This is a genomic window from Methylophilus sp. 'Pure River' (assembly GCF_046765995.1).
Taxonomy (GTDB): domain Bacteria; phylum Pseudomonadota; class Gammaproteobacteria; order Burkholderiales; family Methylophilaceae; genus Methylophilus.
Window position 1 is genome coordinate 169,717 of the sequence record NZ_JBKOUE010000001.1, and the last position, 54,761, is coordinate 224,477.

Sequence of the window (54,761 nt, forward strand, 5' to 3'; positions counted from 1 at the left end):
GTCGGTGATTCGATATCCGTGTGCGGGCCGTAAGTCAGAATCTGGCGTAGGGTCTCTTGCTCGGCGGCACTCAGCGCATGTTCGCTAAAGGCGAAATGCACAAATTCGGTGTAAATGTGGCCGATATTCGGTGCGCTGACTTTGAGGGCGCTATACAGTTTATCGAGACGGAATTGCGAGAGGGCGGCGCTGCCGCGCAGGCTAAAAAAATGCGCTTGACTGGACATGTGACGGTTGGATTTTTCAATGAAAATTCAAACCGTTATTTTAACAGAAAGCGCGTCGTCTCGCAGGGCTAATCGAACGGCCAATAAAAAACGGCCACACACAGGTGGCCGTTGGTGTTTAGTAACCCAGTGCGCGGGCGCTCTGGTAAAACAGGAAGCTGATGACCCACGCCAGCCCCAGTGACCAAGCAAGCGATAGCCACATAAAGCCACTGCTCTTGCTTTCGGATTTGAGCGTGGCAATGGTAGACAGGCAAGGGGTATAAATCAGCGTGAACAGCATAAAACTCATGCCTTGCACCCAGTCGATATGGCTGGCGATTTGATGGCTAAGCGCATCGCCCTGTAAGCCGTAAATCACTGCCAGCGAGCCAACGACGATTTCTTTGGCGACAAACCCAAAAATCAGGGCAATCGCCAATTCGGTATCGATCCCGATCGGATCCAGCACGGGCGAGAAGAAGCGGCCTATGCTACCTGCCCATGTTTCTGGGCTGGCAGGCACTGCGGTCGTCGGCAGGTGTGTGAGTAGCCAGACCATGACCACGCCAATCACAATAAATTTGGTGGCACGTGCCAGGAAGTGTTTCACCTCTTGCCAGCCACGCATCCAGATTTGCTGCGGCGTCGGGAAGCGATAAGGTGGGAGTTCAAGCACAAACGGCTCGCGGCTGGCAAACTTGCCTTTGAATAGGATGGCGGTGATGAATATCGTCGCGAAACTCACCATATAGAGCGAGAACAGCACCAGTGCGGCTTGTGAGGGCGGGAACAGGATGGCAATGATAAACAGGAATACCTGTAGCCGCGCGGAACATAGCGATAAGGGAATCGTGAGCATGGTCAGTAAGCGCATGGGGCGGCTACGCATGACGCGTGTGCCCATCAAAGCGGGCACGTTACAGCCAAAGCCCATCAGCATCATGACAAAGCCACGGCCATCCAGGCCCATTTTCGCCATCAGCGTATCCATTAGGAATGCCGCACGTGACAAATAACCGCTATCTTCCACCATGCTCATGACCAGGAAGAACAGCACGATAATCGGTACAAAGGCAGCTACCGTGCTAAAGCCGGTATACAGGCCGTCCAGTAACAAGCCATTTAACCAAGTGGGCAAACTTGCCAGCGCTGGCTCTAGTGCCTCGCTACGCAGGCTGTCAAACAGCCAAGCCATGCCTTCTTGCAGCGGCGCACCTACGGTAAAGATAAACTGGAACAACATGAACACTGAGAGCAGGAAAAGGGGCAATCCTAGCCATGGATGCAGCAACACCTTGTCTAGCCGGTCGGTCAGGCTGTGATTGAGCTGTAGTGGGAAATGCACGGTACGGTCAATGATCTGGTGCATTTCCTGCTCGATGGCATTGTCCATCTCCAGCTTGCCTGCGATGGTTTCCGGTGTCACCAGGTTGGGCTGCTGCAAAAGGGTTTGTGCCGCCAGTTGCAGTGCTTCGGGGCAACCCTGGCCGTATTTGGCGCTGATGGTGCGCACGGGCATGCCCAGCTGTTTGCTCATGGCTTGAGCGTCAATGGTGATGCCTGCACGCTTGGCTTCATCCTCCATATTGAGCAGCAACACGGCGGGAAGTCCCAATGCACGAATTTGCAATGCCAGCGATAATTGACGGTCAATTTGTGCGCTGTTGAGGATGATCAGCACCAAATCTATCGCATGATGGCTTAAAAAGTGCCTGACGACGTGCTCGTCATCAGAAAAGCCATGCAAGTCATACAGCCCTGGCAAGTCAACCAGTTCAGCAATATGGCCGCCCAGCAAAATCTTGGCGCTCATTAAATCTACCGTAATGCCAGGCCAGTTGCCGACACGCGCCGAAGCGCCGCTTAAGCGATTGAACAGGGTGGATTTGCCCGTGTTGGGCATTCCGAGCAGGGCAACACGTTTCATGCAGTGGTAGATTCTGTCTGGTTGGAGAGGGGGTGCACATGGATGGCTTTGGCATCCTGCAGGCGGATAATGACGTCCGTCGAGCCGATACGCACATGCAGTGGGCCGTTAAATGCAGCCTGTCGGATGACTTCCAGCTGTTTGCCAGACCGGAAGCCCAAGGCGCTCAGGCGTTGCGCTAAGGCTTGCTCGGCATGAATGCGGTCAATGATGGCAGACTGGCCGGGTTTGAGGGCGTCAAGATGCATGTGCATATTACAAATGAGAATAATTCTTGATTTTATCTCAGATTGTCAGGCAAAGAAAAGGTTTCTGTACACGTGAACGCCGTCACGCGGAGCGGCTGACCCAATAAAAAAGCCAGTCTAAACTGGCTTTTTTATTGGGTGGACAGATGATCCAGGCTTATTTTTTTTCAACGCCAGACACATCAATCTTCGCTTTGTCTTTCAGACCTAGCATGTATTTTTCCAGCTTGCGTTGTTGCAGTGTACGCTCAATGCCTTCTTGCACTTTTTCGTACGGTGGTGCTTGCAGTGCGCGTGTATCGACCAGTTTGATGACATGCCAGCCAAATTGTGACTGTACTGGCTCAGGTGTAGTTTCACCTTTTTTCAGGCCAACCAGCGCATCGGCAAATGGTCTTACCATGCCAGCCGGTGAGAACCAGCCCAGATCGCCACCTTTGTCTTTAGAGCCTGGATCCTGTGATTTTTCTTTAGCAATCTTGGCAAAGTCAGTGCCTTTTTTCAGGTCGGCAATAATCGCTTTGGCTTCTGCTTCAGTTTTCACCAGAATGTGGCGCGCATTATATTCTTTGTCGCCCAGTTCTTTTTTATACTGCTCGTAGCCTTCTTTTTTCTCGGCATCGGTCACTGGGTTTTTCTTGATAAAGTCAGCCAGGAATGCATTTACCAGCAATTTACGGCGCGCCAACTCTTCGCTCGCGATGAAGTCAGGCAATTTATCGATACCTGCTTTTTGTGCTTCCTGGTAAGCCAGTTCGGAACCAACCAATTCGTTCACAACCGCTGCTTTCATGCCGTCATTGGCTTTCTGGCCAGTGCGTGCTTCGGCATCGCGCAAAATAAAGTCTACCCAGGTCTTTTTAATCGGTTTGCCGTTGACTGTAGCAACTGCATCGGCATCCGCCGCGTATACATGTGGCAGTGCGCTTAAGCAAGCAATCGCCAACATTACTTTCAAAAATTTCATGCAATATCCTTATATAACGATTTGAATTGGTGCGATATTAAAAAACAGAAATGTTTCAAACAAATGACTCATCAGTCGATAAGGCTTGAATACTGAGCGCGTGTATGCGATGAGGCATTAAATCTTGCAAGCATTGATAGACCATGCGATGGCGCATTATCTGTGATTTTCCTGAAAATAGCGAGCTTTTTACCTTGAGCGTAAAATGCCCGCCGCCGGTATTGCCTGCATGTCCGCGATGCAAATCACTGTCATCCTGTATCTCAAGCAGCGTCGGCGCCAGCGACTGCAAACGGAGCTCAATTTCTGCTTTTAGCATGTTATGGCAATGTCTTTCTAAAGGGTTTGACTTCTACTTTGCCATAGACGCCTGCATGCACAAATGGGTCATCATTGGCCCAATCGGTGGCGGCCTGCAAAGAATCGAATTCTGCCACAATCAGGCTGCCGCTAAACCCGGCTGCACCAGGGTCTATGCTATCAATGGCGGGTAATGGCCCGGCGAGCAGCAAGCGCCCTTCATTCTGTAGCTGTTGCAAGCGAGCCAGATGCGGCGGGCGATGCTCCAGCCTCAGTGGCAAACTGTTGGCGGTATCCTGGGCGTAAATCATGTAAAGCATGGTCGTTGTCTCTTAGTCAGGGAGAAGGTGTGTTTTGTTCAATCCAGTGCGCTTTTAACGCAAACACTTGCGCAATAATAAAGATAAACATCAGGCTGGTGGCACCAAACAGTTTGAAGTTGACCCAGTCGTCTTCACTGAAGTGAAAGGCCACATACAGATTGAGGATGCCCATGCCGACCAAAAACGCAATCCAGCACAGGTTGAGTCGGTCCCAGATTGCGAGCGGCGGTGCCATCATTTTGCCCAGCATGTTTTCGATCAGGTTGCGCTTGAGGGCGTAACGGCTAAACAGCAATACCAGTGCGCCTATCCAGTAAATGGCGGTTGGCTTCCACATAATATAGGTTTTATCATGCAGCAATAAGGTGATGCCGCCGAGCACAGTAATCACCGCACCGTTAATCACCAGCATTTTGTCTATCTTGCCACGTTTGATCCATAGTATCAGCATCAGTACCAAGGTGCTGATCATGGCGACTGCGGTGGCGGTAAAGATGCCCGCCTTTTTATAGGCAATAAAAAAGAGAATGACGGGGAGTAAATCGGTAATGACTTGCATGAGTGGCTTCAGGCGACTGAATTCCTGCTATCTGTGAGGGCACTATTTTGCTATGATTTCTGTCAATATGTAAAGTTAGTCGCTTTACTGTCTCTCTTTTTTATTCAAACGGCGTCCTCTATTGATCATGTCTGTCCCCATTGATTTGCATTGCCATTCCACCATGTCCGACGGGCTCCTCACGCCTGAAGAACTGGTTGCGCATGCGGCGAGCAAAGGCGTGCGGGTACTCGCCTTGACTGATCATGACGAGGTGAGCGGGTTGGCGCGTGCGCGTGCTGCAGCTGAGCAATTAGGGATTTCTTTTATTGATGGCGTTGAGATTTCCGTCACCTGGAAAAATCGTACTTTGCATATTGTCGGTCTGCGTGTCGATCCGCAACATCCAGAATTGTTAGCCGCCTTTGCTAAAGTGCGCGAAGGGCGCGATGCCCGCGCCAGACAAATTGCCGAAGGCCTGGCAAAAGCAGGGATCGCAGACGCATATGAAGGTGCGCGGGAATTCTCGGGTAATAGCGTGATGACGCGCAGCCATTTTGCCCAGTTTATGGTGAAGCGCGGCCATGCCAGAAATATCAAATCGGTATTTAAAAAGTATATGGTCAAAGGCAAGCCTGGTTACGTCAATCATGAGTGGATGAGCCTGGAAGGGGCCATGCAGTTGATTCGTGATAGTGGCGGGGTGGCTGTCCTGGCACACCCGGGTCGCTATGATTTGGGATTTGTGAATATGCATCTGTTATTAAATGAATTCAGAAATCTGGGCGGTGCAGCGATTGAAGTGGTCACTGGTAGTCATCAACCGCCGCAGTATGAGCAATTTGCCAAACTGGCGCATCGTTTTGATTTAAAAGCTTCGCAAGGCTCTGATTACCACGGCCCGGGCATGTCTTATATGGATATGGGGCGTTTGCCTGCATTGCCTTCCGGTTGCGTGCCTGTGTGGCAGGACTGGCCCGAAGCCAGTCAACTGCAAGCAGTAGCGGGTTAGCGCATCCTCTAAATCATGGCACAGTATTTTGTGATTCATGCGGAAAACCCGCAAAGCCGTTTGATCCAGCAAGCTGCGCAGCTATTAAAGCAGGGCGGGGTGCTGGCATGCCCCACTGATTCCAGTTATGCTTTGGTGTGCCTGATGGAGTTCAAGGACGCGCAAACCCGTATCCGCCGCTTGCGTGGTGTCGATGATGAGCATCCATTTACGTTGATTTGCCGTGACCTGGCTGAGATTGGCACTTATGCCAAAGTGAATAACAGCCAGTTCCGCTTGCTCAAGGCGATGACGCCGGGCGCTTATACCTTTTTACTCGAAGCCAGCCGTGAAGTGCCGCGCCGCTTGCAGCATCCCAAGCGCAGCACCATTGGCTTGCGCGTGCCTAAGCATGTGGTTACGCAAGCCTTGCTGGAGGCGTTGGATTCGCCCTTGCTCAGCATGACCTTGCAGTTGCCTGGCGATGAAGCGCCCATGTCAGTCGGTTGGGAAATCCGTGAAGCCCTGGAGCATCAGATTGACGCCGTGATCGACAGTGACATCGTGCACGTGGGAGCCACGACGGTGGTGGATTTGACGCAAGACCCGCCCGAAGTGGTGCGCGCTGGCGTTGCGCCATGGCCTTGATTTGGCGGTATCTGGCCGCACCTTAGGATTCTTAGACTCTGTTGCAGAGTGTTGACTTTAGCTGGAAGCATGACATGGAACTCACTGTTGTACAGAAAATTGCCGCTTACGCCTTGCCCATCCTGTTTGCCATCACGGTACATGAAGCGGCGCATGGTTATGCCGCCAAGTTTTTTGGTGACCTGACCGCTGAGCGCATGGGCAGGATTACCCTCAATCCCTTTAAGCATATAGACCCGATCGGCACGATTTTACTGCCTGCGCTCAGCATTATCCTGGGCGGCGTGCTGTTTGGCTGGGCCAAGCCGGTGCCAGTCAACTTTGGCCAATTACGTCGGCCGAAGCAAGATATGTTGTGGGTGGCGTTGGCTGGCCCTGCGTCTAATTTTGCCATGGCAATTGTGTGGGGATTGGTGCTGGCGCGTATTGGCCTGTTTCCAGAGTCCGCGCAGGCTTTTTTGTCACAAATGAGCCTGGCGGGCATCCAGATTAACCTGGTGTTGCTGGTGTTGAATTTGTTTCCGCTGCCGCCTTTGGATGGTGGCCGTATTGCTGTGAGCTTGTTGCCCATGCAGGCTGCAATCAAGTTTGCGCAAATCGAGCGTTATGGCATGCTGATTCTTATTGCCTTGTTATTTACTGGCATTCTGGGTGTTTTACTGTCGCCGGTACTCAGGTTCTTTCAGCAGTTATTGACTGTGCTGGTGATGTAATGATGAAGCCGCTAATTTAGCGGCTTCATGCTATTTGCCGTTAGTGTTTGATCGCGTCCAGCGTCAGTTTGGTCGGAACATGGTCATGGTCTGCCTTCACTGTTGCCGGGTTGGTGATTGAAACCCGTTCTGCACCAATCCCTGTAGCCAGTAATGCTTTTTGGATGGCGTCGGCACGTGCCTTAGCCAGGGTTTGCAAATCAGTGTCGGTGACCTGGATGCTGGTGGTAAGCGCTTCCTGGGCTTGTGCGTAAAAACCTTCGGGTGCTTTTTCCAGTTTGGCGGCCAGCCGCTTGAGCAAGCCTTTATTGGTGAGTTTGTCGTGCAATGCTTGTATCGCAGACTGCACTTTCGGGTTGTTCAAGTCAATCGGCCCCGGTGCTTGTCCCGCCTCCAGGCGTACGCCGACCTCTTCTGCCACCTGTTTGCGCAAGCTGGCTTCCTGAATCGCGCGTGTATCTGCGGCTACATCGTAGCCAGGTACAATGCCCAGCGCTAATTGCTGGCGTTTGGTGAGTGCGTTGCTCACAGTATGTAACTTTTCCAGTTCCGGTGGCGAAATTGCCGCGTTGCCGGGGTCAAACACAATCGCCTCCAGTTTTTCTCCGCCGCCAAACAGTTTACCCAGCGCACTGAACGGTGCGGTCACAATTTTGGTCAGCACATTGGTGAACGCTTTCCAGACAATCCCGCCTATGCTGAATTTGGGGTCGTCCAGGCTGCCACTGACTGGCAAATCGAGGTCGATCACGCCATCACTGTCTTCCAGGATGGCAATCGCCAGGTCCAGGGGCAGGTTGGGGGCATCTTTACTGTCAACTCTTTCACCCAGGGTAAGCTTGTTGATGACAAATTTGTTTTCGCCCGCCAGTACACGCTGTTTGATTTTATAGCCCAAGTCTACAGACAGCTTGCCAGATTCAATTTTGCGCCCGGCAAACTTACCCGAGTAGGGAGTCAGGCGATTCATCTCCAGGTTGGTGAAGGCTAGTTTAATATCGGTAAACTCTGTGGTTTTAAATGGTTGCAACGAGCCACGGATACGTGCTGCACCGTAATCATCTACCTTGCCGTCCAGTTCGACTTGCGCGGTGGATGACGGGTTGCTGGAGATGCCATTGATGACGCCACCCAGGGTGTGAATGTGCGTGCCAAACGGTTGTGGTAGCGATAAGTCAGCAAATTCCAGTTCGGCGTTATTGATGCGTACCGTATCAATTGCCACCGGGAAATCGCTGCTAGTGCTGGCAGGTGTTGCCGTTGCGGTGGTTTGACTCGCGGGGGCGGGAGGCGCCTTGGTTGTGGTTGATGTGGTTGCCGCCGCCTGGTCTGGTGTAGCCGTGCGTATGACCTTGGTGATATTCAGGCTGCGGTCAGGGTAAATGATGAATTTACTTTGCGGTTTGCTTAAGGTCAGCGTACTTAATAGCAGCTTGTTGGGCGCCAGTGACAGTGCCAAGCCGTCCCCTTGCAGTTTTTCCCAGCGTAAAAACGGTTGCTGGCTCGCTTCCTCAAGGATGGACAGCTGGTTGATACTAAAGCCGCCGTCAAACTTCGTCGTCCCACTGCTGGTTTGTTGCAGTTTGCCTTGCAGGCTGGCGGAACCGTTTTCCAGTTGCAGTAAGGCAGCTTGCTGGATATAAGGGGCAAAGGGTTTCAGTGCCAGTTCGGTGAGTGTACATTGCAACTCGGTTTTAAAAGGGGCTGCAGCCAGTTTGCCTTGCAGGTTGAACTGACCGCCTTGTTTGACCTTGAATCCAGCTTTCACCGGCAGCAAGCGTGCCATATTCTGGCTCAGGTCGCTAGTTTCCACGCTGGCATCCACCACATCCAGCACCACAGGTGTCGGTGTCGTTTGATCTTCAAAATGAATGTCAGCCTGTTGCAAGGCCAGCCGCTTCACGGCGTAAGACCATGGTTTCGCAGATGTTGCTGTTTGTGTGCTTGTTTTGGCCGTTGCTGTGTGACTGCCTGAAACCGGTGACAGTATGGCTTGCCAGTTCAGGCGTTGATCCGCTTGCCTGATGACCGTTGTTTTAAGCCCTTGTAATTGAATCGCGGCAATGTCGATTTTTTGCTGGTCCAGCGCCAGTTGTGCATGACTCAGTGCGAATTTGGCCAATTGGGCGGCGGGTTTTTTATCTGATTGCACGCTGAGTTGTGTGGCTTCCAGTTGCACATTTTTTAGCGTCAGGCCTGACGTATTGTCCACACCTAGTTGTATATTTAAGTCGCCAACCGTGGCTTGCAAGGGCTTGGCAAATTGCTGGTCGGTATAAGCGAGCTGCCAGTGCGCCAGGGCAATGTCGTCTATCGCAAATTGGAAGGGGGCGCTGGCCTTTTCATTGACCTTTTCATCTGGCACCGCAGGGGTCTCTGCAGGCGAGGGCGTGGCTGTTGCAGGTTCGGCAAAGGCGTGTTGCCAATCAAGTCCGGCAGCCGTTTGCGTCGCCGACAATTGCCCTTTGTTTAATAAAATATGCGCTACATTGACCCGGCGTTCGGCCAGATTGAGGCTGACATTTTCGATCGCCAGTTCTGGCAGCGCAAATAATGTTTTTTGCGCCTGTTGTAGCTGTGTTTGCTCAATATGCAGGTTCAGGTTGTCAAATGTCAGCTGGGCCTGTTTGTCCTGTGCGAAGACCAGCTTGGGTAAAGTCAGGCTGCTTTTGGCAATGGCAAGCTCTGCCTGTGGTTTATGTAGTTTGAGTTGGTCCAGTTGTACATCGATATCTTGTGTGGTGACCAATAACTGTTTTTGTTGATCAAGCGCCAGATGCTTGGCTTTGACCTTCAGCTGCGTGAACGCGAGCTTGTCGCCTTGTGTCAGTGCACCTGCCAAATCATTCACGCGCAGCTCTGCATCGCTGACCAACAGTTTTGGTTGTTGATTTGGTAAAGAAAAATCATAGTTAAGCTGACTGGCAAATGTACCTGCCGTGATTTGCAGCGGCAAGTTGGCTGTGTTTACCCATTGCATGACTTTGGCGATTTGCAAGCCTTCAATCGCCAGTGAGCCTTGCGACGCTAACGGATTGACGCCGAAATTACCTTTCCATTTGATGGTGGCGCCCTGGTACGGCAGTTTGGCGGCAATCAGGTAGTCACCACGGTCTTTGGGTAGCGTGGAAAAGCCTTCCAGCTCAAAGTCCAGTGGCTTAAGTGATGCTTGTAATGGTGAGGCGTGCTGCGCATCCTGATAATCGATATTACCCTGGCTGATCGAAATGTTTTCAATGATCACGCGTGGCAGGTCAGGGCTCGGTGGTGAAGGATCTTCATTCAGTTTGGCAATCAGGTCGGCCCAGTTGAGGCGGCCTTGTTTGGAGATATGCACATCGACGCGCGGTGCTGTCAGTGTGATTTGCTTGAGTTTCCAGGCCCAGTCGAACAGGCCGCTGGCCTCAAGGTCGACCACTAGCTTGTCAAACGATGCCAGTGGCGCGCCACTTTTCTCGGTCAGCGCCAGTTTCTCGATGGTCGCGGTCAGGCGTAGCGGGTCAAAGGTCACTTTTTCTACGCTGGCTTTGCTTGCCAACTGGCTTTCTGCTACCCAGGGCAACAACCATTTTGCCAGTGGGTTGATGGCTAGCCAGGCAAACAGGAAGTAAAAGACAAGCAGTCCGGCAACCACCTTAAAGGCGAGTGACTGCAACAAGGGGCGTAAAGAGGGCGGTAGGCGATTCAACATAAGTGTTAATTTAGCAGAAATTAAATCTTTTATATCGATTGTTGACAGCGGAAAGTGACAAATCTTTGAGTGTCATACAGCGCCAGGGGTGGCCTTGAATAAGTCAAACAACCCATGTCATGAAGGTGACATCGGCATCCGTTTTCATGTATGCTTAAGTTAACGCGTTATACAGGATGCTGTTTTCAGCAGTAACTATGGCTTCAGAGCCGGATAAGTTGTCACACAAACCCTCTCTTTTAGAACGATTAAGTCACTTTCTTCTGCGTGAGCCGGAAGACAGGGAGCAACTGGTTGAGTTGCTGCACGGGGCTTATGAAAATCACCTGATGGATAGCGATTCGCTCGCTATGATTGAAGGTGTCCTGCAAGTCAGTGAAATGCAGGTCAGGGACATCATGATCCCGCGGTCGCAAATGGACGTGATCGACATCGCCCAGCCGCCAGAAAGCTTTTTGCCGTTTGTGATCGAAACAGCGCACTCCCGTTTCCCCGTCATTGAAGATAATAAAAACGATGTCATCGGCATTTTGCTGGCCAAAGACTTGTTGCGTTATTATGCCAGTGAGTCGTTCGAGCTGCGCGATATGTTGCGCCCGGCGGTGTTTATCCCAGAATCCAAGCGCCTGAATGTGTTGTTAAAGGAATTCCGCAGCAACCGTAACCATATTGCCATTGTCGTGGATGAGTACGGTGGTGTCGCGGGCATGGTCACCATTGAGGATGTGCTCGAACAAATTGTTGGCGATATCGAAGATGAGTACGACGATGATGAAGATGAAAGCAACATTATCTTCCAGGCGCCGGGCAAGTACCGCGTCAAGGCGCTGACTGAAATCCCTGAATTTAATGAAGCGATAGGTACTGCGTTTAGCGATGAAGAGTTTTCTACCGTCGGTGGTCTGGTGGTGAATCACTTCGGCCATTTGCCCAAACGTGGCGAGCATATCCGTATTGATAATTTAAGTGTCACCGTCGTCCATGCCGACAGTCGTCGCGTGCATGTACTATTGGTTGAGCAATTGCCGGAAGAGGTTTACCCGATCGAGTCTGTGTAGCCTTGCCGTGTTGGAACCTATTGTTGTTTTAATTGCCTGAGTTTCTGAATAAAGGAGAGTCATGATGAAAGCACAAACCTGGTTGAGCGGAGTGGTGGCTGTTGCATTATTGTCTTTAAGCGGATCTGCGTCGGCGGGCGCGACGGCAGCTAAGTTTCCAGAGGACGAACAAGGCTTTGTCGATGCGGTCGGTAAATTGAACCGCGCACAATTGATCGCCTTGCTAGGCGAGCCCGCGCGCGCTGAAGATGTGAAGTTAAAGGATAGCGGACGCGTGGTGGCCTCAATCTGGCATTACCACAATATCAATAAAGATGCCGCTGGAGCGTATTATCCGACGACAGAGCTGGATCTGATTGATGACCAGGTCAGCGTGGTGGTGTTCCTGAATAATGATGGTTCTGATGCGAGCTCAGGCCAGACGTATGAGGTTCAGCCTAATCCGGCGGATTTGTAAGCGTTAAATAACAGAACTAAAAACAAAGGGCGCCTTGGCGCCCTTTGTCATGTACACATCACCCAAAAATTACTTTTTCAGGCTGTCCCGGATTTCACGCAACAAGACAATGTCTTCCGGTGTTGCTGCTGGCGCTGGTGGTGGTTCTGCCTGTTTCAGGCTGTTCATGAATTTAACCATCTGGAAAATGATAAATGCCAGGATGATAAAGTTAAGCACAATGGTGACGAAGTTGCCGTAAGCCAGCACCGCCCCCAGTTTTTTTGCTTCTGCCAGGGCGAGGTCAGCCGACTGGCCATTGAGTGGCACGTATAAATTGCTGAAATCAAAGCCGCCAAAAATTCTGCCGATGACCGGCATGATGATGTCGTTCACCATGGAATCAACGATCTTGCCAAAGGCACCGCCGATGATGACACCGACCGCCAGGTCCATGACATTGCCCTTCAGCGCAAATTGTTTAAACTCGGTCATCACACTCATTCACTTACTCCTGATGTTAATAATTGTAGATAGTTGCAAATGATGACTATAGGCGTGGACCTGCGTGCTTGTCAATTGCCGGTAAAGTGATCTTTAGATAGGCCAGGGCTGAATATAGTGCGGTGTGATATATTGAGCCACTCTGGATTTTGTCGGATTTTAGAGAGTCTACATGCAGTTGTTTCATACCTTGCGCGAATTGCGCGCCTTTCTGGCTACTCACCGTGATCAGCGTGTGGGATTCGTGCCGACCATGGGTAATTTACACGCCGGGCATTGTCAGCTAGTGACTTTAGCCAAGAACCATGCTGACCTGGTCGTGGTCAGTATCTTTGTAAACCCACTGCAATTTGGGGCGAATGAAGACTTTGGCAGTTACCCGCGCACCTTGCAGTCTGACTGCGAGAAGTTGCAAGCCGTGGGCGCTGACGTGGTGTTTGCACCCCCTGTGGAAGAAATGTATCCGGATTTTGATGGTCAGTCTTTGCACCAGGAGATGGTGATTCAGCCGCCACCGTTGGCCGATGATTTATGTGGTGCCAGTCGTCTTGGTCATTTTGCAGGCGTCGCCACCGTGGTCGCTAAATTATTTCATATGGTGCAGCCGCAGGTCGCGGTGTTTGGCAAAAAAGACTATCAACAACTCATGGTGATTCGTGCCTTGGTGCGACAACTCAACTTTGATATTGAAATTATTGCCGGGGAAACGGCACGCGAGTCTTCCGGCCTGGCCATGAGTTCAAGAAATGGTTATTTAACAGTAGCGGAAAAAACACAGGCGGCGCAGTTAAACCAGCAGTTGCAAAGCATCAAACAGGCCTTGCTGTCTGGCCGCCGCGACTATGCCACTTTGCGCGAGCAAGCCTGTTTAATGCTGAGCCAGCAGGGCTGGCAGGTAGATTATGTAGAGATCAGGCGTCAACAGTCACTGACCTTGCCGGATGCGCAGACCAGCGACTGGGTGATAGTGGCGGCAGCCAGGTTGGGTAAGACGCGGCTGATTGATAATTGTGAAGTCAGTGCGTAGCGAGATTGAAGGCATTTTTTATAAATTTATTTTGCGCTAAGCCATTGATAACTTTATAATTACGACCTTTTCCGCGCGAGCGGAAGTTCGAGCTAAGGGACGCAATGCAAAGAACCATGTTGAAATCCAAGCTGCATCGGGTGCGTGTGACGCATAGCGAGCTGCACTATGAAGGCAGTTGTGCGATTGATGAAGCCTTGCTGGAGGCCGCTAATATTCACGAATATGAGCAGATCCAGATTTACAACATCAACAATGGTGAGCGTTTCACAACTTATGCCATTCGTGCCGAGCGCCACTCTGGCGTGATTTCGGTGAATGGCGCGGCGGCACATAAAGCCGACCCTGATGACCTGATAATTATTGCCAGCTATTCGCAATATACCGAAGCCGAATTGACCAATTACCATCCGCAACTGGTGTATGTCGATGCGCAAAATCGCATCGTCGAACAGAAAAACCATATCCCTGCGCAAGCTGCCTGATTTTGAGTACCCCTATGCAACCTAACATTGATGTATTGTCCCTGGAGGACATGAAGCTGGCCGTTGTTGACGCGCTGGAAGATATTAAAGCCTTTGATATCACGGTGATGGACGTGCGTCATATGACCGCGGTCACCAGTTACATGATCGTCGCCAGTGGTAACTCCACCCGCCAATGCAAGGCGATTGCCGATAATGTGCGTGAAAAGCTGAAAGAAAAAGGCCTTGATGCACGTGGCGTAGAGGGCGAAAAAGAAGGTGAGTGGGTGTTGGTGGACCTGGGCGATATCGTTGTCCATGTGATGGTCCCGGCAACGCGCGCTTACTACAACATTGAACAGCTGTGGAGCGAGTCGCAAACCCGCCGCGCGGCCTCTGCTGCCTAAAAGCCCTATCTCTCTCCTGATATGAAGCTGAATATCATCTCGGTCGGCCATAAAATGCCCGACTGGGTTGAAACAGCGTGCGCAGAGTATTTGAAGCGCATGCCACGTGAGCTCGAAACACGCATCATCGAAATCAAGCCTGATAAACGCGCGGCCGGTAAAAACAGTGAAGTGGTGCAAGAAGCAGAGGCCAAGCGTATCCTGGAAGTCGCCGGTAAAGATTACCTGGTGGCACTGGACGAGCGTGGGCAAGCCGTGACCACCTTGCAACTGGCAGAAAAACTCAAAAGCTGGCAGGAAATGGGGCGTGATGTTTCACTGGTGGTTGGTGGGGCTGATGGCTTGCATGCACAACTCAAAACCCAGGCGCAGTGGTTGTTCAGTCTGTCTAAACTGACCATGCCGCATGGCATGGTGCGTGTGATGCTAGCCGAGCAACTTTATCGTGCCCACACCGTTCTAAGTGGTCATCCCTATCACCGAGAATAACGATGTCTAGTGCCCTGGTCTGGTTGCGTCGCGACCTGCGCGACGATGATCATGCAGCGCTGTATCACGCCTTAAAGCGGCATACGCACGTTTATGTCGCTTTTGTTTTTGATACCGACATTCTGGATGCCTTGAGCGATAAACAGGATCGCCGGGTAGAGTTTATCTGGGAAAGCGTGCGGGCACTCAAACAGTCTTTACAAGCGCAAGGTAGCGATCTCGTGGTTTTGCACGGCCCTGCACAGTCGGAGATTCCAGTCCTGGCCAGCGCGCTAAATGTGACTGCGGTATATGCCAATAAAGATTACGAACCAGTCGCGATTGCCCGTGACGAAGCCGTGGGCCAGGCGCTGTTGCGTCATGGTCAAACACTACATTTGTTCAAAGACCAGGTGCTGTTTGAACAAGATGAGGTCATGACGCAAACTGGCAAGCCGTATGGGGTATTCACGCCTTATAAAAATGCACACTTGGCCAAATTGAACGCGTTTTACCTCAAGGCTTACCCGGTCAAAAAGTATCTGCATCACCTGGCCGCGGTCACGCCGCAGCCCATGCCAGCCTTGGAGTCACTCGGCTTTCAGCGTACCAATCTTGCTGAGTTGCGACTGCCAACCGGCATGGCGGGTGCGCAGCGGTTATTTGACGACTTTTTACAGCGTATCGACCAGTATCATGAGGCGCGCAATTATCCGTCCGTGAAGGGCGTGTCTTACCTCTCAGTGCATTTGCGTTTCGGCACGATTTCTATTCGCCAGTTAGCCCATGCGGCCTGGCAATTGTCATTGGCTGGTAATGAAGGTGCCGCCATCTGGTTGAGTGAGTTGATCTGGCGTGATTTTTATTTCCAGATTCTCTTTCATCGGCCAGACCTGCAACAAGGCCGGTCTTACAAGCCGGAGTATGAAGCGCTACCTTTCCCCAATGATGCTGGCTGGTTTGCCGCCTGGTGCGAAGGCCGCACTGGCTTCCCTATTGTCGATGCGGCTATGCGTCAGCTCAATCAAACGGGGTATATGCATAACCGTTTGCGCATGGTGGTGGCCAGCTTTCTGGTCAAGGATCTGCTGATTGACTGGCGCTGGGGCGAGCGTTATTTTGAGCAGAAGCTCATTGATTTTGACTTTGCGGCCAATAATGGCGGCTGGCAATGGGCGGCGTCCACCGGCTGTGATGCACAGCCTTATTTCAGGATTTTTAACCCGCAATCGCAGTCGGAAAAGTTTGATCCGCAAGGTAAATTTATCCGTAAATATGTGCCAGAATTAACGGCGCTTGATGACCAGCAGATTCATGCGCCCTGGGCAGAAAAATTTCGTAAAAAATCCTTGTTTGACAAAGGGTTAATGGGGGATTACCCGGCCCCTGTGGTGGATCATGCGCAACAGCGCGAATTGGCGCTGCACTTATACAAAAATAATGTGAAGCAAAGATGACATTTGATGTAGAATAAATGCGTTTGACTGCGTGTCAAGCTTGGGCCGCAGCGAGAATGGCTTGGTCAATTCGATGATTTTTTAACCAGCATCCCTTCAATTTTTAGAAGAGCGTTCCGTTAACTGTCATGACAAGCCCTGGCGAAGGACACACATGCAAGCACTGTTGGGGATACAACAATTTAAATGCGCTTGAAAAGCTTCTAAACATAATGACAAATATGAAAACACTGAGAGCGATCGTATTGACTGCCGTTTTAGTGGGTGTCTCTGGTTGTGCCACAACCAATAAAGACCCGCTGGAAGGCATCAACCGGGGAATTTACAAGTTTAACGATGTGGCTGACCGCTACGCCATGAAGCCGGTCGCCAAAGCCTACAAAGCGGTTGCGCCTACCCCTGTGCGTACTGGCATCAGCAACTTCTTCAGCAACCTCGGCACCTTGACCACCATCGTCAATGACTTGCTGCAATTGAAGTTTGCCCAGGCCTTTACCGATGCCGGGCGTTTTGTGATCAACTCCACCTTTGGTATCGCTGGCTTTATTGATGTGGCTAGCATGGACAATGTGCCAAAACACCAGGAAGATTTTGGCCAGACCTTGGGTTACTGGGGTGTAGGTTCCGGCGCTTATCTGGTGTTGCCGATTATTGGCCCAAGCACCATCCGCGATGCCAGCGGCCTGTTTATTGACACTGTGACGTCTGACCCGATTACCTATTTGCATAATACTGGTCAGATTCGTGCACACAACCAGGTGCGTGCGGTGCAGCTGCTGGACAAGCGTACACAATTGCTGGATGCGACCGATTTGGTGGATAACGCGTCAATTGACCCATATGCGTTCATGCGTGATGCTTATTTGCAACGTCGTGCCAGCCTGATTCAGGATGGCTTGGTACCTAAAGAGCTGTTGCAGGACGAGTTTGAGCCTGCGGATGAAGATGCACCCACGCCAACGCATTCTGAGTTATCACCAGCGACAGGCGCTGACGCAGTGCTGTTGCAATCGGCTGCGCCTATTGGTCAGTCTGAGGTTGGTCAGCTTGAGGGCGTTGAGCCATCTGTGGAGGGCGCTGCCCTAGTGGTCGAGCCTGCTGCAACGGTTGACGTCGTTGAGTTGAGTGAAGCTGCTGGTGAAGCCGTTGAGGCATTGCCACCTTTGCTGGAGCAGGCTGACCAGACTACAGGCGAAGAAGTGCCAGTGGTTGAGGTTGATGCTAGCGCGATGTTGGCTGGTGTTGATGAAACCTTGTTGACCGTGGTGGAGCCAGCAACGCCTGCGCAATAATGATGCCCACACGTTGAATAAAAAAGGCTTTGCATTGCAAAGCCTTTTTTATTTGGGTGCCCGCAGGCGCTAACGTGCTTATTTACTCTGATGAAGCAACCGTCATGCGTTCAATTAATATGGATCCCGTCTGCCGTGAGCTGTGAGGAATGACATCGTTACCGATCGCAACAATGTTTTTCAGGATATCCTTCATATTGCTGGCAATAGTGATTTCTTCTACTGGATGCACAATCACACCATTTTCTACCCAATAGCCCGCCGCCCCTCTGGAATAGTCACCAGTGACCATATTCATGCCATGTCCAAGTAATTCTGTCACCAGCAGGCCGGTACCCATGGCCTGCAATAATTGCTCAAGGCTGTGGCCTGTAGAGCGTACCACAATGTTGTGTGCGCCTCCGGCATTGCCGGTCGATTGCATGCCCAGTTTGCGGGCAGAATAGCTGCCCAGTAAATAGCCTTGTAACACCCCGTTTTCAACTAGTGTGCGTGGGCGGCAAGCCACGCCTTCGCTATCAAATGCGCTGCTGGCAGCGCCTTTGAGTACAAACGGATTTTCATCAATCTGCAGCAATGGACTGGCCACGGTTTGGCCCAGGCTGTCGAGCAGAAAAGACGATTTCCGGTATAAATTGCCACCGGAAATGGCGCTAATCAAGGTGCCTATCAGTCCGCTGGCCAATGGTGCTTCAAATAAGATCGGATATTGCCCGGTTTTGATTGGGCGGGCGCCCAGGCGCTTAACCGTACGTGAGCCTGCTGTCTGGCCGACCTGCTCTGGTGTTGCCAGGTCTAGCGCATCACGTGCACTGCTGTACCAGTAATCACGTTGCATGAGGCCATCCGCTTCGGCGATGACTGAGCAACTGATGCTGTGGCGTGAGCTAGGGTAGCCGCCAATAAAACCATGGCTGTTGGCATAAGCAAAAGCGCCGCTCTGGCTATAAATGCTGGCGCCTTCGCTATTGCTGATACGCGGGTCGACGGCGAGGGCGGCTGCTTCACAGCGCTTGGCCAGCGCTAGCGCCGCATCCACCTCTATATGCCAGGGATGGTGCAGTGACAAATCTGGAAAGTCAGTGGCCATCAATGCCGCATCGGCCAAGCCGCAGAAAGGGTCCTGTGCCGTATATTTTGCAATATTGCAGGCAGCTTCAACAGTATCTTTCAAGGCTTGAGGGCTTAAATCCGAGGTGCTGGCATAGCCTTTACGCTGACCAAAATAAACTGTGACCGAACAGCCTTTGTCACGGTTATATTCGATGTTTTCAGTCTCGCCTTGCCGCACGGAAACGTTCTGGCCGGTGCCAAAACTGACCTCTGCCTCGGCACTGCTGGCGCCTGCTTTGCGTGCCAGTTGAATGATGTCTTGAGCGATTTGTTGAAGTTGATCCGATTGCATGCTGTACGCGCTTGTTTTTTGCTTGGCAGTTAAAACTGTTATCATACCCGATTTGGCAGAGATTGCTTTTACCATGACATCTGAAACCTTTGATGATTCCCAGCCCAGTAAAACCCGATTGAAAGCAGAGGCGGATGCTGCGCAGGAGATAGGCCGTCAACTGGTGGCACTGCCCAAGGACAAACTGAAAAAACTGCAATTAGAAGAGTCGTTACTGGATGCGATTGCAGAAGCCAAACGCATTACCGCTAATGGCGCGATTCGTCGCCAGATGCAATATATTGGCCGCTTGATGCGTGACACTGACCTAGCACCTATTGTCGAGCAATTACAAAAGTGGGACGGCAAGCACCAGGAAGAAAATGCCCGTTTTCATCAGATGGAACGCTGGCGTACGCGTATGCTGGAGGATGTCAAAGCCATAGAATTATTTATTGCCGAGTTTCCGCAAACGCATGTGCAGCAGATGCGTACGCTGATTCGCAATTCACAAAAAGAGCACGCCGCCGGTAAACCGCCCAAGAGCAGCCGCGAATTGTTTAAAATGATACGCGAGGTGATGGAAGGCAAGAGTGTGCAGGACGACACATCATTTGAAGAAGAGTCATTGGACGAGTAAAAGTGTCGCGTGGCGCTTGGTGCGGTACGCTGGCTGTATTCATTGACCATGCTAAACGAGGAGGGGAAACCATGCATAACCAGATTGATATTGAACTTGATTTAACCGGCCTGGATAGTCCGTTGCCGATGCTAAAAACCAAAGAAGTACTGGAGCGCCTGTCACCAGGCCAGGTGTTGCTGGTGAAAACAACGTCTGCGGGTAGCGAACAAAATATCCGCAACCTGATCAACAATCACCCGGTCAAATTGCTGTCTTTAAACAAGCAACATGGCGAGTTTCATTTTGTCATGGAAAAAGAAGCGGTGCTGGTTGCCTAGTCGCGTTCTTTCACCCCAGCATGCTGTTTGGCAGCATGCCTGTCTAAGATTTTCGCAAATGTTGTGTCGCGTAATGCCTAGTCTGGCTTGCGTGGCGGCAATATAAACTTGCCTGGCTGTTTATACAGGGCGGTCAGCAACTCCAGCCAAAAGGCTTTCCAATGGCGATAGCGTACTTTGCGTGATTTCATGGCGACATAAATCGCCAGGCCAAAACTGGTCATCAGGTTAAGTGTGCCGACCAGGGCAATGCCCAGAATCGCAGTCCCGATAATGTAATGACTGGCCTGGAAGTCCAGTGCCGGCAATGCATACCCAGAGAACGCTGCGACAAACGTAACATGACGGATATCCAGCGGCAGGCCCAGCATGACGCCCAACCCCGACGCAAAGCCCAGCAGGCAGCCGAAATAAAAGTTACCGGCCAATGCACCCAGGTTATGGCGAATATACTCGGTGATTCGCCACAAACGCTCTTTGCCCAGCAGTATTTGTAACCAGCGCAAATGCCCAAGACGCTCGGGAATCCGGTTATAAGCGGCCAGGTTGTCATGGTAGCCCGCAATCAGGCCGGACAGGAACAAGCAGACACCTGCCACCGCCGCATACAGTGCCGTCAGGCTGATCAAGGGGTTGTTGCTATCCAGCAGGGCATGCGCTTTTTCGGTGCCGATGAAATGGTGGCCGGTTGTTTGCATGATGAGCCAGTCGATGAGGATAGCCACTGGGATTACCACCACAACATTGCCCAGGATGGCAATGGTCTGGCTGCTGGTGGTTTGTGCCACGATGTTGACCAGGTTGTGGATGTTTTTACTGTCGTGACCATGGTCGTCGATAGTGGCGGCAATGGTGGCGGCCGTCATGGCGGGCTGTTTGGTGGCGACGGTAAAGTGCAGCAAGTGGATGATGACAAAGCCCAGGCCGTAATTCAGGCTAAACAGGATGGCCTCGGTCAATGGTGGCAAGTGGTAACTGGCAATCATGATCTTAATCATCGCCATCACGGCAATAATAATGCCAGCGCCCATGGCTGACCCCATCAGTTTAAAGTACTCATTGCGGTGCTGAGCGATATAGTGTTCGCCGGTATGGCTGGCATTTTCAGTCACGCGCAGGGCCAGTAACTCAGTGTTCTGGCGCCAGTATTCAGACAGGTTGTTTTTCTTGCACTCGGCGTCGACCAGCTGCTTGAGCAGGCGCGTGATCGCGTCACTGACATCATGCTTGAGGATCAGGCCATGCAAGATATCCAACAGTAACTGCATGCGTTGAATCTGCTGCAAGATGCGTTGCATGAGGGCAGTGAGCGAGATGCTGGTGCCGGTGTTAGCGTTAGCCTTGCGGATTTCGTGTGTGAGTTGTTCGCAGCGTTTGAGGACACTGTAAAGGTGTTGTATGTCTTCGGCCTGTATTGTCGCCAGTGCCAAAAACGTCTGAATCTCTATGTTTTGCGTGATGAATGGCGAGCGGTTCGATTCCAGGTCCTCATGTTGCAAGATCAGCTCAGGATCCAGTCCTGAAGCCGATAAGCGGTATGAAAGCACCTGCAAGGCATCCTTCAGTTCTTGTATGCAATTCTGCTGTTGTTGCTGGTCACCCTGGTCTATGTGCAAGGTGTACATAAAGTCCCGCCAGACGGTATCCGGCATGCCAATGACCCAATCCACATCGCTGCTTTGATGGAAAACCTGTCCAAACACATCTTTTAAGTATTTGGGATCGGGGACTTCTGGCAAGAGCTTGTGTGAGAGGCGGCGATAAATTTCTGTGAAAAAGCCGAGGTCAGACTGGATGCCGTGCTCGGAATACAGGGAAATCACGCTCTTTTCATCCAGTAATCTGAGCAGGCTGTTGCGCAATGACAGCGCATACTGCGGGTGTTGCTGTAGCAGGAAGCATAGCGCCTGTAGCGCCTTGCTGGCGCTTTCAATATCGGTCGATACTTTGGGGCGGATATTGTCGAACAGGGCCCGCAAGAATTGAATATCGTCCAGGTCGCCGGCCGCTTCACGGGCTGCCTGATGCTCAAAGGTAGGTTGAAACATGAAAAACACTTTCTGTGATTCTATTTTAGCCAAGAGATTGCCGCTGTAAGGCGTGGGCAATCGGGTTAAGGCCATTTAAACACTATAGCTGTACCTCAGCCGCCAGGGGCTCTCCCTGGCGCTCTAATTGCACTTTGACCACTTTTCCGCTGTATTTCCTGACCAGACTGGAAAGTTGCGCCGCATCATCCACTTTTTCGTTGTTGATGCTGAGTAGTTGATCTCCACGCACCACACCGCCTTTTTCAGCCGCAGAACCATGAATCACGGCAATCACCCGCACGCCTTCACTGCTGACCTTGTTAGTCGGTGCATCGTCGTTTTGCCCGGATTGTTTAGGCACCAGTTTGATGACATGAATGCCCAGCAACGGTGGTGGCAGTTTTGCCCAGTAAGTGGCGTAATAGCGATAGCTGCCTGCTTTGACTGCGACATCTTTTTCGGTCAGTGCTTGGCCTTTTTTTACCGCTTCTTTAATCACTTCCATTCTCGATGAAGGAGAGGCACCGCCCGCTTTTTTCATGTACACCAGGATGCTGTCGGCCTGGATGGCGCGGCCATGGTTGCGTGCCTGCTCCGCATCCACTTCGCCCGCCTCAAAGCTGCTGAATCCCATCAGGTCGTAGCCGTTTTCCAGCATCCTGATATTGTCTTCATCGCGGCGCGTGCCACTGAAAAGCTGTGGTTCAGGGTTCGCTTGCAATGAGTGTAAATTGCCCTGGTTTTGTGCCTGGTAATTGAGGCTGTAAGGGTTGTCTTCTGCCCAGGTAGCGGTGCTTAAGGTCAAGGCTGCCAGCACTGCAGCATGCTTGAAATATAAAGACCACTGGCCTGATAAGGAGTAGGCGGGCATAACGGACTGTCCAGGCTTGCACAGGGGGTTCATCGAATTCTCCATGATCGAATAACAGCTTGTAATGTTATGATGTATTGGTACATTAACACAGACACAATTGTCATAGACCAGGTTATGCAAGAACAATTCACGCGCATTGGGTTAGTTTCTATCAGTGATCGTGCCTCGCAAGGCGTTTATGAAGACAAGGGCATCCCGGCGCTCACCGCCTGGTTGGCGCAGGCGGTGGTTTCTCCTTATACCGTCTCCAGCCGCCTGATTGCCGATGATCAAGCGACGATTTCGCAGACCCTTAAACAACTGGTCGACGAAGAAGGTTGCCATCTGGTGCTGACCACAGGCGGTACTGGTCCTGCACTCAGGGATGTGACGCCGGAGGCGACCTTGGCCATTGGCGACAAGGAAATGCCTGGCTTTGGTGAACAAATGCGCCAAATCAGCCTGCGTTTTGTGCCGACGGCAATTTTGTCGCGCCAGGTCGCCGTGATCCGCAAGCAGTGCCTGGTGATTAATTTGCCGGGGCAGCCCAAGTCGATACAGGAAACGCTGGAAGGTCTCAAGGATCGCGACGGTAATACTTTGGTGCCCGGCATCTTTGCCGCTGTGCCGTATTGCCTGGATTTGCTGGCAACTAGTGATAAGCCAATGCCTTATCTGGAAACTGACGAAACCATCGTCAAATCTTTTCGTCCTAAATCTGCCATTCGCAAATAAATTAAATTCTTAAGTTATTCAAAGAGATTGCATGCGTTATAACACTATTTCCAGACTGATTTTTATCAGTTGTTTTGCCTTGCTGACCTATTTGTTGCTCATGGAAATGGCGCCAACAAATGATGGCTCGATTTACAAAGACAAAATCCAGCATGTGATCGCCTTTGGTGGCGTCACCTTCTGGGGCTTGCTGGCGTTTCAGCGTTTTCCTAAAACTACTTTGTTTGGGCTGACTGCGTTTGGCGCACTGATGGAAGTCTTACAAGGCATACTCACCACCACCAGGCAGCCCAGTGTGTATGACTGGCTGGCGGATGTCGTCGGTATTTTGCTGGCTTGGGCCGTGGCCACTGTGTGGTTGCGCTGGTGGCAGGGTCGCCGTGGCTGAATTTGAGCTAATTGCCAACTATTTTACCCGGCCTGCACAGGCCGATCTGGGCGTGGGCGATGACGCGGCGCTGATCCGCGTGCGACCAGGCTATCAGTTAGCGATTTCAGCAGATATGTCGGTGGTCGGGACGCATTTTTTTGCCGATATTGACCCGTTTGCCATCGGTTGGAAAGCCATGGCGGTGAATGTCAGTGATATGGCAGCCATGGGCGCCGAGCCCAAATGGGCCACCTTGTCGATTGCCTTGCCAGAGATTGACGAGTCTTGGTTACAAGGGTTCAGTAAAGGGCTGTTTGCCTGTGCCGATCAGTTTGGCGTATCCCTGATTGGTGGCGATACCACGCGCGGGCCTTTGAATATTGCCATTAATATCCTGGGCGAAGTGCCGCCAGGCCAGGCTTTGCAGCGCAATGGCGCGCAGGCAGGTGATGATGTCTGGGTCAGTGGCGTGTTGGGGCAGGCGGCATTATGGCTGCAGCATCGTTTAGGCAAGCTGGAGATACATGCTGAAGCGCTCACTGCACTGGCCACAGCCATGCATCACCCGCAACCTCGTGTGGCACTAGGGCTGGCATTGCGCGGTGTGGCAACCGCTGCACTGGATATTTCAGATGGCTTGCTGGCGGACCTGACGCATATACTGCAAGCATCCTCTGTTGGCGCTGTGTTGGATTGGACGGCAATGCCCAAGCCTGTGTTGCAGCAGTCGTCAGTGCGTGATGCTGTGTTACAACAGGCTGTGTTGGCTGGTGGCGACGATTATGAATTATGTTTTACTGCTGCGCCGCAGCACAGGGACGCTTTGCAGGCGCTCTCGGCGCAGCTAGGGTTGCCCTTGAGCCGTATCGGGCAAATTACCGCGCAGGCAGGCTTGCACGTGTTTAACGGAGACGTGCGTATCGACTTATCGCAGAAAGGATATGCGCATTTTGGCTAATCACCGCCCACCGCAGCCGCCAAGTTGGGGCTTACTGTTTTCGCATCCTCTGCATTGCCTGAGTTTTGGCCTGGGCACTGGCTTATCACCTAAAGCGCCAGGCACGGTAGGCACATTATTGGGCTTTCCGCTGTATTGGCTATTGATGGGCTTGCCGCTGATGCAGCAATGGTTAAGTTTAGGTGTGTTGTTCTTGCTAGGTATCTGGTGTTGCGAGGTGACCGGTCGTGCATTAGGCGTCAGCGATCATGGGGCTATTGTGTGGGATGAAGTCGTGGCGATGGCCGCTGTCTTGGTCACGGTACCATTCACATGGGCTTGGGGCCTGGCTGCGTTTGCCAGCTTCCGCTTGTTTGATATCTGGAAGCCTTTTCCTATCGGCTGGGTAGATCAGCGTGTAAAAGGTGGGTTGGGCGTGATGCTGGATGATGTGCTGGCGGCAATCATGGCCATATTGGTATTGCAACTTGCACAAGGCTACGTGTCATGAACATATTGCTTGAGTTAAGCGAAACCTTGGGGCAGGCACTACAAGCAAAGCACAGGCAGTTGGCGCTAGCGGAGTCTTGCACTGGCGGCATGGTTGCACAAGCGGTGACCGCCATTGCAGGTAGTTCTGCCTGGTTCGATCGCGGTTTTGTTACCTACAGCAATGTGGCAAAAACCGAGATGCTGGGTGTTCCTGATGCATTGATTGCCGAGTTTGGTGCGGTCAGCGAGCCAGTGGCTGAGGCAATGGCCTTAGGGGCATTGCAACACAGTCAGGCGCACTTAAGTGCTGCCATTACTGGCATTGCTGGGCCGGGTGGTGGATCACCGCACAAACCGGTTGGCACGGTATGTTTTGCCTGGGCATCTCGCAGTGATGGTGGCAGCAGAGGCAATACTATGGTGATAGAAACCCGTCATTTTGAAGGTGATAGAACGCAAGTGCGCGAGCAGGCCGCCAGCTATTTGCTGGCTGGCTTGCTAAAGATGGCTAATGCACTGTAATCAGAACTAGCGGTGATGATGGTGGCCGTGGCCATGACCATGTCCGCCGCCGTTCCAGCCACCGCCGTAAAAGTTTCTCGGACCATAGTTATAACCACCATAGCCACCGTTTCCATACGAAAACTGGATAAAGCCAGGTGCTGGTTGCGGGTAAGCCACGGCTGGCACACCATAGAAGTTACTTTGCGGATGGCGGTAAACGACCACAGGTGGTGGCGCATAATAGACCGGTGGTGGTGCGTAGTAAGCGGGTGGGTATGGATTGCCAACGACCACGCCGACTGACCAATTGTCCTGTGCTTGTGCACTCAACGCAGCCAGGCTGCCCAGCGCGAATGTCAAAACATATTTTACGATTTTCATAAATTCTCCTCACACGGAAAACAAATTAATGCTCCCTGCAGCTTTAACGCACCTGCCTTGTAACGGTTGACAACCACTGCGTGCAAAAGTGCTGGCCTGGCATTGCTTATTTGCAATCACCGGCCATCCCTCGCAGATGGCATTCACTCGCCTAATTCATGGCTTCGCCATTTCACTGATGGTCGATTTATGAAATAATTAGAAGTTATTGTTTGAAGTATATAGCGTTTGTGTAAACAACGCATTTTTATTGGTCAAAGAAAGCAATCAGCATGGATGACAACAAAAGCAAAGCGCTCGCCGCCGCACTCTCTCAAATTGAAAAACAGTTCGGCAAAGGCTCCATTATGCGCATGGGCGATGGCGATATTGGTGAAGACTTGCAAGTGGTCTCTACCGGTTCGCTGGGCCTGGATATTGCGCTGGGCGTAGGTGGTTTGCCACGTGGCCGTATTGTTGAGATTTATGGCCCGGAATCTTCAGGTAAAACGACGCTGACTTTGTCTGCCATTGCCGAAATGCAAAAGCTGGGTGGCGTGGCCGCGTTTATCGATGCCGAGCACGCCTTGGATCCACAATATGCGGCCAAGCTGGGCGTCAATGTGCCTGAGTTGCTGATTTCTCAGCCAGACACGGGCGAGCAGGCGCTGGAAATTGCCGATATGTTGGTGCGTTCTGGTTCTGTGGATATTGTGGTGGTGGACTCGGTCGCAGCCCTGACGCCACGTGCGGAAATTGAAGGCGAAATGGGCGACAGCCATATGGGCCTGCAAGCGCGCTTGATGTCACAGGCGCTGCGTAAACTGACCGGCAATATCAAGCGTACCAATACGCTGGTGATCTTCATTAACCAGATCCGCATGAAAATCGGTGTGATGTTTGGCAACCCGGAAACCACCACTGGCGGTAACGCGCTGAAGTTTTACTCATCCGTGCGTCTGGATATCCGCCGTACGGGCGCGATTAAAAAGGGCGACGAAGTGATTGGTTCTGAGACTAAAGTCAAAGTCATCAAAAATAAAGTCGCGCCGCCGTTTAAACAGGCAGAATTCGACATTATGTATGGCGAAGGGATTTCACGTCTGGGTGAAGTGATCGAGTTGGGTACCAACCTCAAACTGGTGGAAAAAGCCGGTGCCTGGTATAGCTACAATGGCGAAAAAATTGGCCAGGGTAAGGAAAATGCCAAAGAGTTCCTGCGTGAAAACCCAGCGATTGCCGCTGAGATCGAAGCCAAAATCCGCGAAAACTCCAATGTGCTGGCCGATAGTATGCCTTCAGCCAGAGGTGAGGACGATTAATCCCTTTGCGGCAAACCGTGGAGAAATCGCTGCGCCAGCGTGCGCTTGAGTTGTTAAGCAAGCGCGAGTATTCCGCCGCTGAGTTGGCGCAAAAGCTTAAAGGCTACGCTGGCGAAGAAGATGATATCCCGGCCTTGATTGCGGATTTCAAAGGCCGTGGCTGGTTAAGTGATGCACGCTATACCGAGCAAATGGTGCATGCGCGCCAGGCCAAGTTCGGTGCGGCGCGTGTAGCGCACGAGTTGCGTGAAAAAGGGGTGGATGACACCCTGATTGCCGAAGCCGTTGCCGGTTTGCAGGACAATGAAGTAGAGCGCGCCAGGGAAGTCTGGCGCAAAAAGTTTAAAGCGGCCGCGACGACGCGTGAGGAATGGGCGAAACAAGCCCGTTTTTTACAAAGTCGCGGTTTTACGTTTGAAGTGATTAAACAAATTTTGAATAGACACGCAGAAGATGACAGTCCAGAAGACGACAGTTAGTTACGGAAGCAATCCTTCCAGCAAGCAAATCCGCCAGGCATTCCTGGATTTTTTTGCTTCCAAAGGCCATCAGGTAGTGGCTTCCAGTTCACTGGTGCCACACGGCGACCCGACCTTGCTGTTTACCAATGCGGGTATGAACCAGTTTAAAGACGTATTCCTTGGCTTTGACAAGCGCGCCTATACGCGTGCGGCCTCAGCCCAGAAATGTGTACGTGCTGGCGGCAAGCACAATGACCTCGAAAACGTCGGTTACACTGCGCGTCACCATACCTTTTTTGAGATGCTGGGTAACTTTAGTTTTGGCGATTATTTCAAGCGCGATGCCATTGCATTCGCCTGGGAGTTGTTGACTGAAGTCTACGCCTTGCCGAAAGAGCGCCTGATGGTGACGGTATACGCGGAAGATGATGAAGCGTATGACATCTGGCACAAAGAAGTCGGCGTGCCTGCGGACAAGATTGTCCGTATTGGTGATAACAAGGGCGCACGTTATGCCTCTGACAACTTCTGGATGATGGGCGATACCGGTCCTTGCGGCCCTTGTACCGAAATTTTCTATGATCACGGTGCACATATCCCAGGTGGTCCTCCAGGATCACCTGATGAAGATGGTGACCGCTTTATCGAAATCTGGAACAACGTGTTTATGCAGTTTAACCGCGATGAAGCGGGCGTCATGCATCCACTGCCTAAGCCATCGGTAGATACTGGTATGGGCTTGGAGCGTATTTCTGCCGTGTTGCAAGGCGTGCATGCCAATTACGAAATTGATTTGTTCCAGGCGCTGATTAAAGCAGCTGCGCGCGAAACCAATACGGCTGACCTGGATAGCCCGTCGCTCAAAGTGCTGGCCGATCATATCCGCGCCTGTTCTTTCCTGATTGCCGATGGCGTGATTGCAGGCAATGAAGGCCGTGGTTACGTGTTGCGCCGGATTATCCGCCGCGCCATCCGTCATGGTTACAAACTGGGCTGTCGCGCTGCATTCTTCCACAAGCTGGTTGCGGACCTGGTGGCTGAAATGGGCGAGGCTTATCCTGAGCTCGTGAGCAACCAGACACGTATCACTGATATTCTCAAGCAGGAAGAAGACCGCTTCTTTGAAACCATTGAAAACGGTATGCAGATTCTGGAAGCTGAACTGGCGACCAAACCTGCTATTTTCAATGGCGACCTGGCGTTTAAATTACACGATACCTTTGGCTTCCCGCTGGATTTGACCGCAGATATTTGCCGTGAACGTGGTGTGACCGTGGATACGGCAGGTTTTGATGCTGCCATGGCGCGCCAGAAAGAACAGGCGCGTGCGGCGGGTAAGTTCAAAATGGCGCTGAATCTTGAATATGATGGCGCGGCGACGACATTCCATGGTTACGATAAACTGGAAACTCCGGCCAAAGTACTGGCGCTGTATAAGGATGGTAGCGCAGTCCATACCTTGAATGAAGGGGATCTGGGCGTGGTGGTGCTGGACCATACGCCTTTCTATGCTGAATCTGGCGGCCAGATTGGCGACAGCGGTGAACTCAAGTCCGCCAACGGTATTTTTGCCGTAGAAGATACGCAAAAAATTCAGGCGGCGGTGTTTGGGCATCATGGCGTGCTCAAGACCGGCACCTTGTCAGTCGGTGATGAATTGGCTGCCAAAGTCAATCTGCAAGCGCGTGCCAACACCATGCGTAACCACTCTGCCACACACTTGATGCACAAAGCATTGCGTGAAGTGTTGGGCGAGCACGTGCAACAAAAAGGCAGCCTGGTTGATACTGAAAAAACCCGTTTTGACTTTGTGCACAATGCGCCGATGACGGATGCAGAGATTGCCAAAGTAGAAGCCTTAGTCAATGCGGAAATTCTTGCCAACGCAGCCACGCAAGCACGTGTGATGGACATTGAGTCTGCACAGCAAACTGGCGCCATGATGCTGTTTGGCGAAAAATATGGTGACGAAGTGCGCGTGCTCGATATTGGCACCTCGCGTGAGCTATGCGGGGGCACCCATGTTCGCCGTACCGGTGATATTGGCTTGTTTAAAATCACCGCTGAAAGCGGTGTGGCTGCAGGCGTGCGTCGTGTAGAAGCGACCACGGGTGAGGGTGCATTGAAGCTGGTGCAAACGCAACAAGCCCTGATTAATCAGGTCGCTGGTGAGTTGAAAGCGCCAGCGCATGAGCTGCCTGCCAAGATCGCACAAGTGATGGATAACGTAAAGTCGCTGGAAAAAGAACTTGCACGCTTGAAATCCAAACTGGCATCTTCGCAGGGCGATGACCTGGCGGCGCAAGCCCTGGATATCAATGGCGTCAAATTGTTGGCGGCAACGCTGGAAGGTGCTGATGCCAATGCCTTGCGCGAAACCATGGATAAACTCAAGGATAAGCTTAAATCTGCCGTCATTGTCTTGTCCAGTGTGGCCGACGGTAAAGTCAGCCTGGCGGCAGGTGTCACCAGTGACTTAACCGGCAAAGTGAAAGCCGGTGAGCTGGTGAATCACGTTGCAGGACAGGTAGGTGGCAAAGGTGGTGGCAAGCCGGATATGGCCATGGCCGGTGGTACCGAGCCAGCCAACTTACCGCAGGCGCTGGCCAGCGTGAAGGCTTGGGCAGAAACAAAACTAAATTAATTCAATTGATTAACAGAGCGAAATAATGGCATTAATCGTACAAAAATATGGCGGCACCTCAGTCGCCAATCCCGAGCGTATCCGTCATGTGGCGCGTCGTGTTGCGCGCTATAAAGCCATGGGGCATCAAGTGGTGGTCGTGGTGTCTGCCATGTCCGGCGAAACAAATCGTTTGATTGCACTGGCCAAGGAAATCATGCCGGATCCGGATCCACGTGAGTTGGATGTCATGGTGTCCACCGGTGAGCAAGTGACCATAGGCATGACTGCCCTGGCGTTGATGGAGCTGGGTATCAAGGCAAAAAGCTATACCGGCACCCAAGTCAAAATCCTGACGGATGATGCTTATAACAAAGCGCGTATTCTGGATATTGACCAGCACAACCTGAAAAAAGACCTCGATGACGGCTATGTCTGTGTCGTGGCAGGCTTTCAGGGCGTGGATGCCAATGGCAATATCACCACGCTGGGTCGCGGTGGTTCCGACACCACTGGCGTGGCCTTGGCGGCTGCTTTAAAAGCCGATGAATGCCAAATCTATACTGATGTGGATGGCGTATATACCACCGATCCTCGCGTAGTGCCTGAGGCGCGTCGACTGGAAAAAATCACTTTTGAAGAGATGCTGGAGCTGGCCTCTCAAGGCTCCAAAGTGCTACAGATCCGTTCTGTAGAGTTCGCCGGTAAATACAAAGTCAAATTACGTGTGCTCTCAAGCTTTGAAGAAGAAGGCGACGGCACACTGATCACATTCGAAGAAAATGAGGAAAACATGGAAGAACCAATTATCTCCGGCATCGCTTTTAACCGCGATGAGGCGAAAATTACTGTGACTGGCGTGCCTGATAAACCAGGCATCGCTTATCAAATCCTGGGCCCGGTGGCAGATGCCAATATCGATGTCGATATGATTATCCAGAACGTTGGCGCAGACGGCACCACTGATTTCACCTTCACCGTGCATAAAAACGAAATGAACAAAACACTGGCCTTGCTGCGCGACAAGGTGCAAGGTCATATCCAGGCACGTGAAATCAGTGGCGATGACAAGATCGCCAAGGTGTCTGTAGTCGGTGTGGGTATGCGCTCACATGTGGGTATTGCCAGCCAGATGTTCCGTACATTGGCCGAAGAGGGTATTAATATCCAGATGATTTCTACCAGCGAAATTAAAATCGCCGTGGTGATCGAAGAGAAATATATGGAGCTGGCGGTACGCGTGCTGCATAAGGCTTTTGGTTTAGAAAACGCATAATTGCATCAGAAGAATAAAGAAATAAAACATTCTTCTTTTTTGCGTTGATTTCTGAAGGGTTTTCACGTAGTATGGCGCCCTTCGATGCAGTAGCAATGCTGCAAAGAAAACAGCGTAAGCTGTGTTGGTTTTTATTAGGACTTGATTGTTTTAATAAGGTGAGCTGGCCGAGAGGTCGAAGGCACTTCCCTGCTAAGGAAGCATATGGGCTTAAACCTGTATCGAGGGTTCGAATCCCTCGCTCACCGCCAAAAACCTTGCTCCGTGCGGGTATGGTTTTTTGGTAAATTGGTTGTTGGATGTGAATCTGCACCACCACAAAGCTTAAAATAGTGTTATAATGCTGTTTTTGTTGCAAAGCAACAAACCTTGGCGCCCGTAGCTCAGTTGGATAGAGTATTTGGCTACGAACCAAAGGGTCGGGCGTTCGAATCGCTCCGGGCGCGCCAAAAATAAAAAGCCTTGTTTCTTCGGAAGCAAGGCTTTTTTCTTTCCTGTGGTAGATCATTGCATTTGCTGCTTATTCGTAGATGTTGCTGCATGATCAACCCCGTCTGTATGTATATTCTGCCGCCTTGAGCGTAGCGAGAGGCAGGGCAGGTATGGTATGCTTTAACTTTGTTTTTTCATTGGTGTTTCAGTGTCTCTAAATGCTTGTTTGGCGCGGATTGCAGGCGATATGCAGCAGGTGGATGCCGTTATTCGCCAGTCTTTGTCATCCCAAGTTCCGCTGATTAATCAAATTTCGGAATACATCATCCACAGCGGTGGCAAACGCTTGCGTCCGGCACTGGTGTTGATGTCCGGCGATTTGGCTGGCGCGGTGACGCCGGCCCATCATTCGCTGGCTGCCATTATCGAATTTATTCATACCGCGACCTTGCTGCATGATGACGTGGTTGATGCGTCTGAGCTGCGTCGTGGTAAATCAACTGCTAATCATGTTTATGGCAACCCGGCCAGTGTGCTGGTGGGTGACTTTTTGTATTCGCGCGCTTTCCAGATGATGGTCAAGTTGCAAAACATGCGCGTGATGGAGATCTTGGCCGACGCGACCAATGTGATTTCTGAAGGTGAAGTGTTGCAGTTGCTTAATGTACGCAATATTGGCGTCAGTGAGCAGGATTATTTGCAGGTGATTCACTTTAAAACCGCCAAACTGTTTGAAGCTGCGACGCGTTTGGGTGCGGTGCAATGCCAGGCCAATGCCGAGCAGGAAGAAGGATTGGCCACCTATGGCATGCATTTGGGCACCGCTTTTCAGCTGATTGATGATGTGCTGGATTTAACCGGCGACAGCGAGAAGATCGGCAAAACCTTAGGCAATGACCTGGCAGAAGGTAAGGTGACGCTGCCGATGTTATATGCGATTCAACAAGCGCCAGCGGCACAGGCTGACCTGGTGAAACAGGCATTGCTAGAGGGGCAGGTGTCTCAATTAGGTGCCGTGCTGGAGATTTTACATGCGGTGAAAGCATTTGATTATGTGCGCGCCGTCGCACAAAAAGAAGCCAGCCTGGCTTGTGAAGCCTTATCGGTGTTTGCACCAACTGCCGCCAAACAGGCCTTGCTGGATTTGGCTAATTTCTCTGTCAGTCGTCAGCAATAATTAGGCGGTCAGCCTGTGGTCAGGCTGACTGTGACAGCTTCAGTTCAATCTACTTTTTCAATATCAGTTCAATGCGATTGGCTCGCCACTGACGTGGTAGTAGCTGAGTCGCGCGCAGTCGTTGGTGGCATTGGTGAGCGCGCCATCAAACAGTGACTGGCCATTCACATCGACCACTGCGTAGCCGTTGTGGTACAGCGTCACTTCTGCCTGCATATCTTTTTCGGCGATCAGTTCGGCAGCCTTATGCAAACCGCGTGTTTGCAGAGAACGCATGCCAAAGCTGATGCAGTTTTCCTCTTCTTCTTCACTGTAAACTTCCCAGTGAGATTGTCCGGTCAGTTTTGTGAGCCAGCCTGGCAAGTCCACTTCTACCCGGCAAATGACGGGCTCATCCCAGGCAGGATGCTCGACTTGATTTAACTCGACCTGATTGAGACCTGCTTCGGTCGGTGGCGTAAATTTGATTTGATCAGACATAGGCAACTTCCTTCACTTGATAACGGATGTCACTTAAACACAGCTACAAACCTGATCGGTTGCACTGTAGCATCCATCTTACACATAAATGGTGCCAGGCAAGTGGTTTTCAAGGCAGGGAAAGCCCCTTTTAAGCAGGTTTTGCCGTCTTTTAGCCTTGCTTACTTGCATTAACGATGCGATGATGCAGCAACCTTAACTATGTTATCGGTATCATGTCAGAAATCCTTGAACCTGTTTTAAGCTTAATGCAGACGCAACCCCATTTTTTGCAAGCAGTGTGCTGGCTGATTGGCTTGCTGGTGGGTAGTTTTCTCAATGTGGTGATACATCGCTTACCCAAGATGATGGAGCGCGAATGGCACGCCAGCTGCCTGGATTTGCAAGGACAAACCGCGCCGGAGCAGCCAAAATATAACCTGGTCACACCGCGCTCTGCTTGCCCACATTGCGGACACAAGATAACCGCCATCGAAAATATCCCTGTCATCAGCTACCTGTTCTTGCGTGGGCGCTGCTTAGGCTGTAAAGCGTCAATTTCCGTACGTTATCCACTGGTCGAGTTGCTCACTGGCTTGCTGTCATTAGCTGTCGCTGTGCAGTATGGTTACAGCATGCTGACGATATTTGCCCTGGCGTTTGTGTTTGCATTGGTTGCATTAACGTTTATCGATTTTGACACCCAGTTGCTCCCCGATGATATTACGCTGCCTTTGTTATGGCTGGGCCTGTTGCTGAATATCAAATACGGATTTACCGACCTCACCTCAGCCGTGGTTGGTGCGATGGCTGGTTATCTGGTGTTATGGTCAGTTTACTGGCTATTTAAACTGGTCACCGGCAAAGAAGGCATGGGTTATGGTGACTTTAAACTGCTGGCCGCGATCGGTGCCTGGTTCGGCTGGCAATTATTACCCGCCGTTATTTTGCTGAGCTCGGTGGTGGGTAGTGTGATCGGCATCGGCTTGATCTTGCTTAAAGGCAAAACCCGCCAAACAGCGATTCCGTTTGGCCCATTTTTGGCGCTGGGCGGCATTGCAGCTTTGTTTTACGGGCAAGCGCTAGCTTCCTATTACCTGGTCCCATAATGAGCAAAGTCGTGGCCGTGACTGGCGGCATAGGCAGTGGTAAAACCGAAGTCTGCAAAGCGTTTATGGCACTCGGTGTGCCTGTGGTCGATTTAGACCATATCGCCCGTGACATGAGCGCGCCGGGCAGCCCGGCCATGCAGGCGGTGCGTGCGCAGTTTGGCGATGCCATGTTTAATGCCGATGGTCAGCTTGATCGGGCAAAATTACGCGAATTGGTCTTTGCCGAGCCTGATGCACTGGATCAACTCAATCAAATTATGCATCCGGCCATTCGCAGCGAAGCGATCAGGCAAATTGCACAGCATACTGAGGCTTACGTGGTGCTGGCGATTCCGTTGTTGGTGGAAAGCCGCGATGACTGGCGCATGATTGATCACGTGCTGGTGGTGGATTGCGATGAGCAGACGCAACTTACGCGCGTAATACAGCGCAGCCAGCTGTCAGAAGGCATGGCGCAGGCCATGATCGCCGCGCAAAGCAGCCGCGATGAACGTTTAGCCATTGCCGATTCGGTGATAGAAAACGATCAAACACTGGCTAAATTGCAGGAAAAAGTGCTAGAGTTTCATAAAAATTTCTCTAAGACTTGCCAGTGAATGAAAAGGGTTTCATAATCAGGCTTTTATTGCATACTTTTCAAGTATCAGCTGACAGAAAAGGCTGCCGTGTCGAGCTACGAGTTTCCATTTAACGAGCGCATCAGAACTTATCTCCGCCTAGAGGATCTGTTCGTCAAGATGTTGCACCACATTGAGATTGGGCATGAGATCAGTCATCATGTCGCGCTGATTTCCATGCTGCAAATCCTGGATTTGATTGATCGCGGGGATTTGAAGGTCGATCTGCTACAAGAGCTGGACAGACACAAGGTCCAGCTATCGTTTCTGCAAACCAATCCAAATATTGACAAGCATGCGCTGGCGAGCACCTTATCCAGCCTGGATCGCTGCGCCACTGCATTGCGTTCTGACCATCAAAAACTCGGCCAGTCCTTACGTGAAAATGACTGGTTAATGAGCGTCAAACAACGCACCAGTATTCCTGGTGGCGTCTGTGAGTTTGACTTGCCGTCTTACCGTCATTGGCTGTACCTGGGTGTGGAACGTCGTAAAGACGACTTCGATAACTGGCTGGCCAAGTTGATGCCTATGTACGAATCGATCCGCCTGATTTTGCAACTGCTGCGCGGCAGTGGTCAGGTGTTGTCATTGGTGGCGCATCATGGCGCTTACCAGCAGCAATTGTCAGGGCATAAACCAGCGCAACTGTTGCGCATCGAGATAGACCATGACGAATGCTTCCCTGAAGTCAGTGCCAATAAATACGCGATCAATATCCGCTTCCAAAAGCTCGATTTCGTGCAACGCCCCAAAGGTTGTGAGCAGGATATCCCGTTCAAGATGATCGTCTGTAACTTTACCGGGGCTGGACACAATTGACACAGCCCGCCGTAAAACCCCGCAAGGTGGCTTGTCCGTCTTGTGGTGAAACCTCAGAGTACTCCACCGCTAATCCATATCGCCCATTCTGCAGTGAGCGTTGCAAACTGGTCGACCTCGGCGATTGGGCCACGGAGAAGTTTCGTATTCCTGATAGCACCCCGCCAGATTTATACGAGCCAGAATAACTGGCTGCCAGGATTCTGAATATGCAAAAAACAGCCTTCTTATCCCGCCTCGTCACCAGCGTTTGCCTGATCGGCTGGCTAGGCATTGCGCACGCAGAGGTGAAGCTGAGCGATGCCTGGGTGCGTGCTTCCAATCCAGGCCAATCTGTAGGCGCCGCCTACGTGACATTATCTAGTGCACAGGATGTCACCCTGGTCTATGCGGAAACAGAGCGTGCTGGCACGGTAGAAATGCACAGCATGACCATGCAAAACGGTGTGATGAAAATGCGTAGTATGGAAGAGCTGCCAGTGCCTGCTGGCAAACCAGTTAAACTGGCACCGGGTGGCCTGCACTTAATGCTGTTTGAACTGCCCACACCGTTTAAAGTAGGCGAACAAGTTAAATTCAGACTGTGCTTCAAAGACAAACAAGGCAAGATTACCGACCAGTTTGTCACCATGCCGGTAAAAGCCGCGCCCTAACTTAGAAACGATCCGTAGGGGATAACTCCCCAATCAACATCAGCCGTGGCTTTTAGCAAAAGTTGCGAGATATAAACTTTCTACCTCAGTCCGCGCCCACGGCGTCCTCCGCAAAAACTTCAAGCTAGACTTCACAGAGGGATCACTCTTAAAGCAGTTGATATTTACTTTCTGTGCGAGTCTATCCCAGCCGTAATAATCAACCAATTGCGTCACGATATTTTCAAGCGTGATGCCATGCAAAGGGTTGTTTGTTTGTTGTGTGTTCATAGTAATTAGTGAGTAGAAATTCAGTCGACAATCAGTCCAGCTTATAACTAGCTATTTTTCTCTGAATCACAATTATTGGGCATCACTGCTACTTTTTTGCGCTAATTGGAGGAAATACAGGTTTGGTTTCCATAGATGCTGTGAATTCTGGAGTGGAATAGATATATCGAAACTCATCATCTTGTTTCTGGAACAGTAGTAAGGCTCCTTCTGCGCTTGCGATAATGTTAGCCTTTCCCGTGAACTCCTTTGTTACAACCATATGTGGCTCTTCATCTCTCAATAAATTTGCTCGCATACTACCCATGGAAAACGCCATAATAATAAGAGCCGCGGTCATTGTTGAAAATGCCGCAGATGCTGCACGCCCTGAGTGAGTAGGGCGTCTTTGAATTTTCTTGATGAAAATGGTTGGCTTTGGTTGAAGAAAAAATCCTGAGCGGACAAGCACCGACAGGATGACAAATATTATGGATAGCAAGAGTCCAAAGCTAGAACGCCAGGTCATTGTGAATTTAACGTATATTCCCAGCATTATTAAAAGAAATAAGGCCGCTTGAAGTGAAATCCAAATATATCCTTCCCATTTGATAATCTGGCTATGTGACCGAACGAAACGACGTTGACGCGACCAGCTCATTTTTCTGTGCAAGCCGCCTTCAACGCGATCCGTGGCAGCAAAAAAAGGAAGAGTAACCAGTTGCAGCATCGAAATGAGCACTCGCGCAAAAACTGCACAAAAGAATACATAAAAAAAGAATGTAGCGGTCACGCCTTTGGCGAGTGGTAGTCCAGCTACGGCAACAATCTGTAGCGGAGCCTTCATCAAAAAGCCTGCGTAGTGAGCTAGCGATAAAGATAAGATTGCTAGAGCCCCAGATAGCAGCGATGCTTTTCGCTGCCAAGCCTCATGGAGCCAGCCTTGTTGTAGTGATGATTTTAGCAGCAATTTAGATGAGACCTTTGAGATGTCAATATTCGAGCGCTCAACTTAAAGTGAACGCCAAAGCGCCCGTTGCATCGCGACACCACGCGCACCACAGGCTTGCGATTGTGAAAGATGCTCCAGGCGCATGCCTCCCAGGCCATATACCGGAATTTCCAGGCCATTCAAGATTTCACCAAACTTCTCCCAGCCTAATCCGGTGGCTTCCGGGTGACTTTTGGTCGGCAGCACGGGTGAGAGCAGGGCGAAGTCTAATTGCAGAGCTTGCGCTTGTTGCAATTGCTCTACATCGTGGCAAGAGGCGCCGACTAATAAATGATCCGGTTTTTTCGTGAGTGCAAGCAGGCGCTGGCTGTTTAAATGCACCCCCTGGTAGCCAAGTTGTTGGGCTTGTTCTGGGCTGCTATTCAGCAAGCATCGGCAATTGTAAGGGGCACACAGTGTCAGTACTTTTTCGCTTAGTTGAGCGAGGGCTTCGTTATCAAGTTGAGGTTCACGAATTTGCAGCAGTTGCAGGCCTTGGTCTAATTGTTGTTTTAGCGCTTGCAAGAAGGCGGGTTCGCCCATCTCTTGCACATTGCTGATGGCATAAACGTGCGGCAGGCTCAGAGCTTGCATAATTGGCGCATTGGCGGGTAGCACAGGGGTGACGTTGAGCTTTTGTGGATGTTGCCAGGCGAATTGCTGGCCTTCGCGTGCTTGTAACTCCCCTTGCCATGCATGCACGAAAAAGAAGTGCAGGAGTACAGTTTTGGCTTCAGCGTCATGGGTGGCCGGGTAGTCATAGCGGCGTTTGATCCACGGCTGTATTTGCGTGGGGGTAATGCCGAGTTCTTCCTGGGACTCACGGATCAATGCGTGTTCTGGCGTTTCGCCAGATTCAATCTTGCCGCCGGGAAACTCCCACCAGCCTGCCCAACCTTTGCCATTGGGGCGGCTGGCGAGCAGGTATTCACCATCGGGTTTTATCAGGATGGCAACGGCGACTTGTACGAGTTTGGTCATAGTAATCAGGATTTCAGTTGCAGCTTGCCTGCGTAATCTTTGGCAAACTGGTAGGCGACGCGGCCGCTACGGGCGCCTCGGGTGTGGTAAAACTGGAGAGCGGCGTGGCGCGCGGTGTCATCCATAATGATGCCAAACGTGTCCAGCCAGTGCTCGGCGATGCTCAGGTATTCGTCCTGGTCAAAGCTGTAGAACGAGAGCCACAGGCCAAAGCGCTCGGCCAGCGAGGTTTTTTCATCTATGGTGTCGTTCTGGCGGATTTCACCTTTGTCTACAATCGGCTGATTATCGGCCATATATTCCGGCATCAGGTTTTTGCGGTTAGAGGTGGCATACACCAGCAGGTTGGATGAAGCGTTCTCAATCGAACCATCGAGGATCACTTTGAGCGCTTTGTAGCCGGTGTCGTTGGCTTCAAAGGTGAGGTCATCACAGAAAATAATAAACTTTTCAGGCCGTGAGCGAATCAGCTGCGCAATTTGTGGCAGGTCGTTCAGGTCCTGTTTTTCTACTTCGATCAGGCGCAGGCCTTGGTCAGCATAAGCGTTTAGCAGCGCTTTGACCAGTGACGATTTGCCAGTGCCGCGTGCGCCTGTGAGCAGCACATGGTTGGCAGGTAGGCCTTGTAAAAATTGGCGGGTGTTACGCACGACTTCGGTTTTTTGCCGGTCAATAAATTGTATGTCTTGCAGCAATACCGCATGCGGGTGCTCCACGGCCTGTAGTTGGCCATGTGTGCCGTGTTTGACCCAGCGCCAGGCAATGGCTTGCCAGTTGATGTCGGCGGGCGGTGCAGGCAGCAGGGTTTCCAGGCGCGTGATCAGTTGTTCAGCGCGCTGCAACAGATGTTCTAGTGAGTTCATGCGAGTAGCTTGGTGAGAAAAGACAAACGAGCGGTTATTGTACACAATGCGGCAAGTGCCTGTTAGTGCAAGTTGGGTCGCAATTGGGACTGCCTTTAACGCAAAATCCCCTGTGTTTGTGTTACCTTGTGCGGCTTGTTTATTACGTTTGTGGAATTTCCATGTCTCAACAAAAGATCATTCTGGCGTCACGCAGTCCGCGTCGCGTAGAGTTACTGGCGCAGTTGGGTGTGCAATGCGAGATTTTGCCTGCAGACATTGATGAATCGAATTTGCCTGGCGAAGACCCTGCGTTGTATGTGCAGCGTTTAGCCAGCGCCAAGGCATTGGCCATCGCTGCCACGCATGGCGAACAGGGCTTGCCGATTTTGGCCGCGGATACGACCGTGGCGTTAGGGCTGGATATTTTAGGCAAACCTGCCGATGCCAGCGAGGCATTGGACATGTTATCGCGCCTGAGTGGTAGTGTGCATTTGGTGCATACGGCAGTAGCGGTGTATTGCGCAGGTGAGGTGCGCTGCCTGCTGAATACAACTGAGGTGGAGATGATGCAGGTGCCACAGGCCGTGTTGCAGGACTATATTGCCTCCGGAGAACCAATGGACAAGGCCGGTGCCTATGGCATACAGGGGCGCGCTGGTGCGTGGATTGTGCGCATTGCTGGCAGTTATAGCGGTGTGATGGGTTTGCCCTTGCATGAAACGGCGCAGTTGCTGCACGCATGGTAAACTTTGTATAAAAATAATGATCGGGATCGGGTAAAGCAAAATGTCATTGGCGCAGGAAGTATTGATTAACGTCACGCCGCAGGAGACGCGCGTGGCGATTCTGGAGCAGGGCATTGTCCAGGAGCTACACATAGAGCGGGCTTCGTCGCTGGGCATTGTCGGTAATATCTACCGCGGCACTGTGGTACGTGTGTTGCCTGGCATGCAGTCGGCCTTTGTCGAAATCGGCTTGCAGCGCGCAGCCTTTTTGCATGCGGCAGACATTATGGAGTGCCATGCCGAAGAGGGTGACATTAAAAAAGAGCGCCCGATTCAAGAAGTGTTGCACGAAGGGCAGTCGATCATCGTCCAGGTGATTAAAGAGGCGATTGGCACCAAAGGGGCGCGATTAACCACTGAAATCAGTATTGCCGGACGCTTTCTCGTTTATTTGCCATACCAGAAACACATTGGTGTTTCACAGCGCATAGATATCGAAGAAGAACGCGAGTTCTTGCGTAACCGCTTGCTGGGCTTGCTGCCCGAGGAGCGTGAAGGTGGCTACATTATTCGCACTATGTCTGAGAATGCGACCGATGAAGAGTTGCTGGCGGATATTGAGTACCTGCGCAAAGTCTGGCAAAAAATCCAGGTTGAAAGCAAAAAGGTCGGTGAGCGTTCGTTGATTTTTTATGACCTGAGTTTGCCGCGCCGCATTTTGCGCGACGTGGTGTGTACCGAAACGACCAGTATTCGTGTCGATTCGCGCGAGATGTTTGAACGCCTGAAAGAGTTTGCCGAGTTGTATGTCTCACACGCCGTCAAGCCACTCACACACTACAAGGGCGAGCGTTCGCTGTTTGAGTTTTATGACATTGAAAGCGAGATTGAAAAAGCCTTGTCGCGCAAGGTGGAACTAAAATCCGGCGGTTACCTGATTTTTGACCAGACGGAAGCGCTGACCACGGTAGACGTCAATACCGGCAGCTTTGTCAGCGGTAAGAACCTGTCTGATACCATTTTTAAAACCAATCTTGAAGCCGCGCAAACTATCGCGCGGCAATTGCGTTTGCGCAACCTGGGCGGCATTATCATTATCGACTTTATTGATATGGATGAAGACGCCCAGCGTGAAGCGGTGCTGGAGGAGTTGCGCAAAGCGGTGATGTTGGACAGGGCCCGCATCAATGTCAACGGCTTTTCTGCGCTGGGATTGGTTGAGCTGACACGCAAGCGCACGCGCGAAAGCCTGGCGCATTTGTTATGCGAGTCTTGCCAGGTGTGTCAGGGCCGTGGTGAGCTCAAAACTGCGCAAACCATTTGTTATGAAATCATGCGCGAAGTCTTGCGTGAGTCCAAGCAGTTTAAAAGCGCCAAAGAATTCAAGATTCTGGCATCCCCTGAAGTGATTAATATGCTGGGCGATGAAGAGTCGCAGAGCCTGGCCAGTTTGTCTGACTTTATTACAAAGCCGCTGTCACTGCATCCGGATACGCAGTACGGACGGGAAGAGTTTGATATTGTCTGGATATAAAAAAGGACGACAGATAGTCGTCCTTTTTTGTTACGTCCGGGTTCTTAAAGAATGCCCGTTGCCAGGCCTGGCAACACAATATGGCTGACCATTTGCAATAAGATCAGAGCGACCAGTGCAGAAAAATCAAAGCCCTGAATCGGTGGCAGCATGCGGCGTAATGGTTCCAGAATAGGCGCTGACAGTTGGTTCAAGACACCGTAAATCGGGCTGTAAGGGTTGACCCAGCTTAAAATCGCCATCAGCAGAATGGCATAGAAAAACACATCGACCATTTGCGCCAGCACCCCAAACACGGCTTGCCATACCCAGAAAAATGGTGAGGCAGGCGCACCAGCCAGCAACGCCAGCAGGGCAAACAAAATAATCTGCATCAACAAGGCCAGCAGTAATGTAGACAAGTCCCACTGCTTGATCGGGCGAATCAATTTACGTGCGGGTTTGACCATAAAGTCGGTCAGTGCCATGGTCATTTGACCCAAAGGATTCTGGAACGACGTACGTGTCCATTGCATTAAAAAACGCAGTACCAGTAAAAACGTCAGAATACCGAAGGCGGCATTGAGTAAAAAAGTCGTCATGTTTTGCAACATCATGCTTGTGCTCCCAGTTGATCACCCAGTTCTTTGGCGCGGCGTGCGGCTTGCGCAGCGGCATCTTGCATCATGCCATGAATATCATGCTGGCGCATGCTGAGCAGCCCTTGCTCGGTCGTGCCGCCCTTGGAGGTGACTTGTTCACGCAAGGTGGAGATCGGCGTGCTGCTGCCCGCCGCCAGCAGGCTGGCACCTTTAAACGTCGCCAGGCTCAGTTTGAGCGATTGTGCTTCGCTGAGGCCTAATGCAACGCCTGCTGCCGTCAAGGCTTCTATCATCAGGAACACATAGGCCGGGCCGCTGCCAGAAATGGCGGTGACGGCATCCAGTTGTACTTCATCGTCTAGCCAAACCACTTCGCCTGCGGCTTGCAGCACTGCATCAGCCAATTCACGCTGTGTGGCTGAGACCGCAGGCAAAGCGTAAGCGCCGGTAATACCGGCCTGAATTTGCGCCGGAGTGTTGGGCATGGTGCGTACCATGGTTTGATAGCCATTTAACCAGCGGCTGAGGTCTGCCGTGCGTATGCCCGCGGCGACCGATACCACCAGTTGCGATTGCAACAACGGAGCCAGTGCCTGTGCCACACTTTGCAATTGTTGTGGCTTGACGGCCAGCACAATGATGTCGGCCGCCAGTGACTCTGCCGTCAGGCTGGCGCTGGTGTGGATGCCCAGGCTGGTTTGCAAGTGTGGATGTTTGGCCGTGTCCGGGTCAATCACGGTGATGTTCTGCATATTAAATGCACGTTGTTGCAGGCCTATCATCAAGGCTTGTGCCATATTGCCGCCGCCAATAAAGGCAATGCGTGTGGCTGAAAGTGATTGCATGGTGATCAGGTTCCTTGTTTCACTGAATCTGTGGGTAAAGAAGGGGTGCGCGCACCAAAAATGGCCGTGCCTATACGTACCAGTGTGGCGCCTTCGGCAATGGCAGCCGCAAAATCGCCGCTCATGCCTATGGATAATGTGTCCAGTTGCAGGCCGTGGCTGTTCAATTGTTCAAACAGGGCGCGCACCTGCCGAAATTGGTCACGCTGCTGCTCAAAGTCACTGCAAGGTGCCGGAATCGCCATCAAGCCGCGTAGCTGCAAGTGCGGCAACTGTTTGATATTTAAGGCGAGTTCCAATAGCTCCTGGCCACTGGCACCACTTTTGCTTGCCTCTTCGCTGATGTTCACTTGTAGACAAATGTTTAATGGCGGCAGGTCAGATGGACGCGCATCTGACAGGCGTTGAGCAATTTTCAGGCGATCAACCGAGTGCACCCAGTCAAAATGACGGGCAATTGGCTGTGTTTTATTGCTTTGAATTGGCCCGATAAAGTGCCATGCTATAGCACAGTCATCTAGTTCTGCCTGTTTTTGCAGGGCTTCCTGCAGATAATTCTCGCCAAACACGGTTTGGCCAGCGTCATAGGCGGCACGGATCGCCGTAGCAGGTTGTGCTTTGCTGACTGCGCATAGCGTGACAGGTTGCATCGCCTGAAAGCGTGCCTGTGCATCTGTGATCTGTTGGCGGATACAGGCAAGATTGTCAGAGAGGGCAGTCATGGCAGCTAAACAAGTGTTGAAGAACTAAGAATACAAAACCAAAGCAACATTATATAAATAATCACCGGAGTCGATTGTGGATATTTCAGATTTATTGGCATTTTCAGTTAAAAATAAAGCCTCGGACTTGCATTTGTCCTCCGGCCTGCCACCGATGATTCGTGTGCATGGTGATGTGCGCAAAATTAATTTACCCGCCATGGAGCAGGCTGAAGTTCGCAGCATGCTGTATGACATCATGAATGACAACCAGCGCAAAGTGTATGAAGAAACGCTGGAGTGTGACTTCTCGTTTGAGATTCCAGACCTGGCACGTTTCCGGGTCAACGCGTTTAACCAGCAACGCGGTGCAGGTGCGGTGTTCCGTACCATTCCGAGCAAGGTGCTGACGCTGGATGAGCTGAATGCACCCAAAGTGTTCAAGGATATTGCAGACACGCCACGCGGCATTGTGCTGGTGACCGGCCCAACTGGCTCTGGTAAGTCCACCACACTGGCAGCGATGATTGATTACATTAATGAATCGCAGATGTCGCACGTGTTGACCGTGGAAGACCCGATCGAATTTGTGCACACTTCCAAAAAGTCGCTGATCAACCAGCGTGAGGTCGGCCCGCATACGCAATCCTTTGAGAACGCGTTGCGCTCAGCCTTGCGTGAAGACCCGGATGTGATCCTGGTGGGCGAGATGCGTGACCTGGAAACCATCCGACTGGCGCTGACAGCCGCCGAGACCGGCCACCTGGTGTTCGGCACCTTGCATACCAGCTCTGCCGCAAAAACCATCGACCGGGTAGTCGACGTGTTCCCGGCGGCCGAGAAAGAAATGGTACGTTCCATGCTGTCTGAGTCTCTGCGCGCCGTGATTTCACAAACCCTGTGTAAAACCAAGGATGAGCAAGGCCGCGTGGCTGCGCATGAAATCATGATGGGCACGCCAGCCATTCGTAACCTGATTCGTGAAAACAAGATTGCCCAGATGTATTCTGCCATCCAGACCGGCCAGAGCATGGGCATGCAAACCCTGGACCAGAATCTGCAAGACCTGGTCAAACGTAATGTCATCAGTGCCGCTGAGGCGCGCACCAAGGCAGCAAACCGTGACGCTATCATCGGCTAACAATATGGATAGTACGCAAACGGTGGGCGATCACGCCCAGACGGAAAAATTCGTCAATGACTTGCTGAAGCTCATGATTACGCGTAAAGCGTCTGACTTGTTTATCACGGCGGGCTTTCCGCCGGCGATGAAGATAGACGGCAAGCTGACGCCGGTCTCCTCACAAACACTGAATACCCAGCAAACGGCAGAAATTGCGCGTACCGTCATGAACGACAAGCAGGCGCAAGAGTTCCAGGAGACGCTGGAATGTAATTTTGCCATCAGCATGTCGTCCGTTGGCCGTTTCCGCGTCAACGCCTTTATCCAGCGCAGTGCTGTGGGGCTGGTGTTCCGCGTCATTAATACTAATATTCCCAAGTTTGATGACCTCAAGCTACCACCCATCCTCAAAGACGTGGTGATGGCCAAGCGCGGCCTGATCATTTTTGTCGGCGGCACCGGTTCCGGTAAGTCCACCTCGATGGCCGCCATGCTGGGGCACCGCAACGAAAGCAGTTACGGCCACATTATTACGATTGAAGACCCGGTGGAGTTTGTGCATAGCCATCGCAACTGTATCGTCACGCAGCGTGAAGTGGGCGTGGATACCGAAAATTGGCATGCGGCACTCAAAAACACCTTGCGACAGGCACCAGACGTCATCATGATTGGTGAGATCCGTGACCGCGAAACCATGGATTACGCCATTGCCTTCTCGGAGACCGGCCACTTGTGTCTGGCCACCCTGCACGCCAACAGCACCAACCAAGCGCTGGACCGGATTATTAACTTTTTCCCCGAAGAGCGCCGTCAGCAGCTATTGATGGACTTGTCGCTAAACTTGCGTTGTGTGGCTTCGCAGCGGTTGATACCCAAACTCGATAGTAGTGGCCGTGTCGCCGCCGTGGAGGTATTGCTGCATTCGCCGCTGATTTCTGACCTGATTTATAAAGGTGATGTGCACGCCATTAAAGAGATCATGGCCAAATCCCGTGAATTAGGCATGCAAACGTTTGACCAGGCATTATTTGACTTGTTTGAGTCTGGCCAGATTAGTTATGACGACGCCTTGCGCAATGCCGACTCGGTCAATGACTTGCGGCTCAAGTTTAAATTGAATAGTAAAGTCATGAATCCTGAGAACCAGGAACGTAGCAACATCTCTGATCTGGATATTTTGTAAACCAGCCAACGCATGAAAAACGCCTGCGATGTTGCAAACATCGCAGGCGTTTTGGTTTCTAGCGGGTGCGGATTAACTTGCCACTAACAATGTTTCCTGCTGGAACACCAATCGGCCCTGGGTGAGCGTGGTGGTGACCTTGCCTGTGACTGCGTGATTCACAAAAGGCGTATTCTTGCCCTGGCTCATCAGTGCACGACCATCCACACGCCATTCCATTTCCGGGTCATAAATCACCACATCAGCCGTTGCCCCTACTTGCAAATTGCCTGCATGGACACCGAGGATATTGGCCGGTGCTTGTGTGATTTTGGCCAATGCTTGCGCAGGCGAGAGCTTGGCTTGGGCGGCCCATTTTAAAGTCAATGGCAGCAACAATTCCAATGCAGAAGCACCCGGGTGCGATTCTGCAAAAGGCAAGGCCTTGGCATCGTCATCCACTGGTGTGTGGTCGGAGCAGATGGCATCCAGCGTGCCGTCCAGCAAGCCTGCGCGCAAGGCATCGCGGTCGCGCTGGGTACGCACCGGCGGTGTCAGGTGCACCATACTGTCAAAAAAGCCAATGTCCATATCGGTCAGGTGCAGATGCTGAATGCTCACATCTGCGGTCACCTGCATGCCAGACTGTTTGGCCTGGCGAATCAGTTCTACAGACTCTGCGGTAGAGACACGGGCGATATGCAAGTTGACGCCGGTGGCTTGCGCAATACGCAGCATGGTTTGCAAGGCGATGCTTTCTGCCGCAGAAGGAATGCCTTTCAGGCCTAATCTCGAAGCGACTTCACCATCATGCGCCACACCGTTTTTGGCCAGGTAAGGATCTTCGGCACGCATAAACAGGGTGTAACCAAACGAGGCGGCATACTCAAAGGCGCGCCATAGTACCTGGGTATCGACAATGGCGGTATCGGCCTGTGAAAAGCCGACACATCCGGCCGCGGTCAGTGCATACATTTCTGTGAGTAACTGGCCCTGTAACTGGCGTGTCACCGCGCCCAGCGGATAGACATGCGCCAGCGCCTGTGATTTGGCCCTGTGCTTGAGCATTTCAACCAGGCCAGGTTCATCCAGCACCGGGTCGGTGTCTGGTGGGCAGGCCAGGCTGGTGACGCCACCGGCCATGGCCGCGCGTAACTCACTCAGTAGCGTTGCTTTGTATTCACTGCCAGGTTCGCGCAAACGGGCGCACAAGTCGACCAGGCCTGGTAATACCCATTTTCCGCTGGCATCCAGCGTTTGCTCAGCCTTGAAGTCTGCGGGCGCCTCACCGATGGCGATAATCTTGCCAGCGCTGATATACAGGTCTTTAACCTGGTCCAGTTGCTGGCTGGCATCCATCAGGCGGCCTTGTTTAATTACGATATTCATGCGGCGTTGCCCCCTCCCAGAATTGCCATCACCGCCATGCGGACTGCGATACCATATGTCACTTGCGGCAGGATCACCGACTGTTTGCCGTCTGCGACGGCTGAATCAATTTCAACGCCACGGTTCATCGGACCTGGATGCATCACAATCGCATCCGGTCGGGCCAACGCCAGCCGCTCTGGCGTCAGGCCAAAGGTCTGGAAAAACTCTTGCGAACTGGGTAACAGGGCACCTGACATGCGCTCGTTTTGCAGGCGCAACATCATCACTACATCAACATCTTTCAGGCCTTCTTCCATATTGTGGAACACCTGTACACCGAGTTTTTCCACATCAGTAGGCAGCAGGGTGCGTGGCGCGATGACGCGTATCTCAGGCACGCCCAGGGTGGTCAAGGCGTGAATCTCGCTGCGGGCGACGCGTGAATGCAGCACATCGCCAACAATGGCGACGCGTAAATTGTGCATTTCCGGTTTGTATTTGCGAATGGTAAAGACATCCAGCAAGCCTTGTGTCGGGTGCGCATGACGGCCATCGCCCGCATTAATGACGCTGATATGCGGTGGCACATGTTGGGCAATAAAGTGCGCGGCGCCGCTTTGCTGGTGACGCACGACAAACATATCGGCGTGCATGGCAATCAGGTTGTTCACCGTGTCCAAAATCGTTTCGCCTTTGGACTGCGACGAGGTGCTGACATTCAGGTTGAGCACATCGGCCGACAGGCGCTTGGCCGCAATTTCAAACGTGGTGCGTGTGCGCGTACTGTTCTCAAAGAAAATATTGCAAACGGTTTTGCCACGCAACAGCGGTACTTTCTTGACTTCACGTTCAGCCACGCCGACAAAGTTTTCGGCCGTATCCAGGATGTCGGTCAGGATACGCTTGGGTAATCCTTCGATACTCAGCAGGTGCTGTAATTGTCCTTGCGCGTTGAGTTGCGGGTTATGCATGGTCATCAGCTCCAGGCTTGGCAGGTGAGGCCGATTCAGAAATACTGAGACTCAGGCGCCCCAGTGTGTTCATGGCCAGGTCAAACGATTGATGTGCCTGTAAAGGCAGGTCGGCACCGACCATGTCGGGCCGGATCGGTAATTGTGCGCCGCCACGGTTAATGAGGGCAGCCAGTTGTACCGAAGCCGGGCGGCCATAGTCAAACAGTTCATTCATGACCGCGCGCGTGGTGCGGCCTGTATAGAAAATATCGTCGATCAAGATAATGTGCTTGCCGTTGACATCGAACGGGATATAAGCGGGATGGGCTGAGGTTTTCAAGCCACGTTGCGCATAATCGTCCCGGTACATGGCCGCATCCAGCTTGCCGAACAGGATGTCATGTCCTAGCTCGGTTTGCAGGCGTTTGAGCAGCCGCTCCATGAGCCAGACACCGCCGGTATAAATACCGACCAGCGCAGTCTCGGCCTGTATGCGTGGTTTGATTTGAGCGTATAAATGCTCCAGTAATTGTTCGGGGTCTGGTAGTGTCATGAGGGGCGGTGTGCTATGCACGTCCATGATAAGCATCAAAATAGGATTGTAATATAGTTTGTGCGGCAACCTGGTCCAGCATGGGTTTTTGTGCACGGCCTTTTATGCCCGCCTCACGCAAGGACTGCGTCGCTTCGGCTGAAGACAGTCGCTCATCCACCATCACCACCGGCAGGTTAAAGCGGCCTTCGAGGCGCTGGGCAAATTTTTGTGCCAGCGCGGTCATGGCATGGGCTTCGCCTTCAAGTGACATGGGCAAGCCGACAACCAGCAGTGCTGGTTTCCATTCTTGCAACAACTGGTCAATGTGCGCAAATTTGGCGGCATTTTCCTCTGCTTCTATGGTGAGCAGCGGGTGCGCCAGTTTGAGCAAGGTGTCACCAATGGCTACGCCTATGCGCTTTTCGCCGAAATCAAAAGCCAGCACAGAGCCGCTGACATCCGGATAACGGCGTTGGGTAATCGGTAAATGGCTTTGGTTGAGGGGCTGTTTGCCGTGCTTGACCGCATCAGGCATGACCAGCAACCTCAGACAGGGTGGCAAAGTCTACGCCCAGTTGTTGCATGGCCCAGGCCAGTTTGTCATCGTTGGGCAATTTGAAAATCAGTTTGTGTAGCTGCTGGTTGTCCTCAAGCGGCAAGGTCAGCCAGGCATTGGCCTGAATTTCTTCTTCCAGTTGGCCCGCAGACCAGCCGGTATAGCCGAGTGCGATAAACATGTCTTGCGGGGCTTCATCGCGCGCAGCCGCTTCCAAGATATCTTTGGATGACGTCATGGCCAAGCCTTCAGACAACTCCATGGTGGTGTTGAATTCTGTGGCTGGCGTATGCAGCACAAAGCCACGCTCCACTTGTACCGGGCCGCCAAAATGTACCTGCCGTTCCTGCTGGTAGTTGGCATGGCATTCCATATCCAGTTGCTCAAACAGGTCGCCTACATTCAGCTGCAAAGGGTGGTTGAGTATCATGCCCATGGCACCGTCGTGATCGTGGTTACACACCAGGATCACGCTTTTGCTGAAATAGGGGTCTTCCATGGCCGGCATGGCAATCAGAATCTGGCCAGTCAGGTTCAGGCGCATGTCATTACTATCTAAGGATAACTGTTCACTCATACTGGCGTGGTTTCTTCTGCGCTCAAATAACCAGTAATTTCCAGGCCAAAGCCATCCATGCTTGGCATTTTGCGTGGGGCGGCCATCAGGCGCATTTTCTTCACGCCAAGGTCGAGCAGGATTTGTGAACCCGTGCCGTAATTGCGTAACTCCTGGTTCAACACCAGTTTCTGGTCGGCGCGCAAAATACGGTCTGTCAGTCCCAGCCCGTCTTCATCGTGGTTGATCAGCACAATCACGCCACATGGCGCAGTACTGATAATGCGCATGGCGTGCAGTAAATTCCAGCTATGTGCCTGGTGGCTGCTATCCAGCAGGTCTATCATGGATAAGGGTTCGTGCACGCGTACCAGTGTTTCTTCGCTAGTGTGCGGATCCCCTTTGACCAGGGCTAAATGTGTTTCTTGCGCAATATTGTCGCGGTAGGCGATCAGGCGCATAGCGCCAAACACGGTTTCGATCGTGCGCTCGGCGCTGCGTTCAATCAGGGTTTCGTGTGAGGCACGGTAATGAATGAGGTCAGCAATGGTGCCGATTTTAATATCATGCTCAGCCGCGACCTGCATCAGGTCAGGCAAGCGTGCCATTTCGCCGTCATCTTTGAGGATTTCGCAAATGACGCTGGCAGGCTCGCAGCCGGCCAGTTGCGCCAGGTCGCAGCCCGCTTCTGTGTGGCCGGCACGCACCAGCACGCCACCATTCATGGCTGAGAGCGGGAAAATATGGCCAGGGCTGACCAGGCTGCTGGCATTGGCCTGTTTGGCAATCGCCGCGCGTATTGTCGTAGCACGATCGGCTGCGGAAATGCCGGTGGTCACACCTTCAGCCGCTTCAATGGATACCGTGAAATTAGTGCCGAGGCGGGTGCCGTTTTTTTGCACCATAGGCGGCAAGTCCAACTGGCGGCAGCGTTGCTCGGTCAGGGTCAGGCAGATCAGGCCACGGCCAAACTTGGCCATGAAGTTGATATGCTCGGCGGTGACAAACTCAGCGGCAATGACAAAGTCACCTTCGTTTTCACGGTGTTCATCATCCACCAGGATGACCATTTTTCCGGCACGGATATCGGCAATAATGGCTTCAATAGGGCTAATCTGCGCCGACATTATTCTTGCTCCCAGGCTTGCATGCGCTCGACATAGCGTGCAATTAAATCAATTTCAAGGTTGACCGGGTCTCCGGCCTTGGCGTATTGCATCATGGTGTGCTGCATCGTGTGCGGAATCAGGTTAATACTGACTTCGTCCTGGCTGATCTCATTCACAGTCAAGCTGATGCCGTTCACACACAAGGAGCCTTTTTTAGCGATGTATTTGCTGATGGCGTGGGGCGCGCGGATCTTGAGTAGCCAGCATTCACCCACCTCTTGCAGTGTGGTGATGGTGCCTATGCCATCCACATGGCCGGTGACCAAGTGGCCGCCCAGGCGGTCAGCCAGGCGCAAGGCTTTTTCCAGGTTGACCGGGCCCGGTTGGCCCAGCCCGGTCGTCACGTCCAGCGTGACTTTTGACACCATGACTTGGAAAGTGCGTGCATCGAATTCAGTGACGGTAAGGCACACACCATTGACGGCGATGCTATCTCCCAGTTGCACATCTTGCATTCCCAGTTCCGCGGCTTCAATGCGGAGTGCGCAATCTTCACCATGCGGAACCACTTCGGCAATCCGGCCGACGGTTTGAATAATCCCAGTAAACATGGTGTGATTTTATCAGTGCTGCATGCTAAAGTAATCACATTCCATCAACATTTTTCAATAGTCATGGTTGGGAGATTCTTGTGCGCCTGGATGATTTAGAAGAAAGCCAGCATGTCGAAGATAGCCGCGGCCGCGGAATGGTCGGTGGCCGCAGTATCGGCATTGGCACCATTGCGATTGCGCTGGTGGCGATGTATTTTGGTGTAGACCCCAATGTAGTGCTGAATATTGCACAGCAAGTGCAACCGGCGGCCGAGTCACAGGCGGTGCCTGCGGATAGCAATGACCCTAACGTAAAGTTTGTTTCCCGTGTGTTATGGAGCACCGAGCAGGTATGGCAAGGCATGTTTTCAGCGGCAGGTAAGCAATATACGGCGCCTAATCTGGAAATTTTCAGCGGTGCGACACAAACGGCTTGCGGACAAGGCCAGGCAGCGATGGGGCCATTTTACTGCCCGGCAGACCAGAAGGTCTATATCGATTTGAGTTTTTACCAGGAACTGCAGGAACGCTTTAAAGCGCCGGGGGATTTTGCCCAGGCCTATGTGATTGCGCATGAGGTTGGGCACCATGTGCAAAACTTGCTGGGTACCTCGGCAAAAGTGCAGCAAGCGAGGCAGCAGGCGCGCTCAGAGGCTGCGTCTAACGCTTACTCAGTGCGATTGGAGTTGCAAGCAGACTGTTATGCCGGTGTGTGGGCACATCATGCGGATCAGCAGTTCCGCATTCTGGAAACGGGTGATATTGAAGAGGCGTTGCGTGCCGCCACCGCGATTGGTGATGATGCCCTGCAAAAACAGGCGCAAGGCTATGTGGTGCCGGACAGCTTTACCCATGGTAGTTCTGAGCAGCGTGTGCATTGGTTTAAGCAAGGCTTGCAGTCTGGCCAGGTGAACGATTGCAATACATTTAAAGATGCAGTTTAAGCGGTAGAAGTGAGTGATGGCAGAAGAAACAGGATTCAAGCAGGATCAACAGTTAATTGACACCCATTTGATCGAAACCACGGTGTCCAGCGAGATCATGGCACAGGGCAAAATGCTGACAGTGCGTTATGACGAAGCACGCTTACCTAACGGCGTGATTAGTGGCCGGGAGTATGTGATACACCCCGGTGCGGTAGTCGTGGTCGCGCTGACGCAAACCGGTGAAGTGGTGCTGGAGCGACAGTTCCGCTACCCACTCAAGCAGGTCTTTATTGAGTTGCCCGCAGGCAAGATAGATCCCGACGAGGCCGTGTTGACCACTGGCCAGCGTGAGTTGCTGGAAGAAACCGGTTACACGGCGCAAACCTGGGTCAAGCTGGGCATACAGCATCCTTGTATTGGCTATTCCAACGAGGTGATTCATATCTATCTGGCCACTGGTTTGTCCCTTGGTGAACACGCCAGAGATATTGATGAGGCGATGGATGTGTTTGTATGGCCGTTTGAGCGCGTGATGCAGGCCATTGAGGCGGGCGACATCACGGATAGCAAAACCTTGTCTGCCATGTTGCTGGCTGAGCGCTATTTGCGTCGACATCCACTAACGGACGAGACGGTTTAAGTATGCGGGTATTGCAGATTGGCTGTGGTGGGTTGGGCACCCTAATTGCGCAGGCAGCGCTGGCGCAGGGGCATGATTTGACGATCGTCAGGCGTTCCCGTAAACCTGTGACACCTGGGGCGCAGGCACTGACTCTGGATGTGGTGAGAGGCGTCGGCGTGTCTGCCCTGGCCGCGGTGCCAGCGGATATTTTGCTGTATTGCCTGGCGCCTGTAGAAGGTCAGAGTTACCAGCAAACCTATGTAGAAGGATTGCGCCATGTGCTGGCCAATGTTTCTATGGATAGTTTGAAACACGTATTCTTTATTTCCAGTACGGGGATTTATGGCGAACATCATGGCGAGTGGATTGATGATGATACGCCCGCCATACCCGCGGATGCCGAAGGGCAGGTGATGCTGGATGCTGAGCGTTTATTAGATGGGCTGATTTGCGGGCATACTGCCTTACGTGTCTCAGGGATTTATGGTCCTCAGCGCTTGTACTTGTTGCGACTGCTGCAAAATCAGGAGCGCTGGCCCAGGCAAACACATTGGAC

Annotated in this window: 63 protein-coding genes and 2 tRNA genes (2 of these 65 only partly in view); 37 read left to right on the forward strand and 28 right to left on the reverse strand. The window is 52.0% G+C overall.

Going from position 1 to position 54,761, the window contains the following annotated elements; translation table 11 throughout:
• From purL to ACIDE9_RS00900, 7 genes are all read right to left on the reverse strand, one after another.
• A protein-coding gene (gene purL / locus ACIDE9_RS00870; protein WP_411992018.1) for a phosphoribosylformylglycinamidine synthase crosses the window boundary here: on the reverse strand, positions 1–227 show its 5' end (the start). The gene continues 3,685 nt to the left of window position 1, outside the view; only the first 227 of its 3,912 coding nucleotides appear in the window; the start codon lies at positions 225–227; its stop codon lies off the left edge, out of view.
• Between the two features lie 118 nt (positions 228–345).
• Complete coding sequence (gene feoB / locus ACIDE9_RS00875; RefSeq protein WP_411992020.1) at positions 346–2,136, reverse strand: ferrous iron transport protein B; 1,791 nt, start codon at positions 2,134–2,136, stop codon at positions 346–348.
• Entirely contained in the window at positions 2,133–2,390 is a 258-nt protein-coding gene (locus ACIDE9_RS00880; protein ID WP_194753081.1) for a FeoA family protein, read from the reverse strand. The genes feoB and ACIDE9_RS00880 overlap by 4 nt, the downstream gene beginning before the upstream one ends.
• A 151-nt stretch (positions 2,391–2,541) precedes the next feature.
• The gene (locus tag ACIDE9_RS00885) at positions 2,542–3,351 is read right to left on the reverse strand and encodes a peptidylprolyl isomerase (protein WP_194740739.1); all 810 of its coding nucleotides are present in this window, start codon (positions 3,349–3,351) and stop codon (positions 2,542–2,544) included.
• 55 nt (positions 3,352–3,406) lie between these two features.
• Entirely contained in the window at positions 3,407–3,670 is a 264-nt protein-coding gene (locus ACIDE9_RS00890) for a BolA family protein (RefSeq protein WP_411992023.1), read from the reverse strand.
• 1 nt (position 3,671) lies between these two features.
• Positions 3,672–3,971, reverse strand: coding sequence for a YciI family protein (locus tag ACIDE9_RS00895; RefSeq protein ID WP_194753083.1), 300 nt, complete (start codon positions 3,969–3,971; stop codon positions 3,672–3,674).
• Positions 3,972–3,987: 16 nt separating this feature from the next.
• Positions 3,988–4,533, reverse strand: coding sequence for a septation protein A (locus ACIDE9_RS00900; protein ID WP_411992025.1), 546 nt, complete (start codon positions 4,531–4,533; stop codon positions 3,988–3,990).
• Positions 4,534–4,660: 127 nt separating this feature from the next.
• Here ACIDE9_RS00900 and ACIDE9_RS00905 point away from each other — a divergent pair, with 127 nt between their 5' ends.
• The 3 genes from ACIDE9_RS00905 to ACIDE9_RS00915 all read left to right on the forward strand — a co-directional run bounded on the left by ACIDE9_RS00905 (position 4,661) and on the right by ACIDE9_RS00915 (position 6,864).
• Entirely contained in the window at positions 4,661–5,524 is an 864-nt protein-coding gene (locus ACIDE9_RS00905) for a 3',5'-nucleoside bisphosphate phosphatase (protein WP_411992027.1), read from the forward strand.
• Positions 5,525–5,539: 15 nt separating this feature from the next.
• Entirely contained in the window at positions 5,540–6,151 is a 612-nt protein-coding gene (locus ACIDE9_RS00910) for an L-threonylcarbamoyladenylate synthase (RefSeq protein ID WP_411992029.1), read from the forward strand.
• A 74-nt stretch (positions 6,152–6,225) separates the two neighbouring features.
• Positions 6,226–6,864, forward strand: a complete 639-nt coding sequence (locus ACIDE9_RS00915; protein ID WP_411992031.1) for a site-2 protease family protein — start codon at positions 6,226–6,228, stop codon at positions 6,862–6,864.
• 40 nt (positions 6,865–6,904) lie between these two features.
• Here ACIDE9_RS00915 and ACIDE9_RS00920 read toward each other — a convergent pair whose 3' ends face one another.
• Complete coding sequence (locus ACIDE9_RS00920; protein WP_411992033.1) at positions 6,905–10,555, reverse strand: DUF748 domain-containing protein; 3,651 nt, start codon at positions 10,553–10,555, stop codon at positions 6,905–6,907.
• A gap of 197 nt (positions 10,556–10,752) precedes the next feature.
• On the opposite strand from ACIDE9_RS00920, the gene ACIDE9_RS00925 reads away from it, so the two are divergent.
• Positions 10,753–11,613, forward strand: a complete 861-nt coding sequence (locus ACIDE9_RS00925) for an HlyC/CorC family transporter (RefSeq protein ID WP_194740747.1) — start codon at positions 10,753–10,755, stop codon at positions 11,611–11,613.
• A gap of 61 nt (positions 11,614–11,674) precedes the next feature.
• Positions 11,675–12,070, forward strand: a complete 396-nt coding sequence (locus ACIDE9_RS00930; protein WP_411992036.1) for a hypothetical protein — start codon at positions 11,675–11,677, stop codon at positions 12,068–12,070.
• Positions 12,071–12,139: 69 nt separating this feature from the next.
• Here the strand turns inward: ACIDE9_RS00930 and mscL are convergent, their stop codons facing one another.
• Positions 12,140–12,553 (reverse strand): large conductance mechanosensitive channel protein MscL, encoded by a 414-nt coding sequence (gene mscL, locus ACIDE9_RS00935; RefSeq protein ID WP_194753089.1) that lies wholly within the window; start codon positions 12,551–12,553, stop codon positions 12,140–12,142.
• A 172-nt stretch (positions 12,554–12,725) separates the two neighbouring features.
• Here mscL and panC point away from each other — a divergent pair, with 172 nt between their 5' ends.
• From panC to ACIDE9_RS00965, 6 genes are all read left to right on the forward strand, one after another.
• The gene (panC, locus tag ACIDE9_RS00940; protein WP_411992038.1) at positions 12,726–13,580 is read left to right on the forward strand and encodes a pantoate--beta-alanine ligase; all 855 of its coding nucleotides are present in this window, start codon (positions 12,726–12,728) and stop codon (positions 13,578–13,580) included.
• 104 nt (positions 13,581–13,684) lie between these two features.
• Positions 13,685–14,065: an aspartate 1-decarboxylase gene (gene panD, locus ACIDE9_RS00945; RefSeq protein ID WP_194740750.1), complete on the forward strand. Its 381-nt coding sequence runs from the start codon at positions 13,685–13,687 to the stop codon at positions 14,063–14,065.
• A gap of 14 nt (positions 14,066–14,079) precedes the next feature.
• Positions 14,080–14,451 carry a ribosome silencing factor gene (rsfS, locus tag ACIDE9_RS00950; protein WP_194740751.1) on the forward strand — a complete coding sequence of 124 codons (372 nt, stop codon included), beginning with the start codon at positions 14,080–14,082 and terminating at the stop codon, positions 14,449–14,451.
• 21 nt (positions 14,452–14,472) lie between these two features.
• Positions 14,473–14,940 (forward strand): 23S rRNA (pseudouridine(1915)-N(3))-methyltransferase RlmH, encoded by a 468-nt coding sequence (gene rlmH / locus ACIDE9_RS00955; RefSeq protein ID WP_024929681.1) that lies wholly within the window; start codon positions 14,473–14,475, stop codon positions 14,938–14,940.
• Positions 14,941–14,942: 2 nt separating this feature from the next.
• A complete protein-coding gene (locus ACIDE9_RS00960; protein ID WP_411992041.1) occupies positions 14,943–16,376 on the forward strand; it encodes a cryptochrome/photolyase family protein in 1,434 nt (477 codons plus the stop codon).
• Between the two features lie 221 nt (positions 16,377–16,597).
• A complete protein-coding gene (locus ACIDE9_RS00965) occupies positions 16,598–17,668 on the forward strand; it encodes an MlaA family lipoprotein (protein WP_411992043.1) in 1,071 nt (356 codons plus the stop codon).
• 82 nt (positions 17,669–17,750) lie between these two features.
• On the opposite strand, the gene pmbA is transcribed toward ACIDE9_RS00965, so the two are convergent.
• Positions 17,751–19,073, reverse strand: a complete 1,323-nt coding sequence (pmbA, locus tag ACIDE9_RS00970; protein WP_194753093.1) for a metalloprotease PmbA — start codon at positions 19,071–19,073, stop codon at positions 17,751–17,753.
• 73 nt (positions 19,074–19,146) lie between these two features.
• Here pmbA and yjgA point away from each other — a divergent pair, with 73 nt between their 5' ends.
• Entirely contained in the window at positions 19,147–19,692 is a 546-nt protein-coding gene (yjgA, locus tag ACIDE9_RS00975; RefSeq protein WP_411992045.1) for a ribosome biogenesis factor YjgA, read from the forward strand.
• 71 nt (positions 19,693–19,763) lie between these two features.
• Entirely contained in the window at positions 19,764–20,012 is a 249-nt protein-coding gene (locus ACIDE9_RS00980; protein WP_411992047.1) for a sulfurtransferase TusA family protein, read from the forward strand.
• Between the two features lie 77 nt (positions 20,013–20,089).
• On the opposite strand, the gene ACIDE9_RS00985 is transcribed toward ACIDE9_RS00980, so the two are convergent.
• Positions 20,090–22,060, reverse strand: a complete 1,971-nt coding sequence (locus tag ACIDE9_RS00985; protein ID WP_194753094.1) for a site-specific recombinase — start codon at positions 22,058–22,060, stop codon at positions 20,090–20,092.
• Between the two features lie 82 nt (positions 22,061–22,142).
• On the reverse strand, positions 22,143–22,913 hold the full coding sequence (locus ACIDE9_RS00990) for a PDZ domain-containing protein (RefSeq protein ID WP_411992049.1): 771 nt from the start codon (positions 22,911–22,913) through the stop codon (positions 22,143–22,145).
• Between the two features lie 117 nt (positions 22,914–23,030).
• Between ACIDE9_RS00990 and mog the strand changes: the two genes are divergently transcribed.
• The 5 genes from mog to ACIDE9_RS01015 are packed head-to-tail and all read left to right on the forward strand — an operon-like array spanning position 23,031 to position 25,951.
• The gene (gene mog, locus ACIDE9_RS00995; RefSeq protein ID WP_411992051.1) at positions 23,031–23,630 is read left to right on the forward strand and encodes a molybdopterin adenylyltransferase; all 600 of its coding nucleotides are present in this window, start codon (positions 23,031–23,033) and stop codon (positions 23,628–23,630) included.
• A gap of 31 nt (positions 23,631–23,661) precedes the next feature.
• Positions 23,662–24,018, forward strand: coding sequence for a hypothetical protein (locus tag ACIDE9_RS01000; RefSeq protein WP_194753096.1), 357 nt, complete (start codon positions 23,662–23,664; stop codon positions 24,016–24,018).
• Positions 24,011–24,958, forward strand: coding sequence for a thiamine-phosphate kinase (gene thiL / locus ACIDE9_RS01005; protein ID WP_411992054.1), 948 nt, complete (start codon positions 24,011–24,013; stop codon positions 24,956–24,958). The genes ACIDE9_RS01000 and thiL overlap by 8 nt, the downstream gene beginning before the upstream one ends.
• A complete protein-coding gene (locus ACIDE9_RS01010) occupies positions 24,942–25,448 on the forward strand; it encodes a phosphatidylglycerophosphatase A (protein WP_411992055.1) in 507 nt (168 codons plus the stop codon). Before thiL ends, ACIDE9_RS01010 begins: the two co-directional genes overlap by 17 nt.
• On the forward strand, positions 25,445–25,951 hold the full coding sequence (locus ACIDE9_RS01015; RefSeq protein ID WP_411992057.1) for a CinA family protein: 507 nt from the start codon (positions 25,445–25,447) through the stop codon (positions 25,949–25,951). The genes ACIDE9_RS01010 and ACIDE9_RS01015 overlap by 4 nt, the downstream gene beginning before the upstream one ends.
• Before the next feature lie 6 nt (positions 25,952–25,957).
• Here ACIDE9_RS01015 and ACIDE9_RS01020 read toward each other — a convergent pair whose 3' ends face one another.
• The gene (locus ACIDE9_RS01020; protein ID WP_411992059.1) at positions 25,958–26,314 is read right to left on the reverse strand and encodes a hypothetical protein; all 357 of its coding nucleotides are present in this window, start codon (positions 26,312–26,314) and stop codon (positions 25,958–25,960) included.
• A 272-nt stretch (positions 26,315–26,586) separates the two neighbouring features.
• Between ACIDE9_RS01020 and recA the strand changes: the two genes are divergently transcribed.
• From recA to ACIDE9_RS01055, 7 genes are all read left to right on the forward strand, one after another.
• On the forward strand, positions 26,587–27,615 hold the full coding sequence (gene recA / locus ACIDE9_RS01025; RefSeq protein WP_194740763.1) for a recombinase RecA: 1,029 nt from the start codon (positions 26,587–26,589) through the stop codon (positions 27,613–27,615).
• A 5-nt stretch (positions 27,616–27,620) separates the two neighbouring features.
• A complete protein-coding gene (gene recX, locus ACIDE9_RS01030) occupies positions 27,621–28,094 on the forward strand; it encodes a recombination regulator RecX (RefSeq protein WP_194753101.1) in 474 nt (157 codons plus the stop codon).
• Positions 28,069–30,720, forward strand: a complete 2,652-nt coding sequence (gene alaS / locus ACIDE9_RS01035) for an alanine--tRNA ligase (protein WP_411992062.1) — start codon at positions 28,069–28,071, stop codon at positions 30,718–30,720. The genes recX and alaS overlap by 26 nt, the downstream gene beginning before the upstream one ends.
• Before the next feature lie 25 nt (positions 30,721–30,745).
• Positions 30,746–31,975, forward strand: a complete 1,230-nt coding sequence (locus ACIDE9_RS01040; RefSeq protein WP_194740766.1) for an aspartate kinase — start codon at positions 30,746–30,748, stop codon at positions 31,973–31,975.
• A 157-nt stretch (positions 31,976–32,132) separates the two neighbouring features.
• Positions 32,133–32,226 (forward strand) — tRNA-Ser (locus ACIDE9_RS01045).
• Positions 32,227–32,347: 121 nt separating this feature from the next.
• A tRNA-Arg gene (locus tag ACIDE9_RS01050) sits at positions 32,348–32,424 on the forward strand.
• Positions 32,425–32,654: 230 nt separating this feature from the next.
• A complete protein-coding gene (locus ACIDE9_RS01055; protein ID WP_047514302.1) occupies positions 32,655–33,584 on the forward strand; it encodes a polyprenyl synthetase family protein in 930 nt (309 codons plus the stop codon).
• 63 nt (positions 33,585–33,647) lie between these two features.
• Here ACIDE9_RS01055 and ACIDE9_RS01060 read toward each other — a convergent pair whose 3' ends face one another.
• Positions 33,648–34,064 carry a hypothetical protein gene (locus ACIDE9_RS01060; RefSeq protein WP_194753103.1) on the reverse strand — a complete coding sequence of 139 codons (417 nt, stop codon included), beginning with the start codon at positions 34,062–34,064 and terminating at the stop codon, positions 33,648–33,650.
• A gap of 248 nt (positions 34,065–34,312) precedes the next feature.
• Between ACIDE9_RS01060 and ACIDE9_RS01065 the strand changes: the two genes are divergently transcribed.
• From ACIDE9_RS01065 to ACIDE9_RS01085, 5 genes are all read left to right on the forward strand, one after another.
• Positions 34,313–35,152 carry a prepilin peptidase gene (locus ACIDE9_RS01065; RefSeq protein ID WP_411992065.1) on the forward strand — a complete coding sequence of 280 codons (840 nt, stop codon included), beginning with the start codon at positions 34,313–34,315 and terminating at the stop codon, positions 35,150–35,152.
• Positions 35,152–35,751, forward strand: a complete 600-nt coding sequence (gene coaE / locus ACIDE9_RS01070) for a dephospho-CoA kinase (RefSeq protein ID WP_194753105.1) — start codon at positions 35,152–35,154, stop codon at positions 35,749–35,751. Before ACIDE9_RS01065 ends, coaE begins: the two co-directional genes overlap by 1 nt.
• A 69-nt stretch (positions 35,752–35,820) precedes the next feature.
• Positions 35,821–36,594 (forward strand): cell division protein ZapD, encoded by a 774-nt coding sequence (gene zapD / locus ACIDE9_RS01075; RefSeq protein WP_194740769.1) that lies wholly within the window; start codon positions 35,821–35,823, stop codon positions 36,592–36,594.
• 26 nt (positions 36,595–36,620) lie between these two features.
• Entirely contained in the window at positions 36,621–36,782 is a 162-nt protein-coding gene (locus ACIDE9_RS01080; protein WP_369751528.1) for a DNA gyrase inhibitor YacG, read from the forward strand.
• Between the two features lie 21 nt (positions 36,783–36,803).
• Entirely contained in the window at positions 36,804–37,247 is a 444-nt protein-coding gene (locus ACIDE9_RS01085) for a copper chaperone PCu(A)C (protein ID WP_411992067.1), read from the forward strand.
• Positions 37,248–37,286: 39 nt separating this feature from the next.
• On the opposite strand, the gene ACIDE9_RS01090 is transcribed toward ACIDE9_RS01085, so the two are convergent.
• The 4 genes from ACIDE9_RS01090 to ACIDE9_RS01105 form a co-directional block, all read right to left on the reverse strand.
• Positions 37,287–37,517 (reverse strand): VF530 family DNA-binding protein, encoded by a 231-nt coding sequence (locus ACIDE9_RS01090; protein ID WP_411992069.1) that lies wholly within the window; start codon positions 37,515–37,517, stop codon positions 37,287–37,289.
• A gap of 88 nt (positions 37,518–37,605) precedes the next feature.
• Positions 37,606–38,343 (reverse strand): hypothetical protein, encoded by a 738-nt coding sequence (locus ACIDE9_RS01095; RefSeq protein WP_411992071.1) that lies wholly within the window; start codon positions 38,341–38,343, stop codon positions 37,606–37,608.
• A gap of 165 nt (positions 38,344–38,508) precedes the next feature.
• Positions 38,509–39,468: a Nudix family hydrolase gene (locus ACIDE9_RS01100; RefSeq protein ID WP_411992073.1), complete on the reverse strand. Its 960-nt coding sequence runs from the start codon at positions 39,466–39,468 to the stop codon at positions 38,509–38,511.
• 5 nt (positions 39,469–39,473) lie between these two features.
• On the reverse strand, positions 39,474–40,331 hold the full coding sequence (locus tag ACIDE9_RS01105) for an ATP-binding protein (protein ID WP_194753111.1): 858 nt from the start codon (positions 40,329–40,331) through the stop codon (positions 39,474–39,476).
• A gap of 161 nt (positions 40,332–40,492) precedes the next feature.
• On the opposite strand from ACIDE9_RS01105, the gene ACIDE9_RS01110 reads away from it, so the two are divergent.
• Entirely contained in the window at positions 40,493–41,059 is a 567-nt protein-coding gene (locus ACIDE9_RS01110; protein ID WP_411992076.1) for a Maf family protein, read from the forward strand.
• 46 nt (positions 41,060–41,105) lie between these two features.
• Positions 41,106–42,572, forward strand: a complete 1,467-nt coding sequence (rng, locus tag ACIDE9_RS01115; RefSeq protein ID WP_411992388.1) for a ribonuclease G — start codon at positions 41,106–41,108, stop codon at positions 42,570–42,572.
• 44 nt (positions 42,573–42,616) lie between these two features.
• Here rng and ACIDE9_RS01120 read toward each other — a convergent pair whose 3' ends face one another.
• From ACIDE9_RS01120 to ACIDE9_RS01130, 3 genes are read right to left on the reverse strand one after another with little or no spacing between them, the layout of a single operon-like run.
• Positions 42,617–43,165, reverse strand: coding sequence for a YggT family protein (locus ACIDE9_RS01120; RefSeq protein WP_411992390.1), 549 nt, complete (start codon positions 43,163–43,165; stop codon positions 42,617–42,619).
• On the reverse strand, positions 43,165–43,998 hold the full coding sequence (gene proC / locus ACIDE9_RS01125; RefSeq protein WP_411992078.1) for a pyrroline-5-carboxylate reductase: 834 nt from the start codon (positions 43,996–43,998) through the stop codon (positions 43,165–43,167). Before proC ends, ACIDE9_RS01120 begins: the two co-directional genes overlap by 1 nt.
• A gap of 5 nt (positions 43,999–44,003) precedes the next feature.
• Positions 44,004–44,720 (reverse strand): YggS family pyridoxal phosphate-dependent enzyme, encoded by a 717-nt coding sequence (locus tag ACIDE9_RS01130; protein ID WP_411992080.1) that lies wholly within the window; start codon positions 44,718–44,720, stop codon positions 44,004–44,006.
• A 76-nt stretch (positions 44,721–44,796) separates the two neighbouring features.
• Between ACIDE9_RS01130 and ACIDE9_RS01135 the strand changes: the two genes are divergently transcribed.
• Positions 44,797–45,840 (forward strand): type IV pilus twitching motility protein PilT, encoded by a 1,044-nt coding sequence (locus ACIDE9_RS01135; protein ID WP_194740782.1) that lies wholly within the window; start codon positions 44,797–44,799, stop codon positions 45,838–45,840.
• Positions 45,841–45,844: 4 nt separating this feature from the next.
• Positions 45,845–47,005: a PilT/PilU family type 4a pilus ATPase gene (locus ACIDE9_RS01140; protein WP_411992392.1), complete on the forward strand. Its 1,161-nt coding sequence runs from the start codon at positions 45,845–45,847 to the stop codon at positions 47,003–47,005.
• A 72-nt stretch (positions 47,006–47,077) separates the two neighbouring features.
• Here the strand turns inward: ACIDE9_RS01140 and ACIDE9_RS01145 are convergent, their stop codons facing one another.
• The 7 genes from ACIDE9_RS01145 to ACIDE9_RS01175 are packed head-to-tail and all read right to left on the reverse strand — an operon-like array spanning position 47,078 to position 52,675.
• A complete protein-coding gene (locus ACIDE9_RS01145) occupies positions 47,078–48,373 on the reverse strand; it encodes a dihydroorotase (RefSeq protein ID WP_194740783.1) in 1,296 nt (431 codons plus the stop codon).
• A complete protein-coding gene (locus tag ACIDE9_RS01150; RefSeq protein WP_194740784.1) occupies positions 48,370–49,326 on the reverse strand; it encodes an aspartate carbamoyltransferase catalytic subunit in 957 nt (318 codons plus the stop codon). The genes ACIDE9_RS01145 and ACIDE9_RS01150 overlap by 4 nt, the downstream gene beginning before the upstream one ends.
• On the reverse strand, positions 49,319–49,861 hold the full coding sequence (gene pyrR, locus ACIDE9_RS01155; RefSeq protein WP_411992394.1) for a bifunctional pyr operon transcriptional regulator/uracil phosphoribosyltransferase PyrR: 543 nt from the start codon (positions 49,859–49,861) through the stop codon (positions 49,319–49,321). Before pyrR ends, ACIDE9_RS01150 begins: the two co-directional genes overlap by 8 nt.
• A 13-nt stretch (positions 49,862–49,874) precedes the next feature.
• Positions 49,875–50,378: a Holliday junction resolvase RuvX gene (gene ruvX, locus ACIDE9_RS01160; RefSeq protein WP_411992083.1), complete on the reverse strand. Its 504-nt coding sequence runs from the start codon at positions 50,376–50,378 to the stop codon at positions 49,875–49,877.
• On the reverse strand, positions 50,371–50,976 hold the full coding sequence (locus ACIDE9_RS01165) for a YqgE/AlgH family protein (RefSeq protein WP_194753124.1): 606 nt from the start codon (positions 50,974–50,976) through the stop codon (positions 50,371–50,373). The genes ruvX and ACIDE9_RS01165 overlap by 8 nt, the downstream gene beginning before the upstream one ends.
• Positions 50,973–52,082: a bifunctional 3,4-dihydroxy-2-butanone-4-phosphate synthase/GTP cyclohydrolase II gene (ribBA, locus tag ACIDE9_RS01170; RefSeq protein WP_411992085.1), complete on the reverse strand. Its 1,110-nt coding sequence runs from the start codon at positions 52,080–52,082 to the stop codon at positions 50,973–50,975. Before ribBA ends, ACIDE9_RS01165 begins: the two co-directional genes overlap by 4 nt.
• A complete protein-coding gene (locus ACIDE9_RS01175) occupies positions 52,082–52,675 on the reverse strand; it encodes a riboflavin synthase (RefSeq protein ID WP_411992087.1) in 594 nt (197 codons plus the stop codon). Before ACIDE9_RS01175 ends, ribBA begins: the two co-directional genes overlap by 1 nt.
• 80 nt (positions 52,676–52,755) lie before the next feature.
• Here ACIDE9_RS01175 and ACIDE9_RS01180 point away from each other — a divergent pair, with 80 nt between their 5' ends.
• The 3 genes in view from ACIDE9_RS01180 to ACIDE9_RS01190 are tightly spaced (at most 16 nt apart) and all read left to right on the forward strand, a layout consistent with a single transcriptional unit that may run on beyond the window.
• Positions 52,756–53,601: a neutral zinc metallopeptidase gene (locus ACIDE9_RS01180; RefSeq protein ID WP_411992089.1), complete on the forward strand. Its 846-nt coding sequence runs from the start codon at positions 52,756–52,758 to the stop codon at positions 53,599–53,601.
• Between the two features lie 16 nt (positions 53,602–53,617).
• The gene (locus tag ACIDE9_RS01185) at positions 53,618–54,223 is read left to right on the forward strand and encodes an NUDIX domain-containing protein (RefSeq protein WP_194753128.1); all 606 of its coding nucleotides are present in this window, start codon (positions 53,618–53,620) and stop codon (positions 54,221–54,223) included.
• A gap of 2 nt (positions 54,224–54,225) precedes the next feature.
• Positions 54,226–54,761 carry the 5' portion of a hypothetical protein gene (locus ACIDE9_RS01190; RefSeq protein WP_411992092.1) on the forward strand. It continues 295 nt past the right edge of the window, so the window shows 536 of its 831 coding nt (coding positions 1–536); it begins with the start codon at positions 54,226–54,228; the stop codon falls past the right edge of the window.

Coding starts and splice junctions, on each gene's coding strand:
- ACIDE9_RS01150 (WP_194740784.1), bottom strand. CDS start 49,326: ATGCATAACCCGCAACTCAACGCGCAAGGACAATTACAGCACCTGCTG.
- ACIDE9_RS00920 (WP_411992033.1), bottom strand. CDS start 10,555: ATGTTGAATCGCCTACCGCCCTCTTTACGCCCCTTGTTGCAGTCACTC.
- ACIDE9_RS00905 (WP_411992027.1), top strand. CDS start 4,661: ATGTCTGTCCCCATTGATTTGCATTGCCATTCCACCATGTCCGACGGG.
- ribBA (WP_411992085.1), bottom strand. CDS start 52,082: ATGTCGGCGCAGATTAGCCCTATTGAAGCCATTATTGCCGATATCCGT.
- ACIDE9_RS00990 (WP_411992049.1), bottom strand. CDS start 22,913: ATGCCCGCCTACTCCTTATCAGGCCAGTGGTCTTTATATTTCAAGCAT.
- pyrR (WP_411992394.1), bottom strand. CDS start 49,861: ATGACACTACCAGACCCCGAACAATTACTGGAGCATTTATACGCTCAA.
- ACIDE9_RS01110 (WP_411992076.1), top strand. CDS start 40,493: ATGTCTCAACAAAAGATCATTCTGGCGTCACGCAGTCCGCGTCGCGTA.
- ACIDE9_RS01000 (WP_194753096.1), top strand. CDS start 23,662: ATGCGTTATAACACTATTTCCAGACTGATTTTTATCAGTTGTTTTGCC.
- ACIDE9_RS01065 (WP_411992065.1), top strand. CDS start 34,313: ATGCAGACGCAACCCCATTTTTTGCAAGCAGTGTGCTGGCTGATTGGC.
- ACIDE9_RS00965 (WP_411992043.1), top strand. CDS start 16,598: ATGAAAACACTGAGAGCGATCGTATTGACTGCCGTTTTAGTGGGTGTC.
- mscL (WP_194753089.1), bottom strand. CDS start 12,553: ATGAGTGTGATGACCGAGTTTAAACAATTTGCGCTGAAGGGCAATGTC.
- ruvX (WP_411992083.1), bottom strand. CDS start 50,378: ATGCCTGATGCGGTCAAGCACGGCAAACAGCCCCTCAACCAAAGCCAT.
- ACIDE9_RS00925 (WP_194740747.1), top strand. CDS start 10,753: ATGGCTTCAGAGCCGGATAAGTTGTCACACAAACCCTCTCTTTTAGAA.
- ACIDE9_RS01175 (WP_411992087.1), bottom strand. CDS start 52,675: ATGTTTACTGGGATTATTCAAACCGTCGGCCGGATTGCCGAAGTGGTT.
- mog (WP_411992051.1), top strand. CDS start 23,031: ATGCAAGAACAATTCACGCGCATTGGGTTAGTTTCTATCAGTGATCGT.
- ACIDE9_RS01085 (WP_411992067.1), top strand. CDS start 36,804: ATGCAAAAAACAGCCTTCTTATCCCGCCTCGTCACCAGCGTTTGCCTG.
- ACIDE9_RS00890 (WP_411992023.1), bottom strand. CDS start 3,670: ATGCTAAAAGCAGAAATTGAGCTCCGTTTGCAGTCGCTGGCGCCGACG.
- ACIDE9_RS01055 (WP_047514302.1), top strand. CDS start 32,655: ATGCAGCAGGTGGATGCCGTTATTCGCCAGTCTTTGTCATCCCAAGTT.
- ACIDE9_RS00960 (WP_411992041.1), top strand. CDS start 14,943: ATGTCTAGTGCCCTGGTCTGGTTGCGTCGCGACCTGCGCGACGATGAT.
- panC (WP_411992038.1), top strand. CDS start 12,726: ATGCAGTTGTTTCATACCTTGCGCGAATTGCGCGCCTTTCTGGCTACT.
- recA (WP_194740763.1), top strand. CDS start 26,587: ATGGATGACAACAAAAGCAAAGCGCTCGCCGCCGCACTCTCTCAAATT.
- rlmH (WP_024929681.1), top strand. CDS start 14,473: ATGAAGCTGAATATCATCTCGGTCGGCCATAAAATGCCCGACTGGGTT.
- ACIDE9_RS00930 (WP_411992036.1), top strand. CDS start 11,675: ATGATGAAAGCACAAACCTGGTTGAGCGGAGTGGTGGCTGTTGCATTA.
- ACIDE9_RS01140 (WP_411992392.1), top strand. CDS start 45,845: ATGGATAGTACGCAAACGGTGGGCGATCACGCCCAGACGGAAAAATTC.
- ACIDE9_RS00910 (WP_411992029.1), top strand. CDS start 5,540: ATGGCACAGTATTTTGTGATTCATGCGGAAAACCCGCAAAGCCGTTTG.
- ACIDE9_RS01020 (WP_411992059.1), bottom strand. CDS start 26,314: ATGAAAATCGTAAAATATGTTTTGACATTCGCGCTGGGCAGCCTGGCT.
- ACIDE9_RS01010 (WP_411992055.1), top strand. CDS start 24,942: ATGCGCATTTTGGCTAATCACCGCCCACCGCAGCCGCCAAGTTGGGGC.
- ACIDE9_RS01095 (WP_411992071.1), bottom strand. CDS start 38,343: ATGAAGGCTCCGCTACAGATTGTTGCCGTAGCTGGACTACCACTCGCC.
- ACIDE9_RS01185 (WP_194753128.1), top strand. CDS start 53,618: ATGGCAGAAGAAACAGGATTCAAGCAGGATCAACAGTTAATTGACACC.
- feoB (WP_411992020.1), bottom strand. CDS start 2,136: ATGAAACGTGTTGCCCTGCTCGGAATGCCCAACACGGGCAAATCCACC.
- ACIDE9_RS01145 (WP_194740783.1), bottom strand. CDS start 48,373: ATGAATATCGTAATTAAACAAGGCCGCCTGATGGATGCCAGCCAGCAA.
- ACIDE9_RS01120 (WP_411992390.1), bottom strand. CDS start 43,165: ATGTTGCAAAACATGACGACTTTTTTACTCAATGCCGCCTTCGGTATT.
- ACIDE9_RS01105 (WP_194753111.1), bottom strand. CDS start 40,331: ATGAACTCACTAGAACATCTGTTGCAGCGCGCTGAACAACTGATCACG.
- yjgA (WP_411992045.1), top strand. CDS start 19,147: ATGACATCTGAAACCTTTGATGATTCCCAGCCCAGTAAAACCCGATTG.
- ACIDE9_RS00915 (WP_411992031.1), top strand. CDS start 6,226: ATGGAACTCACTGTTGTACAGAAAATTGCCGCTTACGCCTTGCCCATC.
- ACIDE9_RS01165 (WP_194753124.1), bottom strand. CDS start 50,976: ATGAGTGAACAGTTATCCTTAGATAGTAATGACATGCGCCTGAACCTG.
- ACIDE9_RS00880 (WP_194753081.1), bottom strand. CDS start 2,390: ATGCACATGCATCTTGACGCCCTCAAACCCGGCCAGTCTGCCATCATT.
- ACIDE9_RS01015 (WP_411992057.1), top strand. CDS start 25,445: ATGAACATATTGCTTGAGTTAAGCGAAACCTTGGGGCAGGCACTACAA.
- ACIDE9_RS00980 (WP_411992047.1), top strand. CDS start 19,764: ATGCATAACCAGATTGATATTGAACTTGATTTAACCGGCCTGGATAGT.
- panD (WP_194740750.1), top strand. CDS start 13,685: ATGCAAAGAACCATGTTGAAATCCAAGCTGCATCGGGTGCGTGTGACG.
- proC (WP_411992078.1), bottom strand. CDS start 43,998: ATGCAATCACTTTCAGCCACACGCATTGCCTTTATTGGCGGCGGCAAT.
- ACIDE9_RS00895 (WP_194753083.1), bottom strand. CDS start 3,971: ATGCTTTACATGATTTACGCCCAGGATACCGCCAACAGTTTGCCACTG.
- ACIDE9_RS00985 (WP_194753094.1), bottom strand. CDS start 22,060: ATGTTTCAACCTACCTTTGAGCATCAGGCAGCCCGTGAAGCGGCCGGC.
- ACIDE9_RS01040 (WP_194740766.1), top strand. CDS start 30,746: ATGGCATTAATCGTACAAAAATATGGCGGCACCTCAGTCGCCAATCCC.
- ACIDE9_RS00900 (WP_411992025.1), bottom strand. CDS start 4,533: ATGCAAGTCATTACCGATTTACTCCCCGTCATTCTCTTTTTTATTGCC.
- coaE (WP_194753105.1), top strand. CDS start 35,152: ATGAGCAAAGTCGTGGCCGTGACTGGCGGCATAGGCAGTGGTAAAACC.
- alaS (WP_411992062.1), top strand. CDS start 28,069: ATGACAGTCCAGAAGACGACAGTTAGTTACGGAAGCAATCCTTCCAGC.
- ACIDE9_RS01060 (WP_194753103.1), bottom strand. CDS start 34,064: ATGTCTGATCAAATCAAATTTACGCCACCGACCGAAGCAGGTCTCAAT.
- rsfS (WP_194740751.1), top strand. CDS start 14,080: ATGCAACCTAACATTGATGTATTGTCCCTGGAGGACATGAAGCTGGCC.
- pmbA (WP_194753093.1), bottom strand. CDS start 19,073: ATGCAATCGGATCAACTTCAACAAATCGCTCAAGACATCATTCAACTG.
- ACIDE9_RS00885 (WP_194740739.1), bottom strand. CDS start 3,351: ATGAAATTTTTGAAAGTAATGTTGGCGATTGCTTGCTTAAGCGCACTG.
- ACIDE9_RS01100 (WP_411992073.1), bottom strand. CDS start 39,468: ATGACCAAACTCGTACAAGTCGCCGTTGCCATCCTGATAAAACCCGAT.
- ACIDE9_RS01130 (WP_411992080.1), bottom strand. CDS start 44,720: ATGACTGCCCTCTCTGACAATCTTGCCTGTATCCGCCAACAGATCACA.
- ACIDE9_RS01090 (WP_411992069.1), bottom strand. CDS start 37,517: ATGAACACACAACAAACAAACAACCCTTTGCATGGCATCACGCTTGAA.